48 protein-coding genes, 1 tRNA gene and 3 pseudogenes (1 of these 52 cut by a window edge) are annotated in these 56,749 nt (G+C 70.3%); 23 read left to right on the top strand and 29 right to left on the bottom strand.

Translation table 11 applies throughout. The features are described from left to right. Positions 1–295, bottom strand: the beginning of a protein-coding gene (dnaK, locus tag ACIGQF_RS33285; protein WP_399718185.1) for a molecular chaperone DnaK. 1,562 nt of this gene lie to the left of the window's left edge; 295 of the gene's 1,857 nt are visible here — the first part of the coding sequence; it begins with the start codon at positions 293–295; the stop codon falls past the left edge of the window. Between the two features lie 453 nt (positions 296–748). Between dnaK and ACIGQF_RS33280 the strand changes: the two genes are divergently transcribed. From ACIGQF_RS33280 to ACIGQF_RS33265, 4 genes are all read left to right on the top strand, one after another. Next, positions 749–3,016 carry a (Fe-S)-binding protein gene (locus ACIGQF_RS33280; RefSeq protein WP_399718182.1) on the top strand — a complete coding sequence of 756 codons (2,268 nt, stop codon included), beginning with the start codon at positions 749–751 and terminating at the stop codon, positions 3,014–3,016. 171 nt (positions 3,017–3,187) lie between these two features. Next, positions 3,188–4,516 carry an FG-GAP repeat domain-containing protein gene (locus ACIGQF_RS33275; RefSeq protein WP_399718179.1) on the top strand — a complete coding sequence of 443 codons (1,329 nt, stop codon included), beginning with the start codon at positions 3,188–3,190 and terminating at the stop codon, positions 4,514–4,516. Between the two features lie 186 nt (positions 4,517–4,702). Next, positions 4,703–6,160 carry an FG-GAP-like repeat-containing protein gene (locus ACIGQF_RS33270; RefSeq protein ID WP_399718177.1) on the top strand — a complete coding sequence of 486 codons (1,458 nt, stop codon included), beginning with the start codon at positions 4,703–4,705 and terminating at the stop codon, positions 6,158–6,160. 130 nt (positions 6,161–6,290) lie between these two features. Beyond that, positions 6,291–7,259: a Yip1 family protein gene (locus tag ACIGQF_RS33265; protein WP_399718395.1), complete on the top strand. Its 969-nt coding sequence runs from the start codon at positions 6,291–6,293 to the stop codon at positions 7,257–7,259. Between the two features lie 132 nt (positions 7,260–7,391). Here ACIGQF_RS33265 and ACIGQF_RS33260 read toward each other — a convergent pair whose 3' ends face one another. The 3 genes from ACIGQF_RS33260 to dcd form a co-directional block, all read right to left on the bottom strand. Continuing rightward, complete coding sequence (locus tag ACIGQF_RS33260; protein ID WP_399718174.1) at positions 7,392–8,930, bottom strand: ricin-type beta-trefoil lectin domain protein; 1,539 nt, start codon at positions 8,928–8,930, stop codon at positions 7,392–7,394. Positions 8,931–9,100: 170 nt separating this feature from the next. Beyond that, complete coding sequence (locus ACIGQF_RS33255; protein ID WP_361553628.1) at positions 9,101–9,598, bottom strand: phosphoribosyltransferase; 498 nt, start codon at positions 9,596–9,598, stop codon at positions 9,101–9,103. Between the two features lie 96 nt (positions 9,599–9,694). After that, positions 9,695–10,270 (bottom strand): dCTP deaminase, encoded by a 576-nt coding sequence (dcd, locus tag ACIGQF_RS33250; protein WP_399718170.1) that lies wholly within the window; start codon positions 10,268–10,270, stop codon positions 9,695–9,697. Positions 10,271–10,852: 582 nt separating this feature from the next. Between dcd and ACIGQF_RS33245 the strand changes: the two genes are divergently transcribed. Then, positions 10,853–10,926, top strand: a tRNA-Gly gene (locus ACIGQF_RS33245). 51 nt (positions 10,927–10,977) lie between these two features. Here the strand turns inward: ACIGQF_RS33245 and ACIGQF_RS33240 are convergent. From ACIGQF_RS33240 to ACIGQF_RS33200, 9 genes are all read right to left on the bottom strand, one after another. Continuing rightward, a complete protein-coding gene (locus ACIGQF_RS33240; protein WP_399718167.1) occupies positions 10,978–12,168 on the bottom strand; it encodes a tyrosine-type recombinase/integrase in 1,191 nt (396 codons plus the stop codon). Continuing rightward, positions 12,168–12,395: a helix-turn-helix domain-containing protein gene (locus ACIGQF_RS33235; RefSeq protein WP_399718164.1), complete on the bottom strand. Its 228-nt coding sequence runs from the start codon at positions 12,393–12,395 to the stop codon at positions 12,168–12,170. The genes ACIGQF_RS33240 and ACIGQF_RS33235 overlap by 1 nt, the downstream gene beginning before the upstream one ends. Beyond that, positions 12,392–13,750, bottom strand: a complete 1,359-nt coding sequence (locus tag ACIGQF_RS33230) for a replication initiator (RefSeq protein WP_399718393.1) — start codon at positions 13,748–13,750, stop codon at positions 12,392–12,394. The genes ACIGQF_RS33235 and ACIGQF_RS33230 overlap by 4 nt, the downstream gene beginning before the upstream one ends. A 117-nt stretch (positions 13,751–13,867) precedes the next feature. Beyond that, positions 13,868–14,062 (bottom strand): hypothetical protein, encoded by a 195-nt coding sequence (locus ACIGQF_RS33225; RefSeq protein ID WP_003979949.1) that lies wholly within the window; start codon positions 14,060–14,062, stop codon positions 13,868–13,870. 15 nt (positions 14,063–14,077) lie between these two features. Beyond that, on the bottom strand, positions 14,078–14,269 hold the full coding sequence (locus tag ACIGQF_RS33220; protein ID WP_399718161.1) for a mobile element transfer protein: 192 nt from the start codon (positions 14,267–14,269) through the stop codon (positions 14,078–14,080). A gap of 24 nt (positions 14,270–14,293) precedes the next feature. Next, positions 14,294–14,995: a DUF2637 domain-containing protein gene (locus ACIGQF_RS33215; RefSeq protein ID WP_399718158.1), complete on the bottom strand. Its 702-nt coding sequence runs from the start codon at positions 14,993–14,995 to the stop codon at positions 14,294–14,296. A 100-nt stretch (positions 14,996–15,095) separates the two neighbouring features. Further along, a complete protein-coding gene (locus tag ACIGQF_RS33210; RefSeq protein WP_399718155.1) occupies positions 15,096–16,472 on the bottom strand; it encodes an FtsK/SpoIIIE domain-containing protein in 1,377 nt (458 codons plus the stop codon). Position 16,473: 1 nt separating this feature from the next. Continuing rightward, entirely contained in the window at positions 16,474–16,830 is a 357-nt protein-coding gene (locus ACIGQF_RS33205) for a hypothetical protein (protein WP_399718152.1), read from the bottom strand. Positions 16,831–17,040: 210 nt separating this feature from the next. Next, positions 17,041–17,829: a GntR family transcriptional regulator gene (locus ACIGQF_RS33200; RefSeq protein WP_346096007.1), complete on the bottom strand. Its 789-nt coding sequence runs from the start codon at positions 17,827–17,829 to the stop codon at positions 17,041–17,043. Positions 17,830–17,946: 117 nt separating this feature from the next. Here ACIGQF_RS33200 and ACIGQF_RS33195 point away from each other — a divergent pair, with 117 nt between their 5' ends. Genes ACIGQF_RS33195 through ACIGQF_RS33180 form a run of 4 tightly spaced genes read left to right on the top strand, consistent with a single transcriptional unit; the run spans position 17,947 to position 19,391 of the window. Further along, on the top strand, positions 17,947–18,354 hold the full coding sequence (locus ACIGQF_RS33195; RefSeq protein ID WP_362218022.1) for an NUDIX domain-containing protein: 408 nt from the start codon (positions 17,947–17,949) through the stop codon (positions 18,352–18,354). A 46-nt stretch (positions 18,355–18,400) separates the two neighbouring features. Further along, a complete protein-coding gene (locus tag ACIGQF_RS33190; RefSeq protein WP_399718148.1) occupies positions 18,401–18,829 on the top strand; it encodes an ATP-binding protein in 429 nt (142 codons plus the stop codon). Continuing rightward, positions 18,823–19,203 (top strand): hypothetical protein, encoded by a 381-nt coding sequence (locus ACIGQF_RS33185; RefSeq protein ID WP_399718145.1) that lies wholly within the window; start codon positions 18,823–18,825, stop codon positions 19,201–19,203. Before ACIGQF_RS33190 ends, ACIGQF_RS33185 begins: the two co-directional genes overlap by 7 nt. Continuing rightward, positions 19,200–19,391, top strand: coding sequence for a hypothetical protein (locus tag ACIGQF_RS33180; protein WP_399718142.1), 192 nt, complete (start codon positions 19,200–19,202; stop codon positions 19,389–19,391). The genes ACIGQF_RS33185 and ACIGQF_RS33180 overlap by 4 nt, the downstream gene beginning before the upstream one ends. A 571-nt stretch (positions 19,392–19,962) precedes the next feature. Here ACIGQF_RS33180 and ACIGQF_RS33175 read toward each other — a convergent pair. Further along, positions 19,963–21,624: an NACHT domain-containing protein gene (locus tag ACIGQF_RS33175; protein ID WP_399718139.1), complete on the bottom strand. Its 1,662-nt coding sequence runs from the start codon at positions 21,622–21,624 to the stop codon at positions 19,963–19,965. Positions 21,625–22,348: 724 nt separating this feature from the next. Between ACIGQF_RS33175 and ACIGQF_RS33170 the strand changes: the two genes are divergently transcribed. Then, positions 22,349–23,332 carry a hypothetical protein gene (locus tag ACIGQF_RS33170; RefSeq protein ID WP_399718136.1) on the top strand — a complete coding sequence of 328 codons (984 nt, stop codon included), beginning with the start codon at positions 22,349–22,351 and terminating at the stop codon, positions 23,330–23,332. A 279-nt stretch (positions 23,333–23,611) separates the two neighbouring features. Here ACIGQF_RS33170 and ACIGQF_RS33165 read toward each other — a convergent pair. From ACIGQF_RS33165 to ACIGQF_RS33140, 6 genes and pseudogenes are all read right to left on the bottom strand, one after another. After that, positions 23,612–23,926, bottom strand: a pseudogene (locus tag ACIGQF_RS33165) (site-specific integrase); the annotation flags it as partial. 11 nt (positions 23,927–23,937) lie between these two features. Continuing rightward, positions 23,938–24,411, bottom strand: a pseudogene (locus ACIGQF_RS33160) (conjugal transfer protein TraS); the annotation flags it as partial. Positions 24,412–24,557: 146 nt separating this feature from the next. Continuing rightward, positions 24,558–24,785, bottom strand: a pseudogene (locus ACIGQF_RS33155) (UTRA domain-containing protein); the annotation flags it as partial. A 46-nt stretch (positions 24,786–24,831) separates the two neighbouring features. Beyond that, a complete protein-coding gene (locus ACIGQF_RS33150) occupies positions 24,832–26,958 on the bottom strand; it encodes an ATP-binding protein (RefSeq protein WP_399718133.1) in 2,127 nt (708 codons plus the stop codon). A gap of 457 nt (positions 26,959–27,415) precedes the next feature. Beyond that, entirely contained in the window at positions 27,416–27,802 is a 387-nt protein-coding gene (locus ACIGQF_RS33145) for a hypothetical protein (RefSeq protein WP_399718130.1), read from the bottom strand. 136 nt (positions 27,803–27,938) lie between these two features. Further along, positions 27,939–28,352: a hypothetical protein gene (locus ACIGQF_RS33140; protein WP_399718127.1), complete on the bottom strand. Its 414-nt coding sequence runs from the start codon at positions 28,350–28,352 to the stop codon at positions 27,939–27,941. Positions 28,353–28,634: 282 nt separating this feature from the next. On the opposite strand from ACIGQF_RS33140, the gene ACIGQF_RS33135 reads away from it, so the two are divergent. Continuing rightward, positions 28,635–31,058, top strand: coding sequence for a phosphoketolase (locus ACIGQF_RS33135; protein WP_399718125.1), 2,424 nt, complete (start codon positions 28,635–28,637; stop codon positions 31,056–31,058). 26 nt (positions 31,059–31,084) lie between these two features. Here the strand turns inward: ACIGQF_RS33135 and ACIGQF_RS33130 are convergent, their stop codons facing one another. Next, positions 31,085–32,200, bottom strand: a complete 1,116-nt coding sequence (locus ACIGQF_RS33130) for a Gfo/Idh/MocA family protein (RefSeq protein WP_399718121.1) — start codon at positions 32,198–32,200, stop codon at positions 31,085–31,087. A gap of 63 nt (positions 32,201–32,263) precedes the next feature. On the opposite strand from ACIGQF_RS33130, the gene ACIGQF_RS33125 reads away from it, so the two are divergent. The 6 genes from ACIGQF_RS33125 to ACIGQF_RS33100 all read left to right on the top strand — a co-directional run bounded on the left by ACIGQF_RS33125 (position 32,264) and on the right by ACIGQF_RS33100 (position 37,362). Next, entirely contained in the window at positions 32,264–32,656 is a 393-nt protein-coding gene (locus tag ACIGQF_RS33125) for a winged helix-turn-helix transcriptional regulator (RefSeq protein WP_399718118.1), read from the top strand. Between the two features lie 425 nt (positions 32,657–33,081). Next, entirely contained in the window at positions 33,082–34,710 is a 1,629-nt protein-coding gene (locus tag ACIGQF_RS33120) for an ATP-binding protein (RefSeq protein WP_399718116.1), read from the top strand. Beyond that, a complete protein-coding gene (locus ACIGQF_RS33115) occupies positions 34,707–35,129 on the top strand; it encodes a roadblock/LC7 domain-containing protein (protein ID WP_399718112.1) in 423 nt (140 codons plus the stop codon). Before ACIGQF_RS33120 ends, ACIGQF_RS33115 begins: the two co-directional genes overlap by 4 nt. Beyond that, the gene (locus ACIGQF_RS33110) at positions 35,126–35,479 is read left to right on the top strand and encodes a DUF742 domain-containing protein (RefSeq protein WP_399718109.1); all 354 of its coding nucleotides are present in this window, start codon (positions 35,126–35,128) and stop codon (positions 35,477–35,479) included. Before ACIGQF_RS33115 ends, ACIGQF_RS33110 begins: the two co-directional genes overlap by 4 nt. Further along, positions 35,460–36,089, top strand: a complete 630-nt coding sequence (locus ACIGQF_RS33105) for a GTP-binding protein (RefSeq protein WP_399718106.1) — start codon at positions 35,460–35,462, stop codon at positions 36,087–36,089. The genes ACIGQF_RS33110 and ACIGQF_RS33105 overlap by 20 nt, the downstream gene beginning before the upstream one ends. 22 nt (positions 36,090–36,111) lie before the next feature. Continuing rightward, on the top strand, positions 36,112–37,362 hold the full coding sequence (locus ACIGQF_RS33100) for a cytochrome P450 (protein WP_399718104.1): 1,251 nt from the start codon (positions 36,112–36,114) through the stop codon (positions 37,360–37,362). A gap of 43 nt (positions 37,363–37,405) precedes the next feature. On the opposite strand, the gene ACIGQF_RS33095 is transcribed toward ACIGQF_RS33100, so the two are convergent. Beyond that, positions 37,406–38,578, bottom strand: coding sequence for a cytochrome P450 (locus ACIGQF_RS33095; protein ID WP_399718390.1), 1,173 nt, complete (start codon positions 38,576–38,578; stop codon positions 37,406–37,408). Between the two features lie 315 nt (positions 38,579–38,893). Between ACIGQF_RS33095 and ACIGQF_RS33090 the strand changes: the two genes are divergently transcribed. Together ACIGQF_RS33090 and ACIGQF_RS33085 are read left to right on the top strand one after the other, a co-directional pair. Continuing rightward, a complete protein-coding gene (locus ACIGQF_RS33090; protein WP_399718101.1) occupies positions 38,894–39,898 on the top strand; it encodes a cation diffusion facilitator family transporter in 1,005 nt (334 codons plus the stop codon). Positions 39,899–40,024: 126 nt separating this feature from the next. Continuing rightward, positions 40,025–41,002 carry a hypothetical protein gene (locus ACIGQF_RS33085; RefSeq protein ID WP_399718098.1) on the top strand — a complete coding sequence of 326 codons (978 nt, stop codon included), beginning with the start codon at positions 40,025–40,027 and terminating at the stop codon, positions 41,000–41,002. On the opposite strand, the gene ACIGQF_RS33080 is transcribed toward ACIGQF_RS33085, so the two are convergent. Further along, positions 40,989–41,930, bottom strand: a complete 942-nt coding sequence (locus ACIGQF_RS33080; protein ID WP_399718095.1) for an NADP-dependent oxidoreductase — start codon at positions 41,928–41,930, stop codon at positions 40,989–40,991. The genes ACIGQF_RS33085 and ACIGQF_RS33080 overlap by 14 nt on opposite strands. A gap of 198 nt (positions 41,931–42,128) precedes the next feature. Here ACIGQF_RS33080 and ligD point away from each other — a divergent pair, with 198 nt between their 5' ends. Further along, positions 42,129–43,064: a non-homologous end-joining DNA ligase gene (ligD, locus tag ACIGQF_RS33075; RefSeq protein WP_399718092.1), complete on the top strand. Its 936-nt coding sequence runs from the start codon at positions 42,129–42,131 to the stop codon at positions 43,062–43,064. Positions 43,065–43,131: 67 nt separating this feature from the next. On the opposite strand, the gene ACIGQF_RS33070 is transcribed toward ligD, so the two are convergent. After that, positions 43,132–45,219, bottom strand: a complete 2,088-nt coding sequence (locus ACIGQF_RS33070) for a PhoX family protein (protein WP_399718089.1) — start codon at positions 45,217–45,219, stop codon at positions 43,132–43,134. A gap of 302 nt (positions 45,220–45,521) precedes the next feature. Here ACIGQF_RS33070 and ACIGQF_RS33065 point away from each other — a divergent pair, with 302 nt between their 5' ends. Then, positions 45,522–47,195 (top strand): vWA domain-containing protein, encoded by a 1,674-nt coding sequence (locus ACIGQF_RS33065; protein ID WP_399718086.1) that lies wholly within the window; start codon positions 45,522–45,524, stop codon positions 47,193–47,195. Positions 47,196–47,337: 142 nt separating this feature from the next. On the opposite strand, the gene ACIGQF_RS33060 is transcribed toward ACIGQF_RS33065, so the two are convergent. Next, complete coding sequence (locus tag ACIGQF_RS33060) at positions 47,338–47,529, bottom strand: DUF397 domain-containing protein (protein WP_399718083.1); 192 nt, start codon at positions 47,527–47,529, stop codon at positions 47,338–47,340. 177 nt (positions 47,530–47,706) lie between these two features. Between ACIGQF_RS33060 and metG the strand changes: the two genes are divergently transcribed. After that, positions 47,707–49,422 (top strand): methionine--tRNA ligase, encoded by a 1,716-nt coding sequence (metG, locus tag ACIGQF_RS33055; protein WP_399718079.1) that lies wholly within the window; start codon positions 47,707–47,709, stop codon positions 49,420–49,422. Here the strand turns inward: metG and ACIGQF_RS33050 are convergent. Together ACIGQF_RS33050 and aspS are read right to left on the bottom strand one after the other, a co-directional pair. Beyond that, complete coding sequence (locus ACIGQF_RS33050; protein ID WP_399718076.1) at positions 49,370–50,053, bottom strand: Uma2 family endonuclease; 684 nt, start codon at positions 50,051–50,053, stop codon at positions 49,370–49,372. The genes metG and ACIGQF_RS33050 overlap by 53 nt on opposite strands. A gap of 110 nt (positions 50,054–50,163) precedes the next feature. Beyond that, a complete protein-coding gene (gene aspS, locus ACIGQF_RS33045) occupies positions 50,164–51,927 on the bottom strand; it encodes an aspartate--tRNA ligase (RefSeq protein WP_399718073.1) in 1,764 nt (587 codons plus the stop codon). 270 nt (positions 51,928–52,197) lie between these two features. On the opposite strand from aspS, the gene ACIGQF_RS33040 reads away from it, so the two are divergent. Next, the gene (locus ACIGQF_RS33040; protein ID WP_399718071.1) at positions 52,198–54,411 is read left to right on the top strand and encodes a SpoIIE family protein phosphatase; all 2,214 of its coding nucleotides are present in this window, start codon (positions 52,198–52,200) and stop codon (positions 54,409–54,411) included. On the opposite strand, the gene ACIGQF_RS33035 is transcribed toward ACIGQF_RS33040, so the two are convergent. Both ACIGQF_RS33035 and ACIGQF_RS33030 read right to left on the bottom strand, forming a co-directional pair. Further along, positions 54,330–55,445 (bottom strand): AI-2E family transporter, encoded by a 1,116-nt coding sequence (locus ACIGQF_RS33035; protein ID WP_399718068.1) that lies wholly within the window; start codon positions 55,443–55,445, stop codon positions 54,330–54,332. The two genes, ACIGQF_RS33040 and ACIGQF_RS33035, sit on opposite strands and share 82 nt — an antisense overlap. Before the next feature lie 113 nt (positions 55,446–55,558). Further along, positions 55,559–56,512: a pirin family protein gene (locus tag ACIGQF_RS33030; RefSeq protein ID WP_399718065.1), complete on the bottom strand. Its 954-nt coding sequence runs from the start codon at positions 56,510–56,512 to the stop codon at positions 55,559–55,561. Positions 56,513–56,749: the final 237 nt, after the last annotated feature.

The raw sequence follows: 56,749 nt of genomic DNA, 5'->3' as shown, positions 1-56,749 counted from the left end.
GCTTCTGAAGGATGAACGCCGAGATCTGCTGCGGGTTGAAGCTCTTGTCGTCGATGTCCACCTTCCAGTCGGTGCCCATGTGGCGCTTGACCGACCGGATGGTCCTGTCGACGTTCGTGACCGCCTGACGCTTGGCGACCTCGCCGACGAGCACCTCACCGTTCTTGGCGAAAGCGACGACGGACGGCGTGGTCCTGGCGCCCTCGGCGTTGGTGATGACGGTGGGCTCACCGCCTTCGAGAACACTGACGACGGAGTTCGTCGTGCCCAGGTCGATGCCGACCGCACGTGCCATTTCGATTCCTCCAGCTGACATTGAGTGGAACTGGCTCAAGGGTGCACCAGAGATCCGGCGCTGTCAAAGGACCTGAGTCGTACGCACTCAAGTCTTCTGCCGGATATCTGCGCACGACAGCATTCACGCAGGTCAGCGAGGTGCCGATAAGGAAGTCGACAAGAAAGGAGAGAGGCTCCCACCCGGCGGCGGGCGCGGCGCCGGCATCCCCACCCTCCCCCGCACGGACGTCCGGCGCATCTCCGGCGTGTCGCGCTCGCGCCGCGACAGCGACGCTTACGGCACCCTTAGGTCACCCTCAGCGACACAGATCACCGCCGCAGCTGCTACAGGACAGCATGAATAGTGGGTACCCTCAGCACGGATTGACTAAGTTACTGCTTAGTAGTTGCCCACCCCGTCCCTCACAGAGACCTTCTGGATTCCCCGCTCACGCAGGCCCGAGGAGCCCCCATGCAACTCGCCGCGATCATCGTGTCGCTGGTCCTAATCGCGGTCGGCGTCGCACTGTTCGGCCGCGCAATCGTGCAGCTCTTCCGCTTCATGCGGCTGGGCCAGTCCGTACCCGCCGGCCTCCGGACCAACGACCCGACGCAACGCACCGTCACGGTGGTCAAGGAGTTCCTCGGCCACACCCGCATGAACAAGTGGGGCATCGTCGGCGCGGCGCACTGGTTCGTGGCGGTGGGCTTCTTCTCGCTGCTGCTGACGATCGTCAACGCCATCGGCCAGCTCTTCAAGGCCGACTGGCTGCTGCCGATCATCGGTGAGTGGGCGCCGTACAACGTCTTCGTCGAGTTCATCGGCACGATGACGGTCCTCGGCATCCTGGTGCTGATCGGCATCCGGCAGCTGAACCGGCCGGGCGGCGCGGGCCGCAAGTCCCGCTTCGCCGGCTCCAACTTCGGCCAGGCGTACTTCGTCGAGGCCGTCATCCTCATCGTCGGCGTCTGCATCTTCATGCTGCACGCGCTGGAGGGCGCCCAGCACCACGTGGACGGCTACGAGGCCTCGTTCTTCATCTCGTACCCGGTCGTCTCGTGGCTGGAGGGCATGGACGTCTCGACGCTCCAGAACCTCACCTACTTCTTCGCCGGGCTGAAGATCGCGACCTCCTTCATCTGGATGATCACGGTCGCCCTGAAGACCGACATGGGTGTCGCCTGGCACCGCTTCCTGGCCTTCCCCAACATCTGGTTCAAGCGCGAGTCCGACGGCGACGTCGCGCTCGGCGCGCTGCAGCCGATGACCTCCGAGGGCAAGGAGATCGACTTCGAGGACCCGGGCGAGGACGACCAGTTCGGCGTCTCCCAGATCGAGCACTTCTCCTGGAAGGGCCTGCTGGACTTCTCCACCTGCACCGAGTGCGGCCGCTGCCAGTCGCAGTGCCCCGCGTGGAACACCGGCAAGCCGCTCTCCCCGAAGCTGCTCATCATGGCGCTGCGCGACCACAGCCACGCCAAGGCCCCGTACCTGCTCGCCGGCGGCGGCAAGGACGCCGAGGGCAACGAGCAGGCCACCGAGGAGCAGCTGAAGGACGTGCCCGCGGCCGCGCTGGCCGAGGCCGAGCGCCCGCTGATCGGCACCCTCGAAGAGAACGGCGTCATCGACCCGGACGTCCTGTGGTCCTGCACCACCTGCGGCGCCTGCGTCGAGCAGTGCCCCGTCGACATCGAGCACATCGACCACATCGTCGACATGCGCCGCTACCAGGTCATGATCGAGTCCAGCTTCCCCTCGGAGGCGGGCACGATGCTGAAGAACCTGGAGAAGAAGGGCAACCCCTGGGGCCTGGCCAAGAAGCAGCGCCTCGCCTGGACCAAGGAGGTCGACTTCGAGGTCCCGGTCGTCGGCAAGGACGTCGAGGACCTCACCGAGGTCGACTACCTGTACTGGGTCGGCTGCGCCGGGGCGCTTGAGGACCGCGCCAAGAAGACCACCAAGGCCTTCGCCGAGCTGCTGCACATCGCGGGCGTCAACTTCGCCATCATGGGCGGCGACGAGAAGTGCACCGGTGACTCCCCCCGCCGCCTGGGCAACGAGTTCCTCTTCCAGCAGCTGGGCGCGGAGAACGTCGCCACGCTGAACGCGGCCTTCGGCGAGGACGACGAGGACGAGGCGACGAAGAAGCCGAAGTCCAAGAAGAAGATCGTCGCGACCTGCCCGCACTGCTTCAACACGATCGCCAACGAGTACCCGCAGCTGGGCGGCGAGTACGAGGTCATCCACCACACGCAGCTGCTGCAGCACCTCATCGACGAGGGCCGCCTGACCCCCGTCACCCCGGTCGAGGGCCTGATCACCTACCACGACCCCTGCTACCTGGGCCGCCACAACAAGGTCTACACGCCGCCGCGCGAGATCATCGCCAAGGTGCCGGGCCTGCGGAACGAGGAGATGCACCGCCACAAGGAGCGCGGCTTCTGCTGCGGCGCCGGCGGCGCCCGGATGTGGATGGAAGAGCGCATCGGCAAGCGCATCAACAACGAGCGCGTGGACGAGGCACTGTCCCTCAACCCGGACATCGTCTCCACCGCCTGCCCGTTCTGCCTCGTCATGCTGACCGACTCGGTCAACGGCAAGAAGAACGATGGCAAGGTCAGCGAGAACGTCCAGGTCGTCGACGTGGCCCAGCTCCTGCTGGACTCCGTGAAGACCCCGGCGGACCCGGCCGGCGAGGCCGAGACCGCCGACGAGCCGGAGCCCGAGCCGGTCAAGTAACCGCCCTGCACGTCCCTTCGACGGCCGGTCCCGCATCCCGCGGGGCCGGCCGTCGCCGTTCGCCCCGGCCCGCCGCGCACCGGTGTCCGAAACCGGATGAACGTACGGGCGCACGACGTATGTCCGTGCGACCATGAGGCGCCGGGTACGGGTGGGGCGCTGGGGGGCGAAGTGCGGTACCGAGGGTCACGAGCGGCACGGGCGGCGGGAGCCGGGCTGTGCTGCGCACTGCTGGCGGCGGGCTGCGGCCTGCTCCCGGCGGGCGGCACTGACGGCCGGTCGGCCGACCGGCACACCGCTTCCGGCCCGCCGCCCCGGCCCGTCCCGCACGGCAAGGGCAGCGAGATCGCCGACGACTTCAACGGCGACGGTCACCCCGACCTGGTGCTGGACACCCTGCTCAACCCCGACGACAGCCACGACGACGATCCCGGCATCGGCATCGTCTACGGCTCGGAGCACGGCCTCGACCCCGCGGTACGCCGGCTCCTCACCCCGGCCCGGCACGCCGCCCCCACGAAGGGCGTGGCGCCGGCCGTCTTCGACGCCGAGGCCGCCTGCGACCTGGACGGCGACGGCTTCACCGACCTGGTGGTCAGCACGGACCCGCCGTACGACGGCCAGGGCAGGCCGCCGGTCCCCGTACAGATCCTGTTCGGCTCCCCGGCCGGGCTGACCGCGCGCGCCGTGAAGCTGCGCATCCCGGACCGGGCCCGGTTCGGCAACGAGTGGCCCGACCGGCCCGTCTGCGGCGACTTCGACGGCGACGGCGCACAGGACCTGGCCGTCACCGCGTCCGGGCCGCGGGCGAGCTTCCTGCGCGGCCCGTTCACGCGGCAGGGCGCGCCCAAGGGGGCCGGCGCGCCGCTGGACATGCCCGGAACGGTGCCCGTGGGACTGCCGGCGCCGGTCGACGTGGACCGCGACGGCGCCGATGACCTGCTCGTACGGTCGGGGGCGACGGGCCGCAACGCGAAGGGCCGGCTGGCGCTGGGCGGCGCACGGGGGCCGGACACGGCGGGTGCCGCGCTGCCGGCGGGGTTCGGGACGGCGTTCGGCCGGTTCGACGGCGGCGCCTCGGTCGACGCGGTGGTCGCCACGGGCGACCGGCTCGCCGTGCGCTACGGCATCGGCACGCGCGCCCCGCGCAGCGCGTCCGTCGCGGTGGCGGGGCAGTCGGTCGCCGCCGGGGACGTGACGGGCGACGGCCGTACGGACCTGGTCGTCTCGGGCGGCACGCACCGTCCCGTGTTCCTCCCGGGCTCGGCCACCGGCCTCCGTCCGGATCGCGAGCAGCCCGTCCCGCAGGCCCCCGGCATGCCCGTCGACGCACACCCCACGGTGGTCCGGCTCACCGACTTCGACCACGACGGCCGCGCCGACCTGGTCCTCCGCACCGTCCACGGCACCCGCGACGCCATCACCGTCCACCGGGGCACGGCCACCGGCTTCGCGGCCGGCCCGACGGTGACCTTCAGCACGGCCGCCTTCACGGAGTGAGCAGGGGCGCCACGGCCCGCACGGCCGCGGCGCCGGGCATTCCGCGTGCAACCCTCGCGCCCCCTCGCGGGTCTTGTGATCGCCAACTGCCGTCGAACTCCCGGGATATGGCCGGTGACGCACGACGGCGGACGGCCCTCATCCGGACGGGACGCGGCTGCGTCCCGCATGCAGCAGGAGAACAGCGTGCCCAAGCACCTTCGTACGGCTCTGGCCGCCGCGACCGCCGCGGCCCTGGCCGGCGGTCTGCTCACCCTCACCACCGGCCCCGCGGCCGCCGCCGGCAGCGGTTTACAGGGCGACTTCAACGGCGACGGCTACCGTGACCTCGCCGTCTCCGCGCCCGGGGCCACCGTCGCGGGCCACAAGGACGCCGGCGCGGTCACGATCCTGTACGGCTCGGCCACCGGCGTCTCCGCCGGCCGGCACGCCACCTTCACCCAGGACACCGCGGGCGTCCAGGGCGCCGCGGAGACCGGTGACATGTTCGGCCTGGCCACCTCCGCCGGTGACTTCAACTCCGACGGTTACGCGGACCTCGCCGTCAGCGCCCCGTACGAGGACGTCTCGGGCGACACCGACGGCGGCACCGTGCAGATCCTGTGGGGCGCGGCCGGCGGCATCACGCGCACGGCCACGGTCCCCGACCCGGCCCCGACCAAGCACGACCGCTTCGGCAACGCACTGGCCGCGGGCGACTTCGACGGGGACAAGAAGGCCGACCTGGCCGTCGGCACCACCTCCGCGACGCTCCGCGTCCTCAAGGGCGGCTTCAGCACGGCGGGCGTTCCTGGCGCCAAGGCGGCGGTTAAGCTCCCGATCCTCGGCCGGTCCGACGCCGGCATCCGCACCCTCACCGCGGGCCGGGTCAACGGGGACGGGCGTACGGACGTGGTCGTCAACGGCTTCCAGGAAACCCCGCAGGGCGACAACCACTACGACGCCAATTACTACCTGCCCGGGTCGGGCAGCGGCCCGTCCACCTCCGGCATGCGCGAGCTGCCCGCCGGCATCATCACCGCCATCGGGGACACGGACGGTGACGGCTACGGCGACCTGGTCACCGGCGTGCACTGGGACGACTCCGTACCCGGCAGCACGAAGGGCGGCAAGGTCAACGTCATCTACGGCTCGGCGAGCGGCCCCACCAGCCGGATGGACACCATCACCCAGGAGACCGGCGCGGTGCCCGGCAACTCGGAGCGCGGTGACGTCTTCGGGTACGAGGTGTCGCTCGGTGACATCGACGGTGACGGCAGGCAGGACCTGGCGATCGGCGCGGGCGGCGAGGACATCGACGGCGTCACCGACACCGGTTCCGTCACCGTGCTGCGTGGCTCCCCGTCCGGCATCGACACCGCACACGGCGTCCAGTACTTCCACCAGGACACCCCGGGCGTTCCCGGCGCCTCCGAGAAGACGGACTTCTTCGGCGGCGAAGTCTTCCTCTCCGACATCGACGGGGACAGCAAGGCCGATCTGACGGTCGGCGCCAGTTACGAGAACGACGGCAATGGATCGGTCGTCTCGCTGCTGTCGGACGGGGCCCGTATTGGTACAGCGGGTGCCCGGTCGGTGGCTCCGAGTGCGGTGGGTGTGCCGACCACGGGACAGCCGCAGTTCGGTTCCTTCGTGACGGGCTGAGCCCGCGTCCCTGCCCCGCCGGGGAGCCCCTAGGGGATGTCACAGGTCGGCAGCAATGCCCGTCCTGTCCGCTCTCTCCCACCTGCGGGCCGTCGGGACCAGGTACGTTCGAACCGTGGCTGGATTCAGGATGGGTCGCGGGCGGAACTCCGGCACCGCGCAGCAGGGGCAGCAGGGCCAGGCCCCGTACGGTCAGCAGGCTCCTTACGGTCAGCCTGCCCCGTACGGCCAGGCGCCTTACGGTCAGCAGCAGGCACCGTACGGCCGGCAGGCGCCGCCCCCCGCTCAGGGACAGTGGCAGCAGCACGGCGCGCACGGCGGCGGCCAGGGCACCGGGCCGCACGGCGAGCCCGAGTACTTCGGCGACCCGGGGCACGCCCCGCAGCAGTCGCCCTACGGCAGCGCCCCCCGCCCGGACGCGCCGGGCCACACCCAGCAGTTCAGCGTGGGTGAGGCGCCGGACGCCTACGGCGACCAGTACGGCAACGACGGGTACGGGGACGGCCAGTACAGCGGCGGCCACACCTACCAGGCCGGGCAGACAGCGGCGCCGGCCGGTCCGCGCCTGCCGTGGAAGGAGCTGCTGACCGGCATCGTCCGCCGGCCCGACGCGACCTTCTGGCAGATGCGCGACTACGCGGTGTGGGTCCCGGCCCTCATCGTGACCTTCATCTACGGCCTGCTGGCGGTCTTCGGCTTCGACACCGCCCGCGAGGACGTGCTCAACGCCACGCTCTCCCAGAGCATCCCGTGGGTGCTGATCACCGGCGTGATGTTCGTGATCGGCGGGCTGATCCTGGGGGCCGTGACGCACACCCTCGCGCGACAGCTCGGCGGCGACGGGGCCTGGCAGCCGACCATCGGCCTGTCCATGCTGATCATGTCGATCACGGACGCGCCGCGTCTGCTCTTCGCGATGTTCCTGGGCGGCGACAGCACGTTCGTGCAGGTCATCGGCTGGCTGACCTGGCTCGCCGCCGCCTATCTCTTCACCACGATGGTCCGCCGGTCGCACGACCTGCCCTGGCCGAAGGCGCTCGGCGCCTCCGCGATCCAGCTGGTCGCGCTGCTGGCCCTGGTGAAGCTGGGCACGCTGTAGCGACAGCGGCGACCGCCGCTCGCGTCGGCGACACATCCTGCGGCAGGGCCCCGTTCCCGAGGGAACGGGGCCCTGTCGCGTACGGGCCGGGGCTCAACCGTCGGGCTGAACTCCCGCTCGGCCCGCGTTGTTTCACGTGAAACGCTGCGTAGCCGCTCCCTCACACTTCTGCAGCCGCAGCGCGTCCTTCGCCGAGGCCAACGTCAGACACAGATCACGGGCGGCCTCCGGACGGAGGGTCTGCCCGTCCTTCACGAACCGCTGATTGGCCGCGCCCGAGCAGTTCCACAGCACCAGACCGGCCCCGGCCTGGTACTTCGCTCCCGGCACATCCAGGCACCGGTCCTGCGTCAGCTCCACGTGCACCGACCGCCGGCCGCTGTCGTACCACCAGCCCTGGTTCCGCTGACCGTTGCAGTCCCAGCCGCCGACGCTCGTACCGTTGCGCGAGCTGCCGCCGGTCGCGTCCACACAGCTCCCCGTACCGGCGTTCTTCAGCGGTCTGAAGGCGTCGTCCCACGCCCCGGCGTACAGCTCGGGCTTCCCCGTGCCGGCCGGGTCGGCGCAGGACGCCTCGCGCAGACCGGAGGCGTAGAGCTGGGTCAGGCAGGAGGCGAAGGCGGCGTGCCCGCGCGCGTTCGGGTGGAAGGACTGCCGTACGGAGTTGGCGTCCGGCGGGAACGGGTTCGAGAGGTCGACGTAGAGACCGCGCGCCCAAGGGTTCTCCATGCACACCTCGTGCCCGTGAAAGAGCCGCGAGTTGTCCAGGTACACGGCTCCCGAGTCCCGCGCCGCCTTCCGCATGCCCTTCTCGAAGGCGGGCACGGCGGCGTTGCGCCCCCACGCCGAGTCGGAGGTGTACCCCGTGCACCCGCCCGGCAGCTTCCCCGGGTAGTCCGGGTTGTCCTCGATATCGGGGCCGATCGGGCTCGGGTAGCCCATCACCACGAGCTTGTAGGCGCCGTCCGCGTACCCGGCGTCCCGCATCACCGCCCGCAGGTCGCCGACGGTCTGCTCGACCTTGGGCACCAGCCCGTCCACCCGCGCCTGCCACCCCGGCGCGTACTTCGGCTCGCAGGTCCCCTGCAGCGTCAGCCAGCGGGTGACGCAGTCCGTCATCACCGGCCCGAACTGCAGGTCGTCGTTGGCCCCGGCCACCAGCACGACCATCTTCAGCCGGGTGTTCCGGGCCTTGATCGCCAGGCTGTCGCTCTGCACCAGCTCATCGGCGTACTGCTTGCTGCCGCCGGCCTTGATGTTCCCGGTGTACGCACCCGAGCAGGAGACGTTGTACGTCACGTCCGCGGCGATGCCGGTCCGGTGGATGGCCGCGTCCGGCGACCGGTGGCACCAGTTGTCCGGCCCGTCGGTCCCCGGTTCGTACGTCCCGACGCCCTCGCCCGAGATCTCGCTGTCGCCCAGCGAGATCAGCGAGGTCTTGCGCTGGTCCAGCGGCCGTTCGGCCGGGTCACCGTAGAGTTCGGCGGCCTCCTGGGCCCGGATCTTCTCCAGCTCGGGCGGCAGCGGCTTGCTCTCCGCGACGGCCCGCGCCCCGTACGGCGGCTGCGCCGCCACGCTCGTCCCCGTACCGGCGACGGCCGTACCGCCGGTCAGCACCATCACGGCGGCGGCTGCGGTCACCAGCCGCCGCCCTCGTCTCGCACGCACCATTGGGCCTCCCCTCCGGTCTGCTGTTACCGCCGGTTTCTACTCGTAGGTAGATCCCGGCGGAACACCCGGCACAGGATTGGCCCGAATTCGCCATGCACCTCAACCGGCACACAGGAGCGGGTAGTTGACCCTCAAGGAAAAAGCGAGCCCCCGGTAAGGGGGATGGGCTCTCAGGCGTCGAGGACCTGGCCCTCGCGCCGGACGACCGGCGGCTCGACGCTCCACGGGAAGTTGATCCAGTCGTCCGTGCGCTGCCAGACGTACTCGCACTTCACCAGCGACTGCGACTTCTCGTAGATCACCGCGCTGCGCACCTCGGCCACGTTCCCCTGGCAGAAGTCGTGCACCAGCTTCAGCGTCTTCCCGGTGTCGGCGACGTCATCGGCGATGAGCACCTTCTTGTCGGAGAAGTCGATCGCGTTCGGCACCGGGGCCAGCATGACCGGCATCTCCAGCGTCTCGCCGACGCCCGTGTAGAACTCCACGTTCACGAGGTGGATGTTCTTGCAGTCCAGCGCGTACGCCAGACCGCCGGCGACGAACACGCCACCGCGCGCGATGCTCAGCACGATGTCGGGCTCGTACCCGTCGTCGGCGATGGTCTGCGCCAGCTCGCGGATGGCGACACCGAAGCGCTCGTACGTCAGATTTTCCCGGACGTCAGTCACGTATCTCTCTCAGCCCTCTAGCGATCCCGCCCCGCGGCGCGGCTCCCCTGCGAGCGCACCGCCGGGCCACTGCTCTCCCCCGCCGCCGTACGGTCATCAGACCTGCGTACGGTGGAAATTCTTGTACGACCGCGAGGGCGTCGGCCCGCGCTGCCCCTGGTAGCGGGAGCCGTAGCGCTCCGACCCGTACGGGAACTCGGCCGGCGACGTCAGCCGGAACATGCACAGCTGCCCGATCTTCATGCCCGGCCACAGCTTCATCGGCAGCGTCGCGACGTTGCTCAGCTCCAGCGTGACGTGGCCGCTGAAACCGGGGTCGATGAACCCGGCGGTCGAGTGCGTCAGCAGCCCCAGCCGTCCCAGCGAGCTCTTGCCCTCGAGCCGGGAGGCGATGTCCTCAGGCAGCGTGATGACCTCGTACGTCGAGGCCAGCACGAATTCGCCCGGGTGCAGGATGAAGCACTCGTCCTCCTCGGGCACGACCTCGCGCGTCAGGTCGGGCTGCTCGACGGCGGGGTCGATGTGCGGGTACCGGTGGTTCTCGAACACTCGGAAGTACCGATCGAGGCGCACATCAATACTCGACGGCTGGACCATCGACTCGTCGTAGGGATCGATACGCACCCGGCCCGCGTCGATCTCGGCCCGGATGTCCTTGTCTGAGAGAAGCACGCCACGAGGATACGCGTCCGGTACCCGGGGCTCCGCATCCCGCTTCCTCCCCGCCTTCCCGCCCCGTGCCGCCCCGGCCCGTCCGGCCCCGGGACAGCTCCCCGACAGCCCCCGGCAGCCCCCGGACAGCCGTGAGGGCCCCGCCCCTCCAAGGGGGCCGGGCCCTCACGTCCTCTTTAGCGCTTCTCCATCTGCACAGGGACCGCGTGACGCAGCCGCGCACAGCGCGGGCACCGCAGCAGCCGACCGGGACCGAGCCGGTCGGTGGTCTGCATGGGGAACGAAGCGGTGCTGAACACGTGCCCCTCGGCACAACGGACGACGGTGCGCTCCATCAAGTCCCTCTCCCAAACGCATGGACAACAAAAGCCACATTAGGGGATGAACTGGGCGCACTCCCAGGCGGCACTCCGAACGCGGGAAGAGTCCCCACCGTACGCCTCAACTCCCGCGGCCCGCACCCCGCATACGACCCCCGCGCCGCCCCCGGACATGACAAAAGCCTCACGGCCAAATGCACCGGAGGCGAGGGATGGGGTACAGTGTGCGACGATGCACCGCCCTGCAAGATCAGGCGGTCACGCGGGTGTAGTTTAATGGTAGAACATGAGCTTCCCAAGCTCAGAGCGCGGGTTCGATTCCCGTCACCCGCTCCAGAGTTGAGGCCCAGGTCAGAGACCTGGGCCTTGTTCGTTGTCTAGACCGGCTCAAGCGTCGCGCACCAGATTCGCACCAGAAGGGCCGTCACCGGCCTGCTCAGCACGGGGACTGGCACCCTTCCGTCGTTCGGCCCGCACGAGATCATCCAGCCCGCCGGCGACTTCCTGTTGACGCTCGACATCCGAGTGCTGATAGATCAGCGCGGCTCTGGTCGAGGACTGTCCGGCCCGCACCATCGTGTCCTTCAGCGTCGCCCCGGAGCGCGTCGAGAGGGTGTGCCCCGTGTGACGAAGGTCGTAGAAGCGAAAGCCCTCCGGCATGCCGACCCGCTCCCGCGCCTTCCGCCATTTCCGGCCGAAGGTGGAGCGCCGGAACGGCTTCCCCTTCTCCCCCACAAAGAGCAGCCCTTCCGCTCCCTTGTCCTTCTCGGCGTACCAGTCCAGGTGACGCCGCAGATCGGTACGGAGAAAGGCCGGCAGGACGACGATCCGCTTGCCCGCCTCGGACTTGGTGTCGCCGAGAGCCCGCTTGCCCGTGGTCAGCTCGGGCGCGGCCTGACGGACGCGAATGGTCATCGCCTCCAGGTCCACGTCCTTGCGCCGGAGCTCCGCCTGTTCCTCCGGCCGCATGGGCCCGTACGCACCAAGGAAGACCATCAGCCGCCACCGGGGCCCGACCGCATCGGCGAGCGCGTCCACCTGAGCGACGGTGGCGATCTGACGTTCGGCGGACGACTCCTTACCAGCTCCCTTGATCCGGCAGGGGTTCCGACGGATCAGCTCGTCATCGACGGCGGTCTCCATGATCGCCTTAAGCAGCCGGTAGGCCTTGGCGATGGTCGTCGGGGCCTCTGTGGTCGCCAGCCGCTCGGTCCGCCAAGTACGGACGCGGGGCGCGGTGATCTCATCCAGGTCCCGGTCCCCGAAGGTCGGCAGTATGTGCAGACGGAGCAGCCGCCGGTACAGCTCATCCGTCGTCGCAGCGAGACCGCGCTCGGCGACCCATTGAAGTGCGTACTCCTGGAAGTTCACCGCGCCCGCGTCCGGGCCCTGCCAGTTCCCGCGCGTGAGATCAGCCTCTACCTGGGAGAGCCAGATCTCGGCGTCCCGCTTGGTCTCGAACGTCTGCGGTGCCCGGAACTCTTCTCCGTCAGGTCCTCGGTAGCTCGCGGTCCAGCGGCCAGAGCGGTACTGGCGTACGGCACCGAACCGCCGACGCGTGCCCTTCCTGTTCCCCATCAGGCCGCCACCCTTCCGTATCGGGCCCGACGACGCCGTACGGGCTGAATGGTGTTGGCCTCGATGAAGTCGGCCAGAGCACTTTCCGGGATGCGGACGTGCCGACCGACCTTGATGTATGTCACGCGACGCTCGGCGACCAGACGTCGGGGGAAACGTTCCGTCGTCCCCAGAAGCTCGGCCACCTCGGGGATGGTGAGAAGTCGCTCAGTCGTCGGCCGATTCATCGAGTGGGCTCTCCTTCTGTTCCGAGGGCGGGTTCGAGCGAGGCGGATAGCCATTCCTCGCCGGGGGTGAGGCCGGTGCCGGCGAAGACCCAGTGGGCGAGGACGTACGTGGTCGGCTCCTCGTCTTCCTGGTCACGGGTGGCGGGTCGCTGGTCCTCCGGCAGAGCGGCGAGGGCCTGGAGGCGGCGCCACTCGGCGCGGGCGGTGCGGAGGGCGCCGAGGGTGGTCGAGTAGTGCCGGGTCTTGGTCGAGAAGTGGCCGCGGAAGCCGAGCATGTGCGCCCAGGCCCGCAGCCTCAGGTCCGCCAGGTCCTTGCGGGCACCGAGCGTCCACGCTGTGCGGATCATGCGCTCGGCGTGGTCACTGATCCGAGCCCAGGACAGCTCGGCAAGGAAGCGCAGCGGGCGGTCCAGGGTGCCGGTCGCGGTCTCGGCGCCCTTGGTGGCGTACTTGGCGATGTAGCCCGCCACGGCCCGCTCCGTCAGCTCGGACGAGCCGTCGAAGGCCGACGAGCGGATAGGACGGATGTCGAGCTGGCGGCCGAAGCCGAAGCTGTATTCCCGACCGTCGATGACGGGACCGGTCACCTCGACCTTGGCGGCAGCGGCTTCGATGGCGTCGGTCAGCAGCTCGACCGTGGCCCAGGTCGGGGGCGCACTGTGGCCGCCGGCGGGGCCGTCGATGCGGATAACGGCGTGGAAGTGGACCGCGCCGCGCTTCTGGTACTCGGCGACCTTGGCGAAGGAGACGCGGGCGACGTTGGGGAACTCGCGCTGCGTTAGGCCGGCGCGCTTGGCGATCTCGCGGCGCAGGTAGATCGAGAAGCGCCGCCAGAGCATCCCGGCGTGTGCGTTCCACAGCACCGCCGCTTCGTAGTCGTAGGCAGCCGGGTCCAGGGGCGTGCCCAGGGCTTCGTCCTCCTGGTCGTGCAGGACGCCGCACCGGCACTTGCGCACGACGCCCCGGCTGGTGGGGCGGTTGTGGACGGGGCCGAAACCGGGAGCGGTGAAGGTGGCGAAGACGCGGGGGTGCGTGGTGACGGTGTCGGGTTTGCCCTTGCCGCCGCGCAGACCGGCGGTGATGAGCTGGTAGGTGTCGCGGCGGTAGACCTCGGCACAGGCTGCGCAGCGGGTGGCGCGGCGGTTGTTGCAGCGGGTCAGCAGCTGCCCGGCCGGAAGGTCGGTGGAGTCCAGTCGGTGCAGGACGGCGCCGATCTCACCGGTTGCGGGGTTGAGGGCGTGTTCGGTGCGGTGGCCTTCCAGCCGGATTGGGCGGGTGCAGCCGCCGAGGGTGCTGAGCTGGCGGGCGAGGGCGGGCAGGCGGCCCGTAGAGGCGAGCGCGCCCAGGGCTGCCAGCGGAGGCGGGGCGTGTCCGGTAGGAATGGGAGTGTCCTTTCGACTGAAGGTCGGGAGAGGCCGCGCCTGCCGGGGCGGTGGATGCTTGGCGGTATCGAGGCCGCCCCGGCAGGCCGATCAGCGCGAGGTGTCGTTGATGACCCCGACTCCGGTACGCGTCCCGGAGTCGATCGCGGGGGCCAGGAACGTCTGGCTGAGGTAGAAGCCGAAGAGGGCGATCACCACGACGACCCAGATGCGGACGCCGAGGAACTTCACTGCGGCCCAGGCGATGACGCCGAGGACCAGGACGAGCGGCAGCGAGACGGTCACGGTGGAGTACTCCTGTCAGTGGGCGGGGCAGCGGTGCGTACGGGCGGCCAGCTCAGCGGCGGCCCGGGAGTCGTACTCGGCGGAGAAGCCGCAACGCGGGGCCGTGCAGGCGGCGGTGTGCTTCTCACGGCCGCGGTTGTCATAGGCGGTGCCGACCTGCACAGGGCCGGTGCGGGTGACGCGACGGAACTTCCGGTTGCCGAACATGGCGGGTCCTCCGTTGTTGTGGGATCAGGTGAGTTGAGTCGCGATCTGCTGGGCGAGGGCCGACGGGACGCCGAGCCGGGCGCGCAGGGTGTCGGTGTCGATGGGTTCGCCGGTGCGGTCCCGGTGCGTGGCGGCGACCTTGCGGGCGTGCTCGACCAAGGCGGCAGGGACCGGGGTCGACGAAGGGGCAGCGACCGGCTGAGGGGCGGGGGCTGAGGCCGGGGCAGCTACTGGCTCGGGCTCCGGGGCCACGGGCTTGGAGGGCAGCGGTTCCGGCGGAGAGTCGAGGTGGACCGTCGGAGGCTGGGCCTCAGAGTCAGCGAGGCTGACGACCTCCTGGGCTTCTTCCTCCTCACCCTCCGGCTTCGGGGCGTGGGCAAGGAGTGTCCCGCCGAGGAAGGCCACGGCCGGCCATCCGGCAACGACGATGCGGAGCCAGGCCGGTACGTCGGTCAGGTCGAGGAGACCGGCGGTGGCGATGTTGGCGCCGAGCGAGGCGACGAGCGCTGTCAGGAACCAGCACCAGCCGGGCGCCGTGCCGTGCCCCGAGCGCAGTCGGCGCCAGGCCGCGACCAGGAGCAGGTCAACCGAGATCGGGTACGCCCAGGCTTTCCAGCCCTGTTGTCCGGCGGCTGCGGCCAGGTCGTGCAGGTGGGAGAAGGACAGCGCTCCAGCGATCACCGCTTGGATCAGTACGGCGTCGAGCCGGGCCACATAGCGGCGCATCGCGGGTCTCCTTTCGTACGACTCGTGCGGCTCGGGTTTTGGGCATGGCGGGGTAGGGACATGGCGCGGTGAGGTCGCGCCGACCGAATGGGGTGTGGGGTCAGTCGGTGACGGGTCGCGGCTTGATCAGCGGCGAGTCAGGAGCAGCCGGTGCCGGACGGGCAGCCGGGCGGAAGCGGTCGAGGGCGGGCACGTCCGGTACGAGGTGTGCGGAGTCCCGGCAGGTGGCTGCCGCGTCGGTGAGCGACAGGTACGGCGTACGGATGCGGGACCAGCCGCCGGAGGTGTCCCCGGCGACGGCGAGGCCGGGACGCTCGGGAGCGATGGTGCAGGCGGCGTCGACGGCTTCCGGGGCGATGTCGCCGAGGGCCATCTTCGCCGAGGCTTCGTCGTTGACGCGGTGGCAGACGCGGCCGGAGAGCTGGGCCCGGAGCATGGTGGCGCCCTTGCCGAGTTCGGCACCGAAGCGCTGGCCGCAGACCTCCAGGTAGATGCCGGCGGCGCGGCCGAGCTGGGCGAGGCGGATGAGCTGGGTGACCATCTCGTCCCGCCGTTCCTCGTCCTTGCGCGTCGCGGTGAGGAAGAGTTCGGCCACCTCGTCAACGAACATCACGATCGGTACGGGGCGTTGGTGCTCGGGCAGGCCCCAGATGTCGGAGGTGATCTCCTCGTCCGGGGTGTCCGGCGTGATGCCTTGCCGGGCCTTGATCAGGTCGTAGCGGTCCTCCATTTCCTTGACCAGCGTGGGCAGCAGCTCGGCGGCCTCGTCCGGGTTCGTGGCCAGGGCGGACAGCCGCGGGGCGAAAGGCGCCAGTTCCACGCCGCGCTTGCAGTCGATGCCGACCAGGGCCACCGGCTGGTGGGCAAGGCCCCTGATCAGGTTGCGCAGGTACATGGACTTGCCGGAGAGCGTTGCTCCGAGGGTGAGTTGGTGCGGGATGGCCAGGTAGTCGCGTACGAAAGCGGTGGCGTCCTCCCGAAGCGCGACCGGTACACGCAGCAGGTCAGCACCTGGAGCCTTCGGCATCCGGACCTTGCCCAGGACGTCGAAGCCGACCAGCCGCAGCTCGACCACACCGGGCTTGACCGGGGTCACGTACACCCCGTGCACGCCCCAGGCGTGACGAAGCCTTTCTGCGGAGGCCGCGACGTCTGCCGGCTCCTGTCCGGGAGCGAGCCGAAGCCGTAGCCGCATGCCCGTGGGGGTGGGCCGGATGAGGCCCCGGCGCGGAGGGACGGGGCGCACTTCCCGCCGTGTGGTGACCCGGACCGCCAGCGCCCGAAGGCGGGACGGCGCAACCGTCAGTCCGCACGCCTCCATGACCGACCCGTACGAGGTCAGCAGGCGTCCGGCGGACATCGGGAGGCCCACCGTGGACCAGTAGATGTCCGGGCGCTGGGAGCGGGCCCAGGCGGCCCCGCCGCCGAGTGCGACGAGGGGGCCGCCCAACTCCAGAAGCGTCGACAGGTCGGACACGTCAGGCCGCCGCATCCGCCGCGGCCGGCATGGCACCAACGGTGACGGCAGCCGCGCGGTAGGCGATGCCGTGCCGCTGCTGGCCGTTGAAGACCGACTCCCACGGGCGGGCGATCAGTCCGGGGAGCGCGACGGGCGAGCCCAGGGTCAGGCCCTCCGTCACGCCGCTCTCCGGCACGGTGACGTGGATGAGCGAGGACTCGCCCTCGTCGATGTAGACGACGCCGACCTTCATCAGCGCCTCACCGCTCACGGCGTCCTTGGCCACCTCGCCGGTCTGTCGGTCGCGGACCTTCGGCTCAGGGGCTTCGGTCAGCAGGATCGTGGCGGTGGAGGTCTCGACTCGGATGGAACGCACGGTTGTCTCTCCTTGAGGTCTACCCGGCACCCGGCAGCCATCTACTCGTCTATACGAGTAGCGACCGCCCGCCGGGGCGTGCAGCGAACGTGATCACTGTGCCACACATCTTGCCCACTCGTCTATACGAGTATGCCTGTCGGTGTGTACAAGTTCTCGCGCAGCGCGCTTCATCCGAGGCTCCGTCACCATCCCGCGCCCCGGCGGCCGTTAGGTAGCAGGCAGCTGGTAGTTCAGGACGTAGGCGTCAGCAGCCATCACCGTGTCGCACACCTCGACCGCTCGCCCCTTGGTGTCGAACGCGGTGCGGATGAGGTGAATGACCGGGACGCCGGAGCCGAGCCGCAGCGTCTTGACCTCCTGCGGAGAGGGCATCCGCGCACGGATCTCCTCCTCGAAGTGGTCCAGGTGGTGACCCAGCTCTTCCAGTCGGGCGTAGATGCCACCGGGGCCGGGGTTGGGCTGGGCGATCGGAGTGTCCCGCGCGAGGTCCAGCGGCAGGTACGAGGTAGCGAACTCCACCGGGCGACCGTCCAGCAGGTACCGGCGCCGACGAGCCAGCACACGCCGCGGAGCACCCAGCCGCGCGGAGATATCCGTGCTCGGTCGCTCCTCCTTGACCTCCAGGTTGTCCACCTCGGGACGACTGCCGGCAGCTTCCGCCTCCACCGTGAAGGCGGACTTCCCCTGCTCGCGGTGACGACGGGCGAACCGGTCGGATGCCAGACGTCGCACGGGAGGCCGAGGCCGCACGAAGACGCCCTTGCCGTGCTCCGACGACACCAGCCCCTCGCCCTGGAGTACGGAGAGCGAGTTCCGGACGGTCATCCGCGAGACACCGAAGTGCTCCACCAGCTCCGATTCCGACGGCAGCTTGGAGCCCTCGGCGAAGCTTCCCTTGTCGATGGCCTCCCTCAGCTGGTCAGCGATCTGCCGGAACACGGCCCGGTCACTGGTGGGGTCCAGCGAGCCGAGCACGCCGGGAGGAAGGGCGGCCATGTGTACTCCTTTGGATATCTAGACGAGATGCCGAGTTCAATTGCTACCGTGGGAGAGCCTAGCCAGCCGACCGGACGAGGAAGTCTGAACGTGAGCACCATCGAGCGCCCGCACTCCGTGAGCGTCGCCGGGGTGATCGTGGACGACCACGGTCGCGCCCTGCTGATCAAGCGACGCGACAACGGTCACTGGGAGCCGCCGGGCGGCGTGGTCGAGGCCGACGAAACCCTCCCTGACGCGCTTCAGCGCGAGGTCCTGGAAGAGACCGGCTTCAAGATTGAACTTCCGGCCACTCTCACCGGTGTCTACAAGAACATGACGGGCTTGATCGTCTCGCTCGTCTTCCGATGCCGCGCCATCGAGGGCCAGCCCACCACCGGCGACGAGACCAAGGCCCTGCACTGGGCCACTCGCGACGAGGTGTCCGAGCTGGCTTCCGAGGCGTACGCAATCCGCGTGCTGGACGCTCTGGACGCGGCGTCGCCGCCGGCCGTGCGTGCACACGACGGCGTGAAACTCGTCTAGCACTAACCCACTGTCCATAGTGGCCCACCAGCACGGAGGTACTTGTATGGACGAGTATACGAGCTCAGGTCAGGTCTGGGAACTGGTCTGTCCCCGATTGCCCCAAGAAGTGGGCCGCGCTCGCCGCTGGACGCGCGACATACTCAGCGATCACCCCGCCGTTGAAGACGCCGCCCTGATCGTCACCGAGCTGGGCGCCAACGCTGTCCGGCACACCGCCGGCAACGTCTTCCGTCTCACCATCAGTCGCGCTGGCCAGGCCGTCACGCTCACGGTCAAAGACACCGGTCCCGCCGTGACCAGCCCGCACATCACGCTCCCCGACAGGAGCGCCACCGACGGCCGCGGCCTTAGCATCGTCGCGACACTCGCCGCCGAACTCTCGGTCACCCACCACGCCAGTGGATGCATGGTCACCGTTCGCCTCCCCCACAAGCCCTCAGAGGCGCCCGAGGAGAAGACGCAGCCATGCTGACCAAGCACCGCAAGACCAAGGCGGCATTACCCGGCTCTACCCGTGCGAAGTACCGCTCCGAGGCCACCGCCTATGTCCTCGCCGAACACCGGGTCATCTCCCTCGGCTGGCAGCCGGCCCCTACACCCCGACTCGCTCTGCGCTGGCTACGAATCCGCTCCGGCCACATCGCCGACCAGCTCGACCATCGAACCGCCCAGCCCCTCCGTCACTGGGCCACGGACGACCACGAGTACGAGCGCGCCCTGACCACCCTGGCCGGAGGCTCGACCTACACCTTCACGATCTCCGAGACAGCAGTCCGCTACCGCCTCACCGCCTGCCTGATGGACAACTACCTGCCACAGACCGCAGCTCCAGGACGACGCCGATGACGAACCCCCACGCGCCCGCACCACAGCCTGACCCCGCCGACGAGCACGAAGAGCAGTGGCGCGACGAGATCACCACCGCCATGACTCACGTCATCCGCGCCTGCCAGGACGTCGTACGCGAACACAGTCACCACGGCCGATGGACGCCCCAAGGCACAGAGGCCGCCAGCGGACCGAACCACTACTAGCTCATCGACGAAGCCCGCCACACGGTCCTCAACAAGCTGCAACTAGCCACCCGCTGCGCAGAGACCGTCGCCTACGAGATCGAACGCCACCGCCAACGCGTACGCCGTAGCCAGCCCATACCAGGGCTTGAGTAACAACTTTCTCTACGAGTTCAAGGCGGCTCGCTCCGCTCCCCGCGCGCGGCCCGGCCCCCGGCCGGGCCTGCGCTCCTGTCTCCGCCCCGCTCCAGCCCGGCCGGCGCCCGTACCGCGCACACAGCAAGCAGCCATTTAAGGCCAGAGAAGAGGTACGTCGTGGCTGGGGCGGTCGGCTCCACGGCTTTAGCCACCTCCCCGGTCCGGGTCCCGCGTCGAGCAAGACCAGGGGGCCACTCGTGCTAATTGCGGGCAGGTCCAAAGCCTGCCCGAGTTGCCGGCCAGCGTACGGCCCCCTGATCATGCTCGACCCCAAACCAGGCAGGCCACCGGCCAAACCCGCTCCGCCGACCTTGTATGGCATCGTTCTACGTCTCAACCAGGCTCCCGCAGACCCCACTTAGAGAGTTTTTCTGCGTTTTCGCACCCTCCGCAACTAGGGACGACTGGGAGGGGTGACAAGAATCCAACGTTGCAGTTCTTCGTGCCGGAATTGATAGGCGCCGCCTGCTACACGAATGAGACCAGATTTCTCAGCCCAACGAAGGAACCGACCGAGCCTCCAAGGGAGCAGAACCTCACCCCTCCGCGCGCATAGCAGCATTCCTAGGTATCGCATTCCGTGCATCGCTAGCGTGTTCCCGACCGTGCAGCTAATCCAGAAGAACATCCCAAGAGCGGATAGCACCCAGGAAAATAGTGTGAGATGCAAGTTTCCGACGAAACAGAATCCCACCCCGCCGAACGTAAAGAACGGATATACGACGCGGCTATACCGACGACGATGATTGAATACGCCGGGTCCGTGCGTATTCAAACCCACCCCAGCCGAGAATGCCGCTCCGAATACCAGCCAGAAAACAGCCCCGACAATCAAACCGAACCCATATCCGAAAATCATGCTTGATAGCAGACCGCCGCTCGCACCGAGTCCGACATCGCTCAGCGAATTGCGGATCCATGGGCGATCCATTCCGATGTGATAGGCGTTCGACCGGAACGCATAAAGCATAAGAAGAAACATTACCCACATCGTCGCAAGGGAGTAGAAGAACGGAGCCCCCTCAGGCGTTGCAGCAGAAATTGCGATACCGGCGGACACCCCCACCCAAGGAATCGCTAAGATATTTCCGAGAACATAGAACGCGGTTCGTGACTGTAGAGTTGGGATCACCCACAATCGATCCATGACGATGTTATTTTCGGGAAAACCTAGCATCACATTCCCAATCGAGCCGACGCCCACGGTATGGAGGCGAAAAAGGTGCCCAGCCAGCGTGTGAAGCCACGTATGCACCTGGGCAACCTCGTACGACCCTCCCCTCGGGAAGGAGTTCACAGAGATGCTGGCCTCGATGAAATGACTCAGTAGGTGGTCTCGTATTGCACTGGGTTCGTCGGAACTCAGGCTCAAAAGTTCGACAGGGGAACGGAGGAACTCCCCGGACTGTCGGTCACGCTGTTCGTAAACCATCACCGCTAGGGTAAGACGCCAGGGCGTGGCTAGGCTTTGACTGAGCGACCCGGACGTATCGCGGTCGATCGCGTCCAGTACCTCACGCCAGCGCGTAGGGTCCTCTGCTCGTCTTTCTACGAAGGTGCGCGCCTTCGTGGGTATCACTCTCTGGATCTCGATCTCGGCGGCATCTTTCATGCGCACTGATTCCTGTTTCAGTGCGTAGTACTGATCACTGCGACACGTGAGAACCAGATCGGCCTTTCTAAGGCCGTGCTGATAAGAATTAACCGCTTCGATAGCCTTTCGAGCCTCGGACGACCAGCCGGGCCGATCATCCGTGTCCATCTCGTCCAATCCATCAAGGATGGGCAGCACCTTCCCAGCGTCAAAAAGTACTTTCGCAGCAATCGCGGAGAGGCCGTAGTCATTACCCAGGTTGCGACAGACCCATTCACGTAACACTTGGGACGGATCGTTATCATGCTGCGTAGTCGAATCCCGAGAACGCAATTCGCTCCAGGAAGACAATGCAAGCCGTAGGGGCACCTTGTCACCCGACTTGCGATCCTGCAGCAATCCCAAAACCAGTTCGAGCGCTAAAATAGTCTTTCCCGCGCCCGGGTCTCCAGTAATTATCATGCGCCGAGGCTGCAAATCTAGAAAGTAGGCCACGATGGTGCTGAGCTGCCCATGAGATGCCGCGCCTCGCGCGTCGTGGTGCGGAGCGGGCCGAAGGGCGAACTCCACGTCGATGGACCGGTCGTGGCTCCCTAGCAATCGACGACGAGCGAGCGTCTCCGCTCTGAACACAGCATCAGCGAGCCGGTCTGCCAACTCTGTCGTATTCGTCTCCTGTAGACGTTGACCTCGCCATGCGACGTGTCCGGACCAGCCAGCCAGGGCTAGTCCAACCAGAGCTAGAACGGCACCCATTGGATCGATGTCTCCGCGCCTCGCCCCCGGGAGAGTGGTGGCGGCGAGAGCGAGTGCAAGCGTCGCGATGAGTCCGTAGCCCATCGCAGCCCAGCGGTCTCTGTTCCCCATACCTCCATCATGGCTGCCCAGACGCGCCTTTTTCTCCTAATGGCTCAGCAGCAGACGTACTGCTGCTCACCGGTGTGTCCTAGCCACGCGCGATACGCGGCTGCTCCTGATGGCAGGGGGGACAGGGCTGCGGTGCTCAGAACGTCATATGTTGTGCGCATTTGGTCTGTGAAGGAAGCGGCGTGGCGGAGTGTAGGAGAAGTCAACTGAGGAGACGAGGCCGAGAGTCCGCAAGTAGCTCCAGCTGACGTCCACGGCTCTCATCAACAGTGCCGAACGTCGAAAACACTTGCACCACGCTGCGCGGTCGGCATCGTGGATGCAGTGCTACGTCCAAGCCAAGCACTGGTCGAGCTTGGTATGGGGTGATCGCTTCTACGTCCCACCTTCTCCGATTGGTGGGAGCGGCGCTGCCAGAGACGATCTCAAGCGACAGTCGAGACCGTCCTTCGGCGTCCCGGCGATGAGGTACGCCGGTGACAAGAGGAAGGGATGGCTCTACAACCCTCGCCTGGCTTGCAGAGTCAGAGCCGTCATGCAGATAGAGATGCAGCAGCATAGGGCGGAGCAGTACGGGCGGCTGGCCGCCCTGCTGGAGAAGGACTACGAGGTTCCTGGCGCAGCCGCGATCTTCGACCAAGCGCTCTCATGCGGACTAGCAGCGATCGTCGCTCACGAGTGGCCTGGAGAGGAGCTGAAGAAGAACGGGGACGTGAAGTCGGCTCGGTTCCTGCTCGACGCGGTCAAAACCAAGACGGAGGGATGCCCCGACCAGGATGGCGCGCGGATTCTCCGAGGCGCGGACGGTTCGCTGGACGTCAGAGTCGACTGCAAGGCGTTGGTGGAAGCGATTGACCACACTGCGGCGATCCGGCACGCAAGAGGAGTCGGTGAACTCCAGCGGCCACACGTCGACGCCCTTCTTAAGCTCGACGCCCACGACGCCCTTCTCCAAGTCCTCGACGAGCAGCGCGAGTCGGACTGGGTGAAGGAACAGATCCGGCAGCGCCACGACCGAATGCGTGCTTCTGACTATCTCGAACTGATCGGGGAGGAGGAAGCCGAGCGGCGAGCCAAGGCGGCTGAGGACTTCGTCGTCATCTCACCTGGAGACGTGGACGATGGGGCTGCGCTGGATACCTGCCCGGTGTGCGGATGGGAAGCCCTGGCCGTAAGCGGCATTGACCCGTTCGGAGCCGGCGTTGGATCGGGCGCCTGCTTTGTGTGCTCCTACGTACGCAGTATCGATGAAGCTGAGGACCTCGCGCGAGGGGCCATGATGGCCCGGCACATGGATGACTGAAGCCGATGACGCCCCCAGCCCGGCTGGAGCGGGCTGGGCCCCTGCGCACAGCAAGCGCACCAGAAGCGCACCAGTCGGGGCGGGGAACAGCGGTCAACGGCGGCGCTTGGGCAGGCCTGCACCAGCAGGCGACAGGCGCTTTTTCCGCTGGTCAGTGGCTACATCGCCCGTAAACGATCAGTGATTCCCAAGCTCAGAGCGCGGGTTCGATTCCCGTCACCCGCTCCAGAGTTGAGGCCCAGGTCAGAGACCTGGGCCTTCTTCGTTGTCTAGACCGGGTTAGGCGTTCCGTGCCCGTTGCGTGCCCGATCGCTCTTGATCGCGAGCCGCCTTGGCCTTCTCCCGCTCGGCACGGACGTGCACATCGATGCCACCGGCGACCTCCTTCTGACGCTCCATGTCCGAGTGCTGATAGATCAGCGCGGCCCGCTCCGAGGACTGGCCGGCGCGGACCATCGTGTCCTTCAGCGTCGCCCCGGAACGCGTCGAGAGCGTGTGCCCCGTGTGACGAAGGTCGTAGAAGCGAAAGCCCTCCGGCATGCCGACCCGATCCCGCGCCTTGCGCCATCTGCGGCCGAAGGTGGACCGACGAAAGTGGGGCGTAGGTCGGTGACGGGTCGCGGCTTGATCAGCGGCGAGTCGGGAGCGGCCGGCGCCGGGCGGGCAGCCGGGCGGAAGCGGTCGAGGGCGGGCACGTCCGGTACGAGGTGCGCGGAGTCCCGGCAGGTGGCCGCCGCGTCGGTGAGCGACAGGTACGGCGTACGGATGCGGGACCAGCCGCCGGAGGTGTCCCCGGCGACGGCGAGGCCGGGGCGTTCGGGAGCGATGGTGCAGGCGGCGTCGACGGCTTCCGGGGCGATGTCGCCGAGGGCCATCTTCGCCGAGGCCTCGTCGTTGACGCGGTGGCAGACGCGGCCGGAGAGCTGGGCCCGGAGCATGGTGGCGCCCTTGCCGAGTTCGGCGCCGAAGCGCTGGCCGCAGACCTCCAGGTAGATGCCGGCGGCGCGGCCGAGCTGGGCGAGCCGGATGAGCTGGGTGACCATCTCGTCCCGCCGTTCCTCGTCCTCCCGAAGCGCGACCGGTATGCGCAGCAGGTCAGCACCCGGTGACTTCGACATTCGGACCTTGCCTACTCGCCTTCATGAGTACGCCTGTCGGTGTGTATGAGTTCTCGTGCAGCGCGCTTCACCCGAGGCTCCGTCAACGCCCCGCACCTCGGGAACCGTTAGGTCGCGGGCAGCTGGTAGTTCAGGACGTAGGCGTCAGCGGCCATCACGGTGTCGCACACCTCGACCGCCCTGCCCTTGGTGTCGAACGCGGTGCGGATGAGGTGAATGATCGGGACGCCGGAGGCGAGCCGCAGCGTTTTGGCTTCCTGAGGAGAGGGCATCCGCGCGCGGATCTCCTCTTCGAAGTGGTCCAGGTGGTGCCCCAGCTCTTCGAGCCGGGGCGGTGGTCCGGCTGTCCCTCATCCGTCGCTGGCTGAGGGGTCAGAGGGATCAACTGTCGTGTGAGGCGACGGTGAGGGCGTGGGCGACGCAGTCTTCGGGTCTGGTGTTCAGTCCGGTTTTGTAGGCCGCCTCGTAGGTTGCGTCGCCGATGGCCCCGCGGATCTGTTGTGCGCAGGCCTGCCGGGTGGCGATGAGGCCCGGAGTTCCCATCTGGGTCAGGCCGAAGGAGCGCCAGAGGGTGTCGGCGATGCCGAGCAGCCGTGCAGCTTTCTCCGGATCGATGGCGGCGACGGCCGGGGCCAGGGCGTCCAGGGCCAGTGCGGCTCCCAAGGTGTCGTGCAGCCGCCACTTGATCTTGAGGGAGGCGCGGGCGTACCGGACGGCCGTGGGCGGATCGCCGCTGGTCAGCGCGGCCGTGGACAGGAAGTAGAGGGCGTAGCCGCGCATCCACTCCTCGTCGCGTGACTTGCTCTCCTGGTGCAGGGCGGTGGCCGTCTTCTCGGCCTGGTCGAACTGGCCGAGCTGGAGGTGGGCGAACCACATGGTGCAGCGGATCAGGAACCTGGCGGCAAGAAAGCCCCCACCGCAGTCGGGCGATCGGTTCGCCTCGTCGAGAAGGGCGACCGCGCGGGCCGGCCTGCCGGTCATCGCCGGTTGCGTCCCTGCGAGGTAGAGCGCGGCTGCGGCTGCCGCCGGGTCGCCGAGTTGTTCGGCCATGGGCGTACAGAAGCCCTGCAGTGCAGTGACAGCTTCGAAGTCGCCCTGACCGAGAGCCACCAGTCCGCGGGCCCACAGAGCCCAGAACCGCTCCGGGCCGGGACCGGTGTCCGGCTTCCTGCCGAGCGCCCGGTCCAGGTAGTGGTTCCCTTCGCGCAGGAACCCGCAGCCGAACCAGAAGAACCACAGGTTGCCCGACATCTCCAGTGCGACGTGCGGGTCCGGATGTGCGAGGCAGCGCTCCAGTGAAACGCGCAGGTTCGCGTGTTCGGCAGTCAGGCGCTCGGACCAGACCGCCTGGTCGGGGCCGAACCACTCCCGCTCGCCGGTGCGGGCCAGGTACCGGTAGTAGTCCCGGTGCCGCCCCTGAAGCCCGGTCTGTTCACCGAGCCTTGCCAGCCACTCCTGGCCGTACTCGCGCACGGTGTCCAGCATCGTATAGCGGGGGCCGCGGGTGGTGCCCACCCGCTGGAGAATCGACTTGTCCACCAAAGCGGGCAGCACCCCGGCCACCTCCCCGGCGCTCAGTGGCCCGCCGGCGCACACCCACTCCGCAGCCTCCTGTTCGAAGCTGCCGGCGAACACCGACAGGCGAGCCCAGGCAAGCCGCTCAGGCGACGAGCACAGCTCATGGCTCCAGCCGATCGTGGTCCGCAACGTCCGGTGGCGCGACAACGCCAGACGAGGCAGCATGCCCAAGTCGCCGGTGAGCGCATCGAAGCGTGACTGCAACCGATACAGCAGCCCCGGTACGGACAGATCGGTCAGCCGGACCGCGGCCAGTTCCAAGGCGAGCGGGATACCGTCCAGCCGGCGGCAGATCTCCTCCACATCCGCCCGGTTGTGCTCGGTCAGCGCGAACCCCGGCACAACGGCCGCGGCCCGGCGAACGAACAGGGCCACCGCCTCGCACGGCTCTTCCGGGCGGCCGGCTGCCGCGTCGGCAGAAGGCGGTGGCAGACGCAGCGGAGGCACCCGCAGCAGCCGCTCGCCGCGGACGGTCAACGGTTGCCGGCTGGTGGCCAGGATGCGGACGCCGGGCGCAGCCGCCAGCAACTCCCCCACCGCATGCGCACACGACGGAAGCAGTTGTTCGCACCCGTCAAAGAGCAACAGCAGTCGACGGTTCGCCAGCCACTCGCACAGCACCTCGCGCAGGGGGCGGGTGGTCTGATCTGCCAGCAACAGCGCCTCGGCCACCACGCCGTACACCAGCTCCGGCTGTTGAAGGGCCCCCAGCTCGACCAGCCAGATCCCGTCCGGATACTCCGGTCCCACCGTCTCGCACGCCTCCCGGGCCAGGCGGGATTTGCCGACACCGCCCACGCCCGTGAGCGTTGCCAGCCGGGAATCACCCAACAGGCTCTTCAAGGCTTCCAGCTCGGCTCTTCGGCCGACGAACTCCGTCGGCTCGGGCGGCATATTTCCCCTCGGCCCCTCCACGATGGCTGCGCCCACGGGAGCCCTCCTCGACACGTCACCTGGTTTCAGGAAAACAGTCAGTCTGACCGATACCGGCCCGACCAGGAGGATTTGGCGAAAGTCGTCCCGACGCGATCAGTAAACGATCGCGCAGGACCGCTCACTGACCGGCTTCGAGACTCGGTTCCGGGGCCCCGTGCGCCTGAGGACAGTCAGGGCCGAGGGAGAAGCAGAGCTTGCTGACTGAGGCGGAGGCGAGCCGGGAGAATCGTACGGCGGGCACATGCTTGAGTGCCCACAATCCTGTGCTCGACAGGCGCACCAGAAGCGCACCAGGCGGGGCAGGGAACAGCGGTCAACGGCGGTGTCTGGGCAGGCCGGCACCAGGAGGGCGTCGGGGGCTCTTTCTGCTGGTCAGCGATCACATCGCCCGTAGACGATCAGTGATTTCCAAGATCAGAAACGCACTGCGAGGCCGGCCGGTCAGTTCTGCTTACCGCCCCGCCCTGCGGGCGACATCGCGGGCCCACAGGATGAGCGGGGCCTGCAGCGGGAGGCGCGCGAAGGCGGCGTTCCGCAGCGGGGCGGGACGGTGGCGCCAGTCGACGGCCATCTGGACGTTCGCGGGGAAGACGCCGACGAAGAAGGCGGCCGTGGCCAGCGCCGCCACCCGCCGGGTCCGCGGGTGGGCCACGCCGGCCGCCAGGGCCAGCTCGGCCACGCCGCTCGCGTACGTCCAGCCGCGCGCCGAGCCGGGCAGGGCGCGCGGCACGGTCGTGTCGAACGGCTTCGGCGCGGCGAAGTGCAGCACCCCCGCACCGGCCAGCAGGCCCGCGAGCAGCTTGGGTGAACGTGCGGTGCGGTCGGCGGTGCGGGACATGACGCCTCCTGTGCGGGCCGGGGTGCGGCCGGAAGTACGGGCCGGGGTGCGGCGGCCGGAAGTACGGGCCGGGAGTCGCGACATTACTCCGGAGTAAGTTGGCTCGTAAGAGGCTTCGTCCCCGCCGTGACCGGTGTCACCGCTCGCGGATGTGCTGGTCCCGACCCGCCTGGTAGACCCGGGCCGAGCCGGACGCGGTGGCGTGCTGAGTGATCACCGGCGCCGCCGGGGCCGCGTCGGGGGAGACCTCGTCGAGCAGCGCGCGCAGGTCGTCGGCGACGTCCGGGCGGGCGGCGAGGAGCCGGCGGATGCGGCCCTGCCAGTCCCGGCGCAGCTCCTCCTCGGTCTCCTCGTCGGCGGAGTCGCGGGCCGCGAGCAGGTCCTCGCGGGCGGCCTCCAGCTCGGCCGAGACGGCGTCGGCGCGGTCCAGGCGGGCCCGCCGCCACAGGCCGACGACGCCGTCGCGTACGCCCTGCCAGGCCTCGGTGGCCATCAGCGTGACAAGCGTCGTGCCGGCGGTGCCCGCCAGCGTCGCGATCTCCGGGTCCATCCGCGCTCCCCCTTCGCGTACGGCGGCCGTCCGCCGCCTTCCCTGCCCGCACGGTACGTGACGTGCCCACCTTCCGCAGGACGTCCGCCGCCATCTCTCTTCCGGTCTCTTCCGGTCTCTTCCGGTCCACCCTCCGATTCACCTTCCGCAGAACGTCCGCGGGCATCTCTCTTCCGGTCACGGGTACCGCGTACCCCGGCCGATCCTGCGTTGCCGGGTGGCGCCCCCGCTCCCAGCATGGAGAGGGTCGGTTCGACGGGTAGGCCGGAGAAGGGTTGATTCATGCGGGATGCACCGGGGACCGGGACTGCGGTGGACGGCGGCGAGCGGGGCGCCGGCACGCTGTCCGACGAGGACGTACGGGCGCTGGACGCCCACTGGCGGGCGGCGAACTACCTCGCCGCGGGCCAGATCTACCTGATGGGCAACCCCCTGCTGCGCGAGCCGCTGGCACCCGAGCACATCAAGCCCCGGCTGCTGGGCCACTGGGGCACCTCGCCCGGCCTCAACCTCGTCTACACCCACCTCAACCGGGTGATCGTCGAGCGCGACCTGGACGCGATGTGCATCTGGGGTCCCGGGCACGGCGGGCCCGCGGTGGTCGCCGGGTCCTGGCTGGAGGGCAGTTACTCGGAGATCTATCCGGACGTCGCGCAGGACGAGCCGGGCATGGCGCGGCTGTTCAAGCAGTTCTCGTTCCCGGGCGGGGTGCCGAGCCATGTCGCGCCCGAGACGCCGGGCTCGATCCACGAGGGCGGCGAGCTGGGGTACTCGCTGGCCCACGCGTACGGAGCCGCTTTCGACAACCCTGATCTGGTCGTGGCCTGCGTCATCGGCGACGGCGAGGCGGAGACCGGTCCGCTGGCCACCTCCTGGCACTCGAACAAGTTCCTGGACCCGCGGCACGACGGCGCCGTGCTGCCGATCCTGCACCTGAACGGGTACAAGATCGCCAACCCGACGGTGCTCGCCCGGCTGCCCGAGGAGGAGCTGGACGCGCTGCTGCGCGGGTACGGCCACGAGCCCATTTACGTCACCGGCGACGATCCGGAGGCCGTGCACCGCGAGCTGGCCGCCGCCATGGACCGGTCGCTGGACCGCATCGGCACCATCCAGCGCGCCGCCCGGGAGGGCTCCGCCACCGCTCCGCCCGCGCGGTGGCCCTGGCCGGTGATCGTGCTCCGTACGCCGAAGGGGTGGACCGGGCCGCGCGAGGTCGACGGCAAGCCCGTCGAGGGCACCTGGCGCGCCCACCAGGTCCCGCTGGCCGCCACCCGCGAGAACCCCGACCACCTGCGCCAACTGGACCGCTGGCTGCGTTCGTACCGGCCCGAGGAGCTGTTCGACGAGCGGGGCGCGCCGCGCGAGCAGGTGCTGCGCTGGGTACCGAAGGGGGCGCGCCGGCTGGGTTCCAATCCGCACACCAACGGCGGGCAGCTGACCCGCTCGCTGCCGATGCCGCCGCTGACCGAGTACGCGGTGCCGGTCAAGCGCCCCGGGACGGAGCTGCGCGAGCCGACCAAGGTGCTCGGCAAGCTGCTGCAACGGGTCATGGCCGACACCGCGGAGAGCCGGAACTTCCGGCTGGTGGGCCCGGACGAGACGGCCTCGAACCGGCTGCAGGCCGTGTACGAGGCCTCCGGCAAGAACTGGCAGGACAGGCTGCTGGACACCGACGAGGATCTGGACCGGCACGGCCGGGTGCTGGAGATCCTCTCCGAACACACCTGCCAGGGCTGGCTGGAGGGCTATCTGCTCACCGGCCGACACGGCCTCTTCTCCTGCTACGAGGCCTTCGTGCACATCGTCGACTCGATGGTGAACCAGCACATCAAGTGGCTGAAGGTCACCCGCGACCTGGACTGGCGGCACCCCGTACCGTCGCTGAACTACCTGCTCAGCTCGCACGTCTGGCGCCAGGACCACAACGGCTTCTCGCACCAGGACCCGGGCTTCGTGGACCACGTGCTCAACAAGTATCCGCCGGCCGTCCGCGTCTATCTGCCGCCGGACACCAACACCCTGCTCTCGGTCGCCGACCACGCGCTGCGCAGCCGGGACTACGTCAACGTCATCGTGGCGGGCAAGCAGCCCACCTTCGACTGGCTGGACATGGACCAGGCCGTCGCGCACTGCGCGCGGGGCGCCGGCGTGTGGGACTGGGCGGGCACCGAGCGCGGCGGCGCCTCTCCGGACGTGGTGCTGGCCTGCGCGGGCGACGTGCCGACCCAGGAGGTGCTGGCGGCGGCCGCGCTGCTCCGCGAGCACCTGCCCGAGCTGGCCGTACGGGTGGTCAACGTGGTGGACATCGCGCGGCTGCTGCCCAGCGAGGAGCATCCGCACGGGATGAAGGACGCCGAGTACGACGCGCTGTTCACCCCCGACAAGCCGGTGATCTTCGCGTACCACGGCTACCCGTGGCTGATCCACCGGCTGGCGTACCGCCGTACCGGCCACGCGAACCTGCACGTACGCGGCTACAAGGAGCGGGGCACCACGACCACCCCGTTCGACATGGTGGTCATCAATGACCTGGACCGGTACCGGCTGGTCATGGACGTCATCGACCGGGTGCCGGGGCTCGCCGTACGGGCCACGGCGCTGCGCCAGGAGATGCAGGACGCGCGCCAGCGGCACCACGACTACATCCGGCAGCGCGGCACCGACATGCCGGAGGTCGCGGACTGGAAGTGGCCGTACGAGTGACCGGCACCATCGCCTACGAGTGACCGTCAGAAGGTGACGCGCTCGCCCGACGCCGCGGCCCGCTGAACCCCGGCGAGCAGCCGCTGGCGCCGGGCGGCGTGCGCGAAGTCCGGTACCGAGGCGGTGCCTTCGGCGAGGTCGGCGCGGATCGCGGCGTACTGGGCGCCGACGTTGTACGCGGTGCGGTCGACCGCGTCGCCGAGGGAAGGGATGTCGTAGTAGCGGCCGGGTACGGGGAGTTCGGCCAGGTCGGAGGCGGTGCCGCGGGCACCGCGCACGGTGAGTACGGCCTGCTGGAGGTGGCCCGAGTCGCCGGTGACGACCAGGTCGCCGTCGGTGCCGTTGATCTCCCAGTGGAAGTCGGTGCCGCGCGACAGGCCACCGCGGAAGTGCACGGACACCACCGCTCCCGTGTCGAGCAGGCCGCTCACCGCGACCTGGTCCTCGGCGGTCATCGGCGCGAGGCGCCCCGTGCCCTCCTCGCGCACCGTGCGGCGCCGGGTCGCGGTCACCGCCGCCAGCTCGGTGAACTCGCCCAGCACCATGGTGAACGCGTCGATGGTGTGCCCGAAGGGGATGGTCAGCATGGTGGCGCCGTTCTCCCGGTCCAGGAGGTAGTCGACGCCCCGCGGGAACTCCGCCCCCCAGTTCCGGCCCGAGGCCACCAGGCCGGTGGAGAGCACCTCGCCCACGTAACCGTCGGCGACCAGGTCGCGGAGGTACCGGACCGCCGGCGAGGTACGGGCCTGGAGGCCGGTGAAGGTCCGTACGCCCGCCGTCGCCGCGGCCGCCGCCAGCTCCTCGGCCTCGGCCACGCCGTTGCCCAGCGGCCATTCCGACAGCACGGCCTTGCGGGCCCCGACCGCCGCCAGTACCGCCTCGCGGTGGCGCGGCACCTTCACGCTGACCACCACGAGGTCCACCTCGTCGCTGCGGACCAGGTCACCGGCGCTCCCGAAGGCGAGCGGGACGCCGTACTTCTCGCCGGCCGCCCGCGCCGACGCGGTGCTGCTCGCCGACAGGGCGCGGATCTCGAAGCCGGGCAGCCGGGTCAGCGCGGGCAGATGGGCCTGCGCGGCCCAGCCGCCGCGGGCGGAGAGGCCGATGATGCCGACACGGACGGGTGCGGTGGAGTGCGTCATGGCCGGGACGCTAGGCCCGACCGCCTGATTACCCGCAAGGCACCTTGCTACCTTTTGGAAACCATGACTGCTCAGCGAGGACCCCACCCCCGTACGGAGCCGGCTTCCCGGCACGACATCTATGCGCTGCTCTGCCCGGGCCGGACCGTTTTCGAGCTGCTGGCCAACAAATGGACGGGGCTGGCGATCACCGCGCTGGAGGACGGCCCGCGCCGCTTCGGAGAGCTGCGCCGCAAGCTGGAGGGCGTGAGCCCGAAGGTGCTCACCCAGACCCTGCGCCGGCTGGAGGACCACGGCCTGGTCGACCGGACCGTGTACGCGGAGGTCCCGCCCCGCGTCGAGTACGAGCTGACGCCACTGGGGCGCGGCGCGCTGGAGCCGCTGGCGCACCTGCGGGCATGGGTGCGCGCCAACACCGGCAGCTTCGTCGCGGAGCCGCCGGTGTCGGGCGCCTGACCGGCAGGACAGGGGCCGGCCGGGCGACGGGCGGGGCGGGCACCGGACCGCAGTCCTCCGGCGCCCGCCACCGCCCGGTCGGCGGGAATGCCCGGCGAGGGCTGCCGGCCCGACGGGCATTCCCGAGTCCGGACCGCCCGGGGCGTGCGGTCCCCAGCGGGACCGGACGCCGGGCGGCGCGCGGCGCATACCGGAACCGTAGCAGTTGATAATCATGTTCAACAAGGGTGGGTCGCGAACTTCGCAGATCCGGTGGAAGCGCACGTGAGGGCAGAGCCGCGCTGCGGGTCCGGACACACATTCAAAAGTTCGTCCCTACGCGGAAGTTGCTCGCCGGTAGGAAGCGGATAGGGTGCAGTCGATCTTCGCTTGTCCTGCGCCCGCAGGGCTGTTTGCGACCCCGCGACCGCCCGAGGACCCGTTTGATGTCAGCTCAGACACCCACCCGTCCGCAGCCGGCGCGCTCGCCCCTGGCGGCGGCGCTCTACGCGCTCCTCGCCGCCCTCGTCGTGACCGGCGGGCTGGCGCTGTGGCCGGTGCTCGCCGGCCCGGCGGAGTCGCGGACCTGGCTGGCGTGGTGCTGCGGCACGGCGGCGGTGGCGCTGAGCGTGCTGCTGGCGGCCACGGTGTACGCGTTCCGTACCGCCGCCCGGCACCGCGCGCGGCTCGCCGGGGTGGAGGCCGCGGCGGAGCAGCTCGCGTCCGAGACGCTGCCGGCGCTGGTGGCCCGGCTGCGGGACGGCGCCTCGGTCGGCACCGCGCTCGGCCACACCCCGATGCCGGAGTCCGCCGCGCACCGCCGCATCGTGGAGACGCTGGCCACCGAGGTCGGCCGGGGCGAGCGGATGCGGGCCGCCGCGATGTCCGCCTGCGCCAGCGCCGCCGGCCGGGTCCAGGCCCTGGCCACCAGCATGCTCGCCGACCTGCGCGAGATGGAGCACCGGCACGGCGAAGAGGTCCTGGGCGACCTGCTGAAGCTGGACCACAGCACCGCGCAGGCGGGCCGGCTGGCGGACAGCATCGCCGTACTGACCGGCTCCCGCTCCGGCCGCCGCTGGAACAAGCCGATCACCATGGAGAGCATCCTGCGCGGCGCGATGGGCCGGATCAGCGCCTACCGCCGCATCCGGCTGCACAGCAGCAGCACCGCGGCGGTCGCCGGGCACGCGGCCGAGGGCGTGATGCACGCGCTCGCCGAGATCATGGACAACGCCACCTCCTTCTCACCGCCCACCTCGACGGTGCATGTGTACGTCGAGGAGGCGCAGGCCGGCGTCGTGATCAGCGTCGAGGACAGCGGTCTGGTGATGACCGAGACGGCACTGCGCCGCGCCGAGGCAGCGGTCTCCGCGAAGACGCTGGACCTGATGTCGCTCTCCGGCACCCGGCTCGGCCTCGCCGTCGTCGGCTGCCTGGCCGGCAAGCACGGCCTGACCGTCTCCTTCCGGCCCTCGGCACGCGGCGGCACGAGCGTCGTCGTGCTGGTCCCGCAGCACCTCATCTCCCAGCAGCCGGCGCACCGGCCGGACGACACCCGGACCGCGGCCGGCGAGGCGCCCGCCGCGAGCCTGCGTGCCGCGCACGACCTGCAGGACCGCGAGGTGCACGAGCGTGACGTGCCCGAGCTGCCCGCCACCCGCGAGCGCGGCGACGCCACCGCGGCGCGCGCCGTACGGGAGGCCACCGACGATCGCTTCACCGTCCCCGACCGGGACGCGGGCACCGCGCGCGACGGGGGCGCGCCGTGGAGCCCGGACGACCCGCACGACCGGAGCACGCCCCACCGGGACGCGCCGGACGTGCCCGCGCCGCGTGGAGCCGGCCCGGCGCCCGCGACGGAGTACGGACCGAGCGGGCTGCCCAAGCGGCGGCGCGGCCAGACCCTGGCCGGCGCGCCCATCCCGCAGAACCCGTCGGCCACCGGACGCACCCGCAGCCGCTCCCACGCGGAGTCGGCGGCGCGCCTGCGCTCCTTCCGCCGGGCCGTGCAGGGCGAGGCCCCGCCCGCCCGGCCCTCCACCCCCGAAGAAGCCCCGAAGGACGATCCCCGATGAACACCACCGACAACCGCCTGGACTGGATGCTGGAGAACCTCCTGCAGAAGACGCCGGGCGCGCGCCACGCACTGGTGCTGTCCCGCGACGGCCTGAAGCTCTGCCACTCCAAGGACCTCAGCGTCGACCAGGCCGACCAGCTGGCCGCCATCGCCTCCGGCATCCAGTCGCTGTCGCACGGTGCCTCCGTGGAATTCGGCGACGGCAGCGGCGGGGTACGGCAGGCCATGACCGAGTTCCACGGCGGGATCCTCTTCATCGTCGAGGCGGGGCACGGCGCGCATCTGGCCGTGGTCGCCGTCGAGGACGCCGACGTCGGCGTGATCGGCTTCAACATGAACGAACTGGTCGAGCAGATCGGCGAGTACCTCAGCGCCGCGCCCCGCGGGGACGGCAGCGCGCCGGGCCGACCGGCATGAGCCCGCTGGGCCCGGACGACGACCCGGACCGGCTCTATACCGTCACCGGCGGCCGCAGCCGGGCCACCGGCAGCGCCTTCGACCTGGTCACGCTGATCGTGGCCGAGTGCGAACCGGCGCCCGGGATGCAGTCCGAGCACAGCCGCATCCTGGAGCTGGCCCGGCGCCCGACGGCGGTCGTCGAGCTGTCGGCGGAGCTGCGGCTGCCGGTGAGCGTCGTCCGGATCCTGCTCACCGACCTGCTCGACACGGGCCGGATCACCGCCCGCCATCCGCGCACGCCCGCCCGGGCCGAGCTGCCCGAACCCGACCTGCTGAAGGAGGTGCTCGATGCACTCCACCGCCTGTGACGACACGGCCGGGACCGCCGTGGACGAGAACGTACGGGCCCCGTTGCACCAGTCCGCCGAGAACGGCCTGAAGATCGTGATCGTCGGCGGCTTCGGCGTCGGCAAGACCACCATGGTCCGCTCGGTCAGCGAGATCCGTCCCCTCAACACCGAGGAGACGATGACCCAGGCGGGCGTGGGCGTGGACGACCCGGCCGGCGTCGAGGGCAAGTCGACGACCACCGTCGCCTTCGACTTCGGCCGCATCACGATCAATGAGCGCAACGTCCTGTACCTCTTCGGCGCGCCCGGCCAGGAGCGCTTCTGGTTCCTGTGGGACCGGCTCTTCTCCGGCACGCTGGGCGCGGTGGTGCTGGTCGACACCCGGCGGCTGGACGACTCCTGGTACGCGATAGACCGCCTGGAGGCCCACGGGATGCCGTTCGTGGTCGCGCACAACGACTTCGGCGGCGAGCGCCACACCCTGGAGCAGATACGGGACGCGCTGGATCTCTCCCCCGACGTGCCGCTGATCGCCTGCGACGCCCGCGACCGGGAGTCCAGCAAGCAGGTGCTGATCTCCCTCGTCCGCCACCTGTACGCGCTCACCGCCCAGGAGACCACCGCATGACACAAGTTCAGGAGGGTGCACCGTGACCGAAGCCCCGCAGACCGCCGGCTGCCCCGTCTCCGCCGGGGCCGTCCCGCTGTACGGCGAGGGGCTGAGCGGCGATCCGGCCCGGCTGTACCGGGAGATGCGCAGCCGGCACGGTGCGGTGGTGCCGATCCTGCTGGACGGCGGCTTCCCGGCCTGGTTCGTGATCGGCTACCGCGAGCTGCACCAGGTCACCTCCGACCCCGAGCTGTTCCCCCGCGACTCCCGCCGCTGGCACGCCTGGGACCAGGTGCCGGACGACTGGCCGCTGCTGCCGTTCGTCGGGTACCAGCCGTCGGTGATGTTCGCCGAGGGGCCCGAGCACCGGCGGCGGGCCGGCGCGATCAGCGACGCGCTGCTGGCGATCGACCAGTTCGAGCTGCGGCAGATCTGCGAGCGGGTCGCGGACCGGCTGGTCGACGCCTTCGCCGGGCGCGGCGAGGCGGACCTGATGGCCGAGTACGCGGCGGGGCTCCCGCTGCGCGTCGTCGCCGAGCTGTACGGCGCCCCCGCCGAGGAAGTCCCCGGCCTGGTGAAGGACATCGCCGAGTCGCTGGACGTCCACGAGGGCGCGATCGACGCGCACCGGCGGGTCGCGGAGCGGATGGCCCACCTGGTCACCGCCAAGCGCGGGCAGCCCGGGCCCGACGTCCCCTCGCGGCTGCTCGCCCACACGGCGGGGCTGACCGAGGAGGAGGTGGTCATCGACCTGCTGGTGGTGATGGCCGCGGCGCAGCAGCCCACGGCCAACTGGATCGGCAACACGCTGCGGCTGATGCTGACCGACGACCGCTTCGCGGTCAGCCTGACCGGCGGGCGGCGCAGCGTCGGCCAGGCGCTGAACGAGGTGCTGTGGGAGGACACCCCCACGCAGAACTTCATCGGGCGCTTCGCGGCCCGCGACACCCAGCTCGGCGGCCACCGCATCAAGGCCGGTGACATGGTGGTCCTCGGCCTGGCGGCGGCCAACAACGACCCGCTGGTGCGGCCCGACTTCACCGCGGCCGACGCCGACGGCAACCAGGCGCACATGGCGTTCAGCCACGGCGAGCACGCGTGCCCGTACCCGGCGCCGCAGCTGGCGGAGGTGATCGCGCGGGCGGCGGTGGAGGTGCTGCTGGACCGGCTGCCGGACGTGGTGCTGGCGGTGCCGGACAAGGACCTGGTCTGGCACCCGTCGGTGTGGATGCGCGGCCTGACGGGCCTGCCGGTCACCTTCACCCCGACGTACACGCCGGGGCCCGCCTGAGCCACGGGACCGTACGGGGCGCCCCCCGTACGGTCCCTCGCGCTCAGCCCACCGGCGTGAACGTCACCGGCAGCGCGTCCAGGCCGCGCGTGAAGACACCCTGCTCGCGCGGGGTGGCTCCGGCCTCGATCGCCGCGTCCGGCAGCGCGTCCAGCAGCTGCCCGACGCCGGCCGCCACCTCGGCCTTGGCCAGCAGCGCGCCGACGCAGAAGTGCCGGCCGAGCGCGAAGGCCAGGTGGTCGGCGGCGGCGGAGAACGCCGTCGTCGTCTTCAGGTCGTCGCGGAAGATGTCGAAGGTGTCCGGGTCCGTGTAGCGCCGCTCGTCCCGGCCGGCCGCGCCGATCAGGCAGGTCACGGTGGCGCCCGCCGGCACCTTGCCGCCGCCGATGAGGACGTCCTCCGCCGGCTGCCGCATGATCATGTGCACCGGGGGCGTGTACCGCAGGGTCTCGGCGAAGGCCCGCTCGATCAGCGACCGGTCCTCCCGCACGGCGGCCAGCTGCTCCGGGTGGCGCAGCAGGTTGTGCATGACGCTGGATATCGCCTTGTCGGTGGTCTCCCCGCCCGCGGCCAGCAGCAGGCTGCAGAACGCCTTGATGTCCTCGTCGCTCATCGCCGTGCCGTCGATCTCCGCCGTGCACAGCGTGGAGAGCAGGTCGTCGCCGGGGTTCGCGCGCCGCTCCCGGATGATCGGCAGCATGTACGCGGCGAACTCCTGCTGCGTCCGCAGCCCGGCCTCGGCCACGTCCGGGTCCTGGCTCAGGTTGCCGAGGAAGCCGATGATCGCGGTGTACCAGCGGTGGAAGCGGTCGTAGTCGCCGCGGTCCAGGCCGAGCATGTCGACGATGACGTTGACCGGGAAGCGGGTCGCGAACTGCGCGACGAGGTCGGCCCGGCCCGTGTCGCGGAAGCCGTCGATGAGCTCGCGCGCGTTGCGGTCGATGACCGGCTGGAAGGTCTCCTGGAGGGGCACGCCGCGGAAGGCGGGCGCCACCAGGGCCCGGCGTACGGAGTGTTCGCGGCCGCTCATCTGGAGGATGGTCCGGCCGTGCACCGGCTCCAGCTGCCAGTCGTAGTTGTCGGTGGTGAACACCGGGTCCTTGAAAGCCCGCTCGACGTCCTCGTACCGGGAGACGATGTAGCTCTGGGTGGGCTCGTGGTGGAGCAGCGGGAAGTCGTCGCGCATGACGCGGTACGCGGCGTACGGGTCCGCCATGAACTCGGGCGACAGTATGTCCGGCGCTTCTCGGTTCGCGGCCAAGAACGCTCCCTGGGGGTGTGGATGGGGTCCTGCGGTCCGTACCAAGATCGTCTCTGTTCGGCGCCCTTTCAAGACCGGCAGCGGAGATCCTTTTCGGGACGACGCGCGGGGCACCCGCCCGCACAAGGCTCTGAACTGCGGCGATACCCGGATGCCGGGGGAATGACAACGGGTACCGATGCAGCCTTTGGATCTTTCGCCGAAGTGCGGTTTCCTTCGGTCGAGGGCCCTTGCGGCTGCCATGCCGCCCGACCCAGGAGGGAGTGGGCCATGACGGGGCACGCCCACGCGCACGGTGATCACTCAGGTCACTCGCACGCCGTCGCGGCGGACGCGGACCGCCGCTGGCTGCGCGCCGCACTGATCCTGATCACCGCGTTCATGGCCATCGAGGTCGTGATCGGATTCATCGCCCGGTCCCTGGCCCTGATCTCGGACGCGGCACACATGCTCACCGACGCCGCCTCGATCGTCCTCGCGCTGATCGCGATGCGGCTGGCGGCCCGCCCGGCACGCGGCGGCTACACGTACGGCCTCAAGCGCGCCGAGATCCTCTCCGCCCAGGCCAACGGGGTCACGCTGCTGGTGCTGTCGGTCTGGCTCGCGTACGAGGCCATCCACCGGCTGATCGAGCCGCCCGAGGTCACCGGCGGGCTGGTGCTCGTCACCGCGCTCGCCGGAGTCGCGGTGAACCTCGTCGCGACCTGGTGCATCTCCAAGGCCAACCGCTCCAGCCTGAACGTCGAGGGCGCCTACCAGCACATCCTCACCGACCTCTTCGGCTTCATCGCCACGGCGGTGTCCGGTGCGGTGGTGCTGACCACCGGCTTCGCCCGCGCGGACGCCATCGCGTCGCTGCTGGTGGTCGCGCTGATGCTCAAGGCGGGCATCGGGCTGGTCCGCGACTCGGGCCGGATCTTCATGGAGGCCGCTCCTGCCGGCGTGGACCCGGACGCGCTGGGGGGCCGACTGGTAGCCGCCGACCAGGTCGTGGAGGTCCACGACCTGCACGTCTGGGAGATCACCTCCGGTGATCCCGCACTCTCCGCGCATGTCCTGGTCGAGCCCGGCGGCGACTGCCACAAGGTGCGCCGCACGCTGCAGGAGCTACTCGCGGCCGAGTACGGCATCACGCACGCCACGCTCCAGGTCGACCACCTCGGCGAGCAGGAAGGCGAGGAACTGCTGCGCATAGGGCATCGGGCCGACTCCTCCGACGCCCACTGTGCCGACACGCACGGGCCCGTGCACCGGGCGGGACCGCACGACCACTGAGCCGGGAGCGACGCGACTCACGTGGCCGGATCGAGCGTCGGCCGGACGGGGCACGGCACACTTGCGGGAGAACGGGCGCCCCTGGCGCGCCCGGGAGGTGCCGGTTTCACGTGAAACGGAGGAGACATGGCAGCGAGCGCACCGGCCCGCACCGGCGCTCCGACCGTCCTCGGACCACCGCCCCGCCACCGGCCTCGTGCCGCTATGGCCCTCGTGCTGCTGGTCCTCGGCTGTCTGCTGGCACCGCCGGCCCTCGCCGCCGGCTGGGCACGTACCGAACTGACCGACACCGCCCGCTACACCGCCACCACCGCTCCGCTCTCCCGCGACCCCGCCGTCCAGCGGAACATGGTCACCGCGATCACCGACGGTGTGATGCGCCGGGTGGACCTGTCGCCGCTGGTGGACGCCGTGCCACCGGCACAACGCCCCGCGGTGCGCGAGCGGTTCACCCACGGAGTCCGGGACTTCGTGGCCACCCAGATCCGCGGTGTGGTCACCTCGCACGACTTCCCCGCCCTGTGGAACCGCGTCAACGGCACCACCCACGCCTCCCTCGTCACCGCGCTCTCCTCGTCCGGTGAGCGGACGGTGGAGCTCGATCTCCAGCCCGTCGTCGACCGTGCCCGGGCCCGCCTCGTGCACACCGTGCCGGCCGGCGCCCGGCTGATCCAGCGGGTCCATATCTCCGGTACCACGCTCACGCTGCTGCGGTCCGACGAGGTGGCCGAGGTGCGCGGCCCGTACGCGGCGGTCCGTACGCTCGGCCGGCTGCTGCCCTTCGCCGCCGGTCTGTGCCTGGTGGCCGGGCTGCTGGTGGCGCCGCGCCGCCGCCGGGCGCTGATCGGTACCGGCCTGGGCTGTGCCGTGGGCGGCGCGCTGCTGCTCGCCGTGGTCGCCGTCGCCCGCGGCTACGCCCTGGACATGCTGCCGCAGTCGGTGCCCCCGGCGACGGGCGCCGCGGTCTTCGACACGCTCACGGCGAGCGCCCGGACCGGTGGCCTGCTGCTGGGCGCGGCGGGGCTCGTCGCCGCCCTGGCGGCCTGGCTGCCCGGCGTCCTCGCGGGACGGCTGCGGGCCCGCCGGGAGCTCAGAGCCCGATGACCGTCTTGCCCTGCGCCCGGCCGCTGCGGCTGCGGGCGAGGGCCGCCGGGGCGTCCTCCAGCTGCACCTCACTGGTGATCAGCACGGTGAGCCGGCCGGCGTCGAGCTGATCGGCGAGGATCGACAGCAGCTGCGGCGAGGGCCGGTTGAGAAAGTTGAAGCCGCGCAGGTTGTGCTCGATGAGCATGTCTGTGTCGGCCGCGCCGACCGTGGACACGACCGTGCCCCCGTCCCGTACGACACCTGTCATCTCCGCGAACGCCTCCACCCCGCTGACCAGGTCGATCAGGATGTCCACGCCGTCCGGGTGGGCGGCCCGCACCTGCTCGGCCACCGGCCCCTGGGTGTGGTCCACCGTGGCCGCCGCGCCGAACTGTCCCATCAGCTCCGCGCTGCCCGCCCGTGCGGTGGCGATCACCTCGGCGCCGCGCTGCGCGGCCAGTTGCGTGACGAAGGTGCCGACACCGCCGGTCGCGCCGACCACCAGCACCCGCTTGCCCTCCACGACCCGGGTCTCCTCGACGAGGTTGTACGCGCTCGTGCCGGCCGTCGGCACCGCGGCCGACGTGGCGTACGTGACGTTCCGGGGCGCGGGCGCGACGGCGTCCTCCGCCGCCACGGCGTAGTCCGCGTACGAACCGCCGCCCCTGCCCACCAGCTGGAACTGCCCGAACACCTGGTCACCGACCGTGCAGCGGCGCACGCCGGGCCCGACCGCGACCACCTCGCCCGCCCCGTCGGCCCCCAGGACCAGCGGGAAGGTGTGCGTCGCCGCATCCTTGAGCATGCCGTCGGCGATCTTCCAGTCGACCGGGTTCAGGCCCGCGACCGCCATCGCGACCAGCACCTCGCCGGGCCCCGGCTCGGGCTGCGGCAGGTCCATCAGCTCGGGCTCGGCCCCGAAGGCGCTGACTGCTACGGCTCTCATCGCGGCGTCCCTTCCACTTCTCCGTACCCGGCCCCTGTCCGGCCCCTGCCGCCAAGGATCGTAAGCACGCCGGTACCGCCCCGCACGGCAGGCGAACGGCCGTGGCCCGGAAGCAACTCGTACGGCCGTCCCCGGCGGCGGTCCGGGCAGCGTGGCGGCGGGTTTGGCACACGGCCGGCGCGGTTACCCCTCCCCCTTATGAAGGGCGACAAGAAGGCCGAGGAGACCGTACGGGCGGGCCGGCGTACTGTCGCGATCACCCGCCCCGACAAAGTGCTCTTCCCCGACGACGGCCTCACGAAGCTGGACGTGGCCGAGCACTACCGGGCCGTCGCCCCGCGCGCACTGCCGCACCTGCGCGGCCGCCCGCTGATGATGGAGCGCCACCCGGACGGCATCGGCGGCCGCCCCCTGATGCAGAAGAACGCGCCGGACTACTTTCCCGACTGGATCCGCACCTCCGTGCAGGAGAAGGCCGGCGGCAAGGTCACACACGTCGTCTGCGACGAGGCCGCCACCCTCGTCTACCTCGCCGGACAGGCCTCGCTCACCCAGCACCGCTGGCTCTCCCGGGAGGACACCCCCGACGACCCCGACCTGCTGATCTTCGACCTCGACCCTTCGGAGGGCGCGGACTTCGAGGACGTGCGGTGGGCGGCCGCCCGGGTCTGCGAACTGTGGGACGAGGTCGGGCTGCCCGTACGGCTGATGACCACCGGCTCGCGCGGCCTGCACGTCATCGCGCCGCTGGACGCCAAGCACGACTACGACACGGTGCGGGACTTCGCGCACCGCGCCGCCGGACTGCTCGCCGACCGCCACCCGGACCGGCTCACCACCGAGCAGCGCAAGGCCGACCGCCCTACGAAGGGCGGCCGGGGCCGTATCTACCTCGACGTACAGCGCAACGCCTACGCCCAGACCGCCGTCGCGCCCTACAGCGTGCGTGCCAAGCCGGGCGCGCCGGTGGCCATGCCCCTCGCCCGCGACGAACTCGACGACCCCGGCCTGACCGCACAGCGCTGGACGCTGCGGACCACCCCGGAACGCCTGGAGGCGGCCGATCCCTGGTCCGATGACGGCTGGCGGGCCCGCTCGGTGAGCGCCGCCGCGAAGCGACTGCCGGAGGAGTGAGGCACGGCACACGACGCGGCGGGCCGGGCGTACGCCGCGAAGGCGAACGCCCGGCCCGCTGTACGTCTCAGACGCCGATGTCGTCGCCGTCCTTGCGCCAGACGCTGATCACCGACGGGCGGACCAGCTCGCCCGGGCCGTCCGGCCAGTGCGACGCCGGCTGCTCCACGCTCGCGCCGTCCACCTCGCCCGGGTGCTGCACCGCGACCAGCACCCGGCGCTCCTGCACGATCGGCCCGCAGGTCTCCGCGCCGGTCGGCACGGTCAGGAACTGCCGTACCTGCCCGCGCCGGGAGCCGGTGGTGGCCACGCCGAAGAGGCCGTCGTGGCTGGCCAGGGCGTTGCCGTCGGTGGAGATCCACAGGTTGCCGTGCACATCGAAGGTGATGTTGTCGGGGCAGGAGATCGGGCTGACCTGGTCCTTGGGGAAGCCGCCGAAGTACGTCGACGGGTCCTCGGGGTCGCCGCAGACCAGGAAGAGGTTCCACGTGAAACGTCCGGCCGCCGGGTCGTTGCGGTGCTCGGTCAGCTCCAGGATCTGGCCGTGCTTGTTGCCGTTGCGCGGGTTGGCCTCGTCGGCGGCGGCCTTGCCGTCCTTGCCCCGGTCGCTGTTGTTGGTCAGCGCCACGTAGACCTTGCCCGTACGGGGGCTGGGCTCGACATCCTCGGGACGGTCCATCTTCGTGGCACCCACCTTGTCGGCGGCCATCCGGGTGAAGACGTAGACCTCCTCCGCGGTCATGCCGGGCACGTGCGAGGTGGTGCCGGTGGCCAGCGGGATCCACTCGCCGTGGCCGTCGAACTCGCCGTCCTCCGGCAGCTTCCCCGATCCGTCGATCCCGGCTGCCGGGCTGTCACCGGTGAACTTCGCGACGTACAGCGTTCCCTCGTCCAGCAGCGTGCGGTTGTGCTCGCGGGCCGCCGCGCTGTTGCCGCGCTTCATCCGCTTGGCGGAGACGAACTTGTAGAAGTAGTCGAACTTTTCGTCATCACCCATGTAGAGCACCGGTCGGCCGTCCGGGGTCAGCCGCGGCTCGGCGGCCTCGTGCTTGAAGCGGCCGAGCGCGGTGAGCTTGCGCGGGGTGGAGTCGGGGTCGAACGGGTCGATCTCCACGACCCACCCGAAGCGGTTGGTCTCGTTCGGCTCCTTCGCCACGTCGAAGCGCCGGTCGAACCGCTCCCACTTGCGCTCGCTGGCCGCGCCCTTGATGCCGTACCGCTTCAGCCGCTCCGCGGTCTTCGCGTCGCCGGCCGCGTCGCCGTTGGCGAAGTACTGGTTGAAGTTCTCCTCGCCGGACAGCACCGTGCCCCACGGGGTGATGCCGCCGCCGCAGTTGTTGAGCGTGCCGAGAATGCGGGTGCCCTCGGGGTCGGCGGAGGTCTTCAGCAGGTCGCTGCCGGCCGCCGGGCCGGTCACCTCGAACGGCGTGGTGCCGGTGATCCGGCGGTTGAGGTGGTGACGGCGTACCGCGGTGAGCCGGCCGCTGCGCCGCTCCTCCTGCGCGACGAGCACCGTCAGGCCGTGCGCCTGGAGGCCGATCTCCGCCTGTTCGCGTGTGGGGTTGTCCGCGTCGTACCCGGCGAACATCAGGGCCTCGTCGGTGTACTCGTGGTTGATCACCAGCAGTTGCCGGTCCCGCTCGCCCGGCAGGTCCAGCACGGCCATGTAGTCGTTGTTGTAACCGAACTGACCGGCCTGCGCCTTCGCGGACTGCCGGTCCGCGTCGAACGCCGGGGCCCCGCGCAGCACCGGATCGCCCCAGCGGATCACGATGTTCTGCTCATGACCGGCCGGGACGGTCACGGAGTCGGCGGTGTTGGGCGCGACGGGCGCGAAGCGCAGGCCGCGGGCGGGGCGGCGGGCATGACGGATGGCGCCGGCCGCCGTGCCGGACGCGGCGCCGGACTCCGCCGCGGTGGCGGGGGCGGCGCCCGGGCCGGCGAGTGCGGCACCGGTGGCCGCGGCGGCCGTGACGACGGCGCTCGCGCGCAGCACGGACCGGCGGGAGAGCGCACCTGCGATCACGTCACCGACGTACGCATTGCCACTGGTGTTGGGCGCCTCGTGGAAGCAGGCGTCGCCGCAGCGGTAGCGGCAGGTCATGGCCGAACGGCCGCCGGGATGCGAGCCGATCAACGGCAGCAGCTTGCGCACGGTGTTCCTTCCCTGGTACGGCCGGTGTGCCGGTCCGTAGGCCTGTCGGCCGGTATGACGATGATTCGTGTGATCAGCCGCGACGGTATGGGCACGGGTCCGACACGCGGCGACAAAAAGATGAACTGACGGTGAATCCGGGCGGCTTCGGCTCGTGCCGCAGCACGACGCGCGGGGTCCCACGATGCGATAGGGACAGGCCGCTACCCTTTGGTGTCCGTCCAGGTCAGGAACGCGCCTCGTTTTTCGGACATTCGCCGCACCCACACATGCACGACACCACACGCACGAGAGGTACGCCGATGGGCATTCGGAGTCTGCTGCGCAACGCTTTCGGTCGCTCCAAGGCGGCCCGTAACGAACCGAATGCCCCCGCGGCGACGGAGGCCACCGACGCGGCGGCCATTCCGGAGGCCCGCGAGGAGTCGGCCCCCGCGAGGGAGGCGGCGCCGGCCGCGCCTGTCGCCGAGACCGAGGTACCGGCGGCCCGCACGGAGCAGGAGCCGGCCCGTACAGAGGTGTACGCGGAGACCGCACCCGCCGCGGGCGCCGCGGTGGTGGCCGGCTCGGCCGCGCCCACCACCACGGAGCCGGCCCCCGGGCCCGCCGCCTCGGACGTGCCCGACGTCTCCGAACTGGTACGGCAGGCCTTCGACCGCCCGTCGCCGCAGAAGGCGGAGCGGAAGCCGGAGCCGACGCCGGAGCCGGAGTCGAAGTCGGAGACCGCGAAGGCCGCGGACGCCGAGTCCGAGGTAGCGGAGGCTGCGGTCGCCGAGCCCGAGGCGGCGGAGGCCGCGGTCGCGGAGGCCGCGGTCGCCGAGCCCGAGGCGGCGGAGGCCGCGGTCGCGGAGGCTGCTGCGACTGCTGAGGCTGCTGACGCCAAGGCCGAGGCCGCGCCTGTCGAGGCCGCGCCCGAGACCAAGGCCGTGACCGAGCCGGAGGCCGAGGCCAAGCCCGAGGCCGTGAGCGAGCCCGCGGCTGCCGAGCCGGCCGCGGAGCCCGAGGCCGAGCCGGTGGCCGCCGCGGCCGAGCCCGAGACGAAGTCCGAGGCCGAGGCAGCGGCCAAGGTCCAGGCTGAGCCCGAGGCCGAGCCGGAGCCCGCGGCCGAGGTCGCGCCCGAGCCCGAGGCCGTAACGCCCGCCGCCAGCATCCCCGCCGCCCGTACCGAGGCACCGGTCGAGGCCCCCGCCGAGCCTGCCCCCGCCCCCGAGCCCAAGCCCGTCGCCGCCGCCCCGGCGGACGGCGGGAGCGGTGCCGCGATCTCCCTCAGCAAGGTCGAGGAGGTCGCGCCCGGCCTGGTCAGCCTGTACAAGGACGCCGGTGCGGCGCTGGCGAAGCAGGGCCTCGGCACCCAGCGCGCCGCCGTCTACCTCGTGCTCGACCGCTCCGGCTCGATGCGCAACTACTACAAGGACGGCACCGTCCAGCACCTCGCCGAGCAGGCCCTCGGCCTCTCCGCGAACCTGGACGACGACGGCACCGTGCCCGTCGTCTTCTTCTCCACCGACATCGACGGCACCGCCGACATCGACCTGACCTCGTACGAGGGCCGGATCGAGGAGCTGCACGCGGGCCTCGGCCACATGGGCCGGACCAACTACCACTGGGCGATCAAGGCCGTCATCGACCACTACAAGAAGTCGAAGTCGACCGCCCCGGCGTTCGTGATCTTCCAGACCGACGGCGCCCCCACCTCCAAGCCCGCCGCCGAGAAGGCGCTGTGCGAGGCGGCCAAGCTGCCGATCTTCTGGCAGTTCGTCGGCTTCGGCGACCCCGAGGCCAAGGGCTTCGACTTCCTGCGCAAGCTGGACGACCTCGCCGTGCCGGAGAAGCGCAAGGTCGACAACGCCGGCTTCTTCCACGCCGGCCGCGACCCGCGTGCCCTGGCCGACGCCGACCTCTACGCGCAGCTGATGATCGAGTTCCCGGAGTGGCTCGCCGACGCGCGCGCCGCGGGCGTGCTCAAGGACAAGTGACCGGCAGCTGGACAACTGACCGGCAGCAGGGCAGCTGACCCGCAGCGACGCGGAACCGACACGGCCCGGCGGCCCCTCACGGGGCGGCCGGGCCGTTCCGCTGCACCGGCACTCCGCTGGACCGGCCCACTTCCGTCTACGCTCAGTCCGCCGTCGTATGCGCGAGGAACAGCGTCCACGCCGCGACGGAGAACGTCAGCCGGGGCGCGTCCTCGTCCCCGCCCTGCCGCGAATCCCGCACGTGCACCCGTCCCGCCGCGATCGCCACTTCCACGCAGGTCGCGTCCGTGTCACAGCTGTAGCTCGACGAGACCCATCTCTGTTGCTCTCCCATGGCCCGCCCCTCCCCCTGACCCCTCCTTCTCACAGCATCCCCGGTCGTCCGCGCACCATGCGTGCGGCCGTCCCAGCCGGTAAAAGGGGGCGCGGTGGCACCCGGTCGGGCGAGTACGATATTGGCGTTCCGTAGTGCAAAAAATCACTCACCGTAGCGACTTGGGAGCAGCCGGCAATGGCTCGACACCTCATCACCAGCGCCCTTCCGTACATCAACGGGATCAAGCACCTGGGCAACATGGTGGGGTCCATGCTCCCGGCCGACGTGTACTCCCGCTATATGCGCCAGCGCGGGCACGACGTGCTGTACATCTGCGCGACCGATGAGCACGGCACCCCCGCCGAGCTGGCCGCGAAGGACGCCGGCCAGTCCGTCGACGCGTTCTGCGCCGAGCAGCACGACGCGCAGAAGGCGATCTACGAGGGCTTCGGGCTGGCCTTCGACCACTTCGGCCGCAGCTCCTCGCAGCAGAACGTCGAGCTGACGCAGCACTTCGCGCGCAAGCTGCACGAGAACGGCTTCATCGAGGAGCGGGCGATCCGCCAGGTCTACTCGAAGGCCGACGAGCGCTTCCTGCCCGACCGCTACATCGTCGGCACGTGCCCGCACTGCGGCTACGACAAGGCCCGCGGCGACCAGTGCGAGAACTGCACCCGCGTGCTGGACCCGACCGACCTGATCGACGCCCGCTCGGCGATCAGCGGCAGCAGCGACCTGGAGGTGCGCGAGACCAAGCACCTCTTCCTGCTGCAGTCCAAGCTCCAGGGCGAGGTCGAGAAGTTCATCGACGAGACCGGTGAGGAGTGGCCGACGCTGGCCTCCTCGATCGCCCGCAAGTGGCTGACCGAGGGCCTGCACGACCGCGCGATCACCCGCGACCTGGACTGGGGCGTGCCGGTGCCGGCCGACGTCTGGCCGGACCTCGCCGCCGAGGGCAAGGTCTTCTACGTCTGGTTCGACGCCCCGATCGAGTACATCGGCTCGACGAAGGAGTGGGCGGACGCGGCCGCCGACGGCGAGACCCGCGACTGGAAGTCGTGGTGGTACGAGGCCGACGACGTCCGGTACACGGAATTCATGGCGAAGGACAACGTCCCGTTCCACAGCGTGATGTTCCCGGCCACGCAGCTGGGCACCCGCGAGCCGTGGAAGAAGGTCGACTTCCTCAAGGCCTTCAACTGGCTGAACTACTACGGCGGCAAGTTCTCCACCTCGCAGCGGCGCGGCATCTTCACCGACGCGGCGCTGGAGCTGCTGCCCGCCGACTACTGGCGCTACTTCCTGATCGCGAACGCGCCGGAGTCCGACGACACGTCCTTCACCTGGGAGCTGTTCTCCTCCTCGGTCAACAAGGACCTGGCCGACACCCTCGGCAACTTCGTCAACCGCGTGCTGTCCTTCTCGCGGAAGCGCTTCGGTGACGAGGTCCCGGCGGGTGCCGAGGCCGGCGAGGCCGAGGTGAAGCTGGGCGAGCAGATCGCCGAGCTGCTGGCCGAGTACGAGGGCCACATGGAGGCCCTCCAGTTCCGCAAGGCCGCCGCTTCGCTGCGTGCCCTGTGGAGCGCGGGCAACTCCTACCTGGAGGAGAAGGCCCCCTGGCTGGAGATCAAGACCGACAAGGACGCGGCCGCGCTGACGCTGCGTACGGCGATGAACCTCATCCACCTGTACTCGGTGGTCTCCGAGCCCTTCATCCCGGCGTCGGCGAAGGCGATGCGCGGCGCGTTCGACCTCGCCGACGACACGGCCCTGTGGGTCACACAGGACGAGGCGAAGTCCCTCTCCTCCGTCCCGGCGGGCACGTCCTTCACCGTCCCCCCGGTCCTCTTCGCCAAGATCACCGAAGACGACCTGACCACCTACCGCGATCGCTTCGGCGGCGAGGAGTAGGCCCCACGACATGGCGGAGGGGGCCGGGCCCCCCGGGGGGGGGGGCCCCCCCCCCGGGGGGGGGGGCCCCTCCGCCATGTCGCTGGGCGGACGTTCCGCCGTACGGATGCCAGCCCGCCGTCCGCACCGTGGAGCCCATGGGTTCCGGCATGGGGATCTCCTGGCCGAAGATGCCCTTGGCGGTCTCCACGTAGTGCCGGCCGTCCATCTGGAGCAGGTGCCAGGTTGCGTCGTTCGGGTCGACGATCAGGTGGACGGGGATGCCCGCCTCGGCGTACCGCTCGCGCTTGTCCTCCCAGTCGCGCCGGATGGCCGTACGGGTCGTGGACACGGTCTCGATGACGGCCTGGATGATCTGCGCGGGCCAGTCGGCCTCGTTGTCGGCCGGGAGGTCCTCGGCTCGGGTGACGACGGCGTCGGCGCGACGCCGGTAGTCGTCGGCCACCCGCACGCCTCGGGCGCTCCAGGCTTCGAACGGCTCGGGCGTGTGTCGCACGAAAGTGCGCCCCGGCAGGTCGTGGGAGCAACCGGGGCCGGGTTGCAGAACCAGTTCCCCGTCAAGCAGCTCGGCGCGCAGGCCCTCAGGGACGTCGAGGTCGTGCCACATCCGGATGAGCGCGGCCCTGTCCATGGCAGGTCCCTCCCGATGCGGCGCGTCGCGCCCAGCAGCAGGAGCAACGACCACGCTCGAGGGGCCCGGAACCACACGGTTCCGGGCCCCTCGGGGTGCGTGCCTGCGGCCTACTTCACCTGCGGCTTGCGGATCGAGAGATGGAGTTCCTTCAGGCGGGACTCCTCGACCTCGCTCGGGGCGCCCATGAGGAGGTCCTGGGCGTTGCCGTTGAGCGGGAAGGCGATGGTCTCGCGGATGTTCGGCTCGTCCGCGAGGAGCATCACGATGCGGTCCACGCCCGGGGCGATGCCACCGTGCGGCGGGGCGCCGAACTTGAACGCGCGGAGCATGCCGCCGAACTCCGCCTCGACGGTGTCCTTGTCGTAACCGGCGATCGAGAAGGCCTTGTACATGACCTCGGGCTCGTGGTTACGGATCGCGCCGGAGGACAGCTCGACGCCGTTGCAGACGATGTCGTACTGCCAGGCCAGGATGTCCAGCGGGTCCTTGTTCTCGAGGGCTTCGAGACCGCCCTGGGGCATCGAGAAGGGGTTGTGAGAGAACTCGATCTTGCCGGTGTCCTCGTCCTTCTCGAACATCGGGAAGTCGACGATCCAGCAGAAGCGGAAGACGCCCTCCTCGAAGTGGCCGGCGCGCTTCGCGGCCTCGACGCGGACCGCGCCCATGATCTTCGAGACCTCGTCGAACTCGCCCGCGCCGAAGAAGACGGCGTGGCCGGGGGCCAGGTCCAGCTTGCTGACCAGGGCCTTCACGTCATCCTCGGTGAGGAACTTGGCGATGGGGCCGGTGAGGGCGTTCTCTTCGCCGACGCGGACCCAGGCCAGGCCCTTCGCGCCCTGCTCGACGGCGTAGTCGCCGAGCCCGTCGAAGAACTTGCGCGGCTGGTCGGCGGTGTCCGGCACGGCCAGCGCGCGGACGTGCTTGCCGGCGAACGCCTTGAAGCCCGAGCCCGCGAAGACGTCGGAGACGTCCACCAGCTCCAGCTTGGCGCGCAGGTCCGGCTTGTCGTTGCCGTACTTCAGCATCGACTCGCGGAACGGGATCCGCGGGAAGGGGGAGGTGACCTCGCGGCCGCCGCCGAACTCGGTGAAGAGCTCGGTCATCAGCTTCTCGACGGGCTGGAAGACGTCCTCCTGCTCGACGAAGCTCATCTCGATGTCGAGCTGGTAGAACTCGCCGGGCGAGCGGTCCGCGCGGGCGTCCTCGTCACGGAAGCACGGCGCGATCTGGAAGTACCGGTCGAAGCCCGCGATCATCAGCAGCTGCTTGAACTGCTGCGGGGCCTGCGGCAGGGCGTAGAACCGGCCGGCGTGCAGGCGCGAGGGGACCAGGAAGTCGCGCGCGCCCTCGGGGGAGGTCGCGGACAGGATCGGCGTCGCCATCTCGTTGAAGCCGAGCGTCACCATCTTCTGGCGGATGGCGGAGATGACGGCCGTGCGCAGCATGATGTTGCGGTGCATGCGCTCGCGGCGGAGGTCGAGGAAGCGGTACTCCAGGCGCTTCTCCTCGTTGACCCCGTCCTCGGCGTTGATCGTGAAAGGGATCTGCTCGGCGGCGCCGAGCACCTCGACCGCGGAGACCTCGATCTCGACCTCGCCGGTGGGCAGGTCGGGGTTGACGTTGTCCGTGCCGCGTGCGCTGACCTTGCCGTCGATGCGGACGACGGTCTCCTTGGTCAGGGAGCCGAGCGCTTCGTTGGCGGGGGTGCCGGGGCGGGCGACGAGCTGCGTGATGCCGTAGTGGTCGCGCAGATCGATGAAGAGGATGCCGCCCAGGTCACGTCGATTGTGCAGCCAGCCGCTGAGGCGGACGTCCGTGTCGACGTCCGCGGCCCGGAGCTCGCCGCAGTTATGGGACCGGTACCGATGCATCGCTCATCCAAGTCGTCGCGAGTCGTGGTGGGGCAACGGGGGCGGGAGGCCGGGTCGGCTCCCGGGCGACACCCGATGATCACCCCAGGATTGGCATAACCGCTCCAGGTTACCGCTCCGCCCCCTCGTCACGAGTTGTCATATACACGTCAAGAAACTCGCGGTACTCCCCCGGGGGAGTACCGCAGGACTTCCTGTCGGCACACCATGGGACCAGGGTCACGTCCTTCTCACTGGTGGGCCTCCGTGAAACCCACATAAAGTGATGCAATGCGCACCAAGGACGTCCTGGCCGCCATCGGCACGGGCCTGTGGCACTGGGACCACGCAGTCGGCAAGGTGACGCTGGACGCCGAGGCGGCCAGGCTGCTCGGCCTGCCCGAGGAGCCCGCCGACTTCAGCGAGGCGTTCATCCGCTCCCGCTTCCACGCCGTCGACTTCGCCGAGATCAACGGTGTCGTCCACCTCGCGCTGACCGAGGGAACCCTCGCCGAGGGCCGGCTCCGCGTCATGCGCGACGACGGCAAGGTACAGCGCGTCGTCCGCTGCCGCGCCCGGGTCGCCCCGCTGGACAACAGCTACGAGCTGGTCGGCACCCTCCAGGAGGTCCCCGAGCCGCAGCCGGGCACCTCCGCGGCGCGCACCCCCGTCACCGGCGACTGGCGCCGCTCCCGCGAGGCGTTCCTGCTGGACGCGGGGCGTGCGCTGGCCGAGGCCCGCTCCACCGCCGAGGTGCTGCGGGTGGCCGCCGGCCTGTCCATGCCCGGGTTCATGCCCGACGGGCTGGCCGTCTTCGGCATCAAGGGCGACCACATATCGGTGATCGGGCACCACGGCCAGAAGCCCGGGGCCGAGCGCCCCTTCGTCGACATGCCGCTGCAGACCGACTACCCGGCCGCCGAGGTGATACGGACCGGGCGGGCGATCTACCTGCCCACGCCGGAGGAGTACCGCCGCCGGTTCCCCGCCACCTGGCCGATGGCCGAGCGCTTCGAGCGCCAGTCCTGGGCCTTCCTGCCGCTGATCAGCGCGGGCCGGACGGTCGGCGCCTGGATGGCCGCCTTCGGCCACCGCGTCGCCTTCACCCCCGACGAGCGCTCCGTGCTCACCACCGTCGCCCGGATGCTCGCGCAGGCCCTGCACCGCGCCGGGGACCAGGAGTCGCAGCTGGAGCTGACGACGGGCCTGCAGCGCAGCATGATGCCGACGGTGCAGCCGGACATCCCGGGGATGGCGGTGGCCGCGCGGTACGTGCCCACCGGCGGCGGCCTGGAGGTCGGCGGCGACTGGTACGACATGATCACCCTGCCGTCGGGCCGGATCGCGCTGGTCATCGGGGACGTACAGGGCCATGACGTACGGGCCGCCGGCCTCATGGGCCAGCTGCGGATCGCGCTGCGCGCCTACGCCTCCGAGGGCCACCACCCCGACGCCGTGCTCTCCCGCGCCTCCCGCTTCCTCTCCGGCCTGAACGACACCGAGGCCGAGGGGATGGACCCGCGCTTCGCGACCTGCCTCTACATCGAGGTCGACCCGGCCACCGGGCTGCTGGACATCGCGCGGGCCGGCCACCCCGACCCCGCCATCCGCATGACCGACGGCACGATGCTGGTACGGCCGACCGCGGGCGGGATGCCGCTGGGCATCGACCCGGACACGGACTACCCGACCACCCGGCTCGTCCTGGAGCCCGGCGAGACGATGCTGGTCTGCACGGACGGGCTCATCGAGACCGGCGGGCACGACCTGGAGAGCGGCTGGACGCGGCTGCGGGACGTCATGGAGGCCCACGAGGACCCGGACACCGAGGACGGGCTGGAGCGGCTCGCGGACGCCCTGGTGCAGGCCGTGCACGGGCCGTCCTCGCACCACACCACCGGGCCGCTGGCGGACCGCCGCGAGGACGACATCGCGATGCTGCTGCTGTCCCGTGAGAGCGCCAGCTGCGCCATCGGAACCGGCGGGATGGAGCCCGGGCTGCCCGTCCGCCGTACGGTCCTGACCATCGCGCAGGCCGAGCCGGAGCGGATCGCCGAGGCCCGCGGCCAGATCCGCGACGTCCTGCACGACTGGGCCGACGAGGACCAGGTCGACTCGGCCGTCCTGATGGTCTCCGAGATGGTCACCAACGTGCTGCTGCACACCGACGGCGACGCCCTGCTGGTCGCCGAGATCTCCGGTACGCGGGGCGCCCGGCGGATTCGGGTGGACGTGGCGGACAGCAGCGACGAGCTGCCGCACCGCCGCCGCCCCGGCGAGCTGGCCTCCTCCGGGCGCGGCCTGGTCCTGATGGAGCTGCTGGCCGGCGCGTGGGGCGTGGATCCGCGCGGGGACGGCAAGTCCATCTGGTTCGAGCTGTACGAGGACGCGGGGGACGGCGGTGGCATCCTGGCGGACGCCGCTCAGGCGGGCGTTTCCCCGGAGGAGCCCCCGGACGGCGGCCCCTCGCTGTCCGGCCCGCCGTTGTCCGAACCGGCGGCATAGCGCTCGTGCAGCTCTGACAGGATCCCCGTCACCGCGGCCGCCAGCGGTACGGCCAGCAGCATGCCGAGGATGCCCGCCAGGCTCGCGCCCGCGGTGATCGCGATCAGCACGACGGCCGGGTGCATGTGGACGGTGCGGCTCTGGATGAGCGGCTGCAGGATGTGCCCCTCCAGGACCTGCACGAACAGCACCACGCCCAGCGCCCACAACGCGATCACGAAGCCCCGGTCGGCCAGCGCCACCAGCACCGACACGGCACCGGAGAGGAACGCGCCCAGGTACGGGATGTACGCGCCGACGAAGACCAGGGCGCCCAGCCCGACCGCGCCCGGCACCCCCAGGATCAGCAGCCCGACGGTGATGCACACGGCGTCGATCAGCGCGATGACGGTCGTGCCGCGCATGAAGCCCTCCACGGCCTCGAAGCCGCGGCGCGCCATCCGCTCCAGCTGCGGTCCGGAGTCGCCCGGCGCCCAGGACCGCAGCACGCCGACCGCCTTGTCCGCGTCCCGCAGGAAGAAGAACGTCAGCAGCAGCGCCAGCACGGCGGCGGCCACGGTCTGGCCGACCAGGCTGATGCCGGAGAGCAGCCCGGTGGCGGCCCGGCCGCCGAACTTCGCCGCCAGCTGCTTGATGTTCCCCGTCAGGCCCCCGAGCGAGGTGCCGGAGGCGCCGAGGTACTTGCTCAGCTCCTTGGTCGCCTGCTGGACCGACGCCACGATCTGGTCGCCGGTGTCGATCAGCGCGGAGACCACGATGTACCCGGCCCCGCCGACGACCACCAGCAGAGCGGCGCAGGTCAGCGCGGACGCCAGCGAGCGGTTGAGTCTCATGGCGACGAGCCGCCGGTAGAGCGGTTCGAGCAGGGCGCTGCCGAGCAGGGCCAGCAGGACGGGCGTCACGGCCGCCTTCAGGTGCACGGTCAGCCAGACGGCGACCGCGAGCACGGCGGCGACGAGCAGTGCCACTCCGCACCAGGCCGCGGTCCGGCGCGCACCGAGGGGAAGCAGAGCTTCCCGTTCATCCCTGTTCATCCGTTTCTGCACCCGCCCAGTCCACCACGCGGGGGCGCATCACGGCCCGCACAGCAGAGAGCCGGGCCCGGCGTTTCACGTGAAACGCCGGGCCCGGCCGGAGTGCGTTCGGGTCAGCCGGCAGCAGCCGGGATGGTGCCGAGGCGGCCCGCCTGGAAGTCCTCGAAGGCCTGGGCCAGCTCAGCGTGGGTGTTCATCACGAACGGGCCGTAGTGCATCATCGGCTCGCGGATCGGCTGCCCGCCGAGGAGGACGACCTCGAAGTTCGGGCTGCGGGACTCCTGGGTCGCGTCCGCCTTGATGGTGATCGAGTCTCCGGCGCCGAAGACGACCGACTGGCCCATGCGGAACGGACGGCCTTCGGGGCCCGCCGTGCCGCGCCCGGCCAGCCCGTACGCCAGCGCGTTGAAGTCCGACCGCCAGGGCAGCGTCAGCTCGGCACCCGGGTTGATCGACACATGCATCATCGTGATCGGCGTGTGCGTGATGCCGGGACCCTCGTGCCCGTCGATGTCGCCCGCGATCAGCCGCAGCAGCGCACCGCCGTCGGACGAGGTCAGCAGCTTGACCTGACCGCCGCCGATGTCCTGGTAGCGGGGGGGCATCATCTTGTCCTTCTTCGGCAGGTTCACCCACAGCTGGAGGCCGTGGAAGAGACCGCCGGACATCACCAGCGACTCCGGCGGCGCCTCGATGTGCAGCAGGCCGGAACCCGCCGTCATCCACTGGGTGTCGCCGTCGTTGATGGTGCCGCCGCCCCCGTGCGAGTCCTGGTGCACGAAGGTGCCGTCGATCAGGTACGTCACCGTCTCGAAGCCGCGGTGGGGGTGCCAAGGCGTGCCCTTGGGCTCGCCGGGCGCGTACTCCACCTCGCCCATCTGGTCCATCATGATGAACGGGTCGAGGTGCTTGTAGTCGATGCCGGCGAAGGCCCGGCGGACGGGAAAGCCCTCGCCCTCGAACCCGGTGGGTGCGGTCGATACGGCGAGCGCCGAGCGCTGCCGGGCGTCGGCAGGCGCCGCAACACGCGGCAGGGTCAGCGGGTTCTCAACGGTCACTGCGGGCATGACGGCCTCCTCGGTCGTTCGGCTTTCAATTTAGTTGAACTCTGAACAACCTGCAAGGAGCACTTCATTCCCGACGCGTTTCCGCAGGTCAAAGGGGAGACAAAACCGGTGGGGGGGGGGGGGGGGGGGCCCCCCCCCCCCCCCCGCCCCGGGGGGGGGGGGGGGGGGGCGGCGCCGGGGGGGGGGGGCCGGCCGGCCCCCCGGCGGCCGCCCGGCCGCGCCCAGTCCACCGCGCGC

The sequence above is a fragment of the Streptomyces sp. NPDC053560 genome, assembly GCF_044544605.1.
In the GTDB taxonomy this organism is placed as follows: Bacteria; Actinomycetota; Actinomycetes; order Streptomycetales; family Streptomycetaceae; genus Streptomyces.
Note: the sequence above shows the minus strand (reverse complement) of the source record. Positions and strands in the feature narration are given on the sequence as shown.

Excerpts from the sequence above, each read along its gene's own strand:
- ACIGQF_RS33280 (WP_399718182.1), top strand. The coding sequence starts at position 749 with ATGCAACTCGCCGCGATCATCGTGTCGCTGGTCCTAATCGCGGTCGGC.
- ACIGQF_RS33265 (WP_399718395.1), top strand. The coding sequence starts at position 6,291 with ATGGGTCGCGGGCGGAACTCCGGCACCGCGCAGCAGGGGCAGCAGGGC.
- ACIGQF_RS33260 (WP_399718174.1), bottom strand. The coding sequence starts at position 8,930 with ATGGTGCGTGCGAGACGAGGGCGGCGGCTGGTGACCGCAGCCGCCGCC.
- ACIGQF_RS33240 (WP_399718167.1), bottom strand. The coding sequence starts at position 12,168 with ATGGGGAACAGGAAGGGCACGCGTCGGCGGTTCGGTGCCGTACGCCAG.
- ACIGQF_RS33235 (WP_399718164.1), bottom strand. The coding sequence starts at position 12,395 with ATGAATCGGCCGACGACTGAGCGACTTCTCACCATCCCCGAGGTGGCC.
- ACIGQF_RS33220 (WP_399718161.1), bottom strand. The coding sequence starts at position 14,269 with ATGTTCGGCAACCGGAAGTTCCGTCGCGTCACCCGCACCGGCCCTGTG.
- ACIGQF_RS33215 (WP_399718158.1), bottom strand. The coding sequence starts at position 14,995 with ATGCGCCGCTATGTGGCCCGGCTCGACGCCGTACTGATCCAAGCGGTG.
- ACIGQF_RS33200 (WP_346096007.1), bottom strand. The coding sequence starts at position 17,829 with ATGGCCGCCCTTCCTCCCGGCGTGCTCGGCTCGCTGGACCCCACCAGT.
- ACIGQF_RS33190 (WP_399718148.1), top strand. The coding sequence starts at position 18,401 with ATGGACGAGTATACGAGCTCAGGTCAGGTCTGGGAACTGGTCTGTCCC.
- ACIGQF_RS33185 (WP_399718145.1), top strand. The coding sequence starts at position 18,823 with ATGCTGACCAAGCACCGCAAGACCAAGGCGGCATTACCCGGCTCTACC.
- ACIGQF_RS33180 (WP_399718142.1), top strand. The coding sequence starts at position 19,200 with ATGACGAACCCCCACGCGCCCGCACCACAGCCTGACCCCGCCGACGAG.
- ACIGQF_RS33175 (WP_399718139.1), bottom strand. The coding sequence starts at position 21,624 with ATGATAATTACTGGAGACCCGGGCGCGGGAAAGACTATTTTAGCGCTC.
- ACIGQF_RS33170 (WP_399718136.1), top strand. The coding sequence starts at position 22,349 with ATGCAGTGCTACGTCCAAGCCAAGCACTGGTCGAGCTTGGTATGGGGT.
- ACIGQF_RS33145 (WP_399718130.1), bottom strand. The coding sequence starts at position 27,802 with ATGTCCCGCACCGCCGACCGCACCGCACGTTCACCCAAGCTGCTCGCG.
- ACIGQF_RS33140 (WP_399718127.1), bottom strand. The coding sequence starts at position 28,352 with ATGGACCCGGAGATCGCGACGCTGGCGGGCACCGCCGGCACGACGCTT.
- ACIGQF_RS33135 (WP_399718125.1), top strand. The coding sequence starts at position 28,635 with ATGCGGGATGCACCGGGGACCGGGACTGCGGTGGACGGCGGCGAGCGG.
- ACIGQF_RS33130 (WP_399718121.1), bottom strand. The coding sequence starts at position 32,200 with ATGACGCACTCCACCGCACCCGTCCGTGTCGGCATCATCGGCCTCTCC.
- ACIGQF_RS33125 (WP_399718118.1), top strand. The coding sequence starts at position 32,264 with ATGACTGCTCAGCGAGGACCCCACCCCCGTACGGAGCCGGCTTCCCGG.
- ACIGQF_RS33120 (WP_399718116.1), top strand. The coding sequence starts at position 33,082 with ATGTCAGCTCAGACACCCACCCGTCCGCAGCCGGCGCGCTCGCCCCTG.
- ACIGQF_RS33115 (WP_399718112.1), top strand. The coding sequence starts at position 34,707 with ATGAACACCACCGACAACCGCCTGGACTGGATGCTGGAGAACCTCCTG.
- ACIGQF_RS33110 (WP_399718109.1), top strand. The coding sequence starts at position 35,126 with ATGAGCCCGCTGGGCCCGGACGACGACCCGGACCGGCTCTATACCGTC.
- ACIGQF_RS33105 (WP_399718106.1), top strand. The coding sequence starts at position 35,460 with ATGCACTCCACCGCCTGTGACGACACGGCCGGGACCGCCGTGGACGAG.
- ACIGQF_RS33095 (WP_399718390.1), bottom strand. The coding sequence starts at position 38,578 with ATGGCGGACCCGTACGCCGCGTACCGCGTCATGCGCGACGACTTCCCG.
- ACIGQF_RS33090 (WP_399718101.1), top strand. The coding sequence starts at position 38,894 with ATGACGGGGCACGCCCACGCGCACGGTGATCACTCAGGTCACTCGCAC.
- ACIGQF_RS33085 (WP_399718098.1), top strand. The coding sequence starts at position 40,025 with ATGGCAGCGAGCGCACCGGCCCGCACCGGCGCTCCGACCGTCCTCGGA.
- ACIGQF_RS33080 (WP_399718095.1), bottom strand. The coding sequence starts at position 41,930 with ATGAGAGCCGTAGCAGTCAGCGCCTTCGGGGCCGAGCCCGAGCTGATG.
- ligD (WP_399718092.1), top strand. The coding sequence starts at position 42,129 with ATGAAGGGCGACAAGAAGGCCGAGGAGACCGTACGGGCGGGCCGGCGT.
- ACIGQF_RS33065 (WP_399718086.1), top strand. The coding sequence starts at position 45,522 with ATGGGCATTCGGAGTCTGCTGCGCAACGCTTTCGGTCGCTCCAAGGCG.
- ACIGQF_RS33060 (WP_399718083.1), bottom strand. The coding sequence starts at position 47,529 with ATGGGAGAGCAACAGAGATGGGTCTCGTCGAGCTACAGCTGTGACACG.
- metG (WP_399718079.1), top strand. The coding sequence starts at position 47,707 with ATGGCTCGACACCTCATCACCAGCGCCCTTCCGTACATCAACGGGATC.
- ACIGQF_RS33050 (WP_399718076.1), bottom strand. The coding sequence starts at position 50,053 with ATGGACAGGGCCGCGCTCATCCGGATGTGGCACGACCTCGACGTCCCT.
- aspS (WP_399718073.1), bottom strand. The coding sequence starts at position 51,927 with ATGCATCGGTACCGGTCCCATAACTGCGGCGAGCTCCGGGCCGCGGAC.
- ACIGQF_RS33040 (WP_399718071.1), top strand. The coding sequence starts at position 52,198 with ATGCGCACCAAGGACGTCCTGGCCGCCATCGGCACGGGCCTGTGGCAC.
- ACIGQF_RS33035 (WP_399718068.1), bottom strand. The coding sequence starts at position 55,445 with ATGAACAGGGATGAACGGGAAGCTCTGCTTCCCCTCGGTGCGCGCCGG.
- ACIGQF_RS33030 (WP_399718065.1), bottom strand. The coding sequence starts at position 56,512 with ATGCCCGCAGTGACCGTTGAGAACCCGCTGACCCTGCCGCGTGTTGCG.